The organism is Acinetobacter sp. YH01019, assembly GCF_013420285.1.
In the GTDB taxonomy this organism is placed as follows: Bacteria; Pseudomonadota; Gammaproteobacteria; order Pseudomonadales; family Moraxellaceae; genus Acinetobacter; species Acinetobacter gandensis.
The window spans coordinates 1-54272 of sequence record NZ_VOYM01000017.1; the positions used below are offsets into that span (position 1 = coordinate 1).

At 39.9% G+C, this 54272-nt stretch carries 45 protein-coding genes, 3 tRNA genes and 3 pseudogenes; 33 read left to right on the top strand and 18 right to left on the bottom strand.

Features of this window, described 5'->3' with window-relative positions; translation table 11 throughout:
* The first annotated feature begins 168 nt into the window (after positions 1-168).
* Positions 169-486, top strand: coding sequence for an MGMT family protein (locus FTT84_RS06190; RefSeq protein ID WP_067762337.1), 318 nt, complete (start codon positions 169-171; stop codon positions 484-486).
* Between the two features lie 71 nt (positions 487-557).
* Here FTT84_RS06190 and FTT84_RS06195 read toward each other — a convergent pair whose 3' ends face one another.
* Both FTT84_RS06195 and FTT84_RS06200 read right to left on the bottom strand, forming a co-directional pair.
* Entirely contained in the window at positions 558-998 is a 441-nt protein-coding gene (locus tag FTT84_RS06195) for a universal stress protein (protein WP_067762339.1), read from the bottom strand.
* Positions 999-1269: 271 nt separating this feature from the next.
* Positions 1270-1674, bottom strand: a complete 405-nt coding sequence (locus FTT84_RS06200; protein WP_067762341.1) for a hypothetical protein — start codon at positions 1672-1674, stop codon at positions 1270-1272.
* Between the two features lie 179 nt (positions 1675-1853).
* Here FTT84_RS06200 and FTT84_RS06205 point away from each other — a divergent pair.
* A tRNA-Met gene (locus tag FTT84_RS06205) sits at positions 1854-1930 on the top strand.
* A gap of 235 nt (positions 1931-2165) precedes the next feature.
* On the opposite strand, the gene FTT84_RS06210 is transcribed toward FTT84_RS06205, so the two are convergent.
* The gene (locus FTT84_RS06210) at positions 2166-3791 is read right to left on the bottom strand and encodes an NAD+ synthase (RefSeq protein ID WP_180080503.1); all 1626 of its coding nucleotides are present in this window, start codon (positions 3789-3791) and stop codon (positions 2166-2168) included.
* Between the two features lie 415 nt (positions 3792-4206).
* Entirely contained in the window at positions 4207-4707 is a 501-nt protein-coding gene (locus tag FTT84_RS06215; protein ID WP_180080499.1) for a hypothetical protein, read from the bottom strand.
* A gap of 163 nt (positions 4708-4870) precedes the next feature.
* Between FTT84_RS06215 and FTT84_RS06220 the strand changes: the two genes are divergently transcribed.
* The 5 genes and pseudogenes from FTT84_RS06220 to FTT84_RS06240 all read left to right on the top strand — a co-directional run bounded on the left by FTT84_RS06220 (position 4871) and on the right by FTT84_RS06240 (position 11502).
* Positions 4871-6373, top strand: a complete 1503-nt coding sequence (locus FTT84_RS06220; RefSeq protein ID WP_180080496.1) for an AAA family ATPase — start codon at positions 4871-4873, stop codon at positions 6371-6373.
* Complete coding sequence (locus tag FTT84_RS06225) at positions 6361-7797, top strand: VWA domain-containing protein (protein ID WP_180057346.1); 1437 nt, start codon at positions 6361-6363, stop codon at positions 7795-7797. Before FTT84_RS06220 ends, FTT84_RS06225 begins: the two co-directional genes overlap by 13 nt.
* 239 nt (positions 7798-8036) lie before the next feature.
* Positions 8037-8993 (top strand): metal-dependent hydrolase, encoded by a 957-nt coding sequence (locus FTT84_RS06230; protein ID WP_180080493.1) that lies wholly within the window; start codon positions 8037-8039, stop codon positions 8991-8993.
* A gap of 14 nt (positions 8994-9007) precedes the next feature.
* Positions 9008-9874 (top strand): annotated as a pseudogene (locus FTT84_RS06235) (SDR family NAD(P)-dependent oxidoreductase).
* Between the two features lie 2 nt (positions 9875-9876).
* Positions 9877-11502, top strand: a complete 1626-nt coding sequence (locus FTT84_RS06240; RefSeq protein WP_373684996.1) for a flavin-containing monooxygenase — start codon at positions 9877-9879, stop codon at positions 11500-11502.
* A gap of 295 nt (positions 11503-11797) precedes the next feature.
* On the opposite strand, the gene gltA is transcribed toward FTT84_RS06240, so the two are convergent.
* The gene (gene gltA, locus FTT84_RS06245) at positions 11798-13075 is read right to left on the bottom strand and encodes a citrate synthase (RefSeq protein ID WP_067762358.1); all 1278 of its coding nucleotides are present in this window, start codon (positions 13073-13075) and stop codon (positions 11798-11800) included.
* Between the two features lie 1028 nt (positions 13076-14103).
* Here gltA and sdhC point away from each other — a divergent pair.
* From sdhC to FTT84_RS06295, 10 genes are all read left to right on the top strand, one after another.
* Positions 14104-14502 carry a succinate dehydrogenase, cytochrome b556 subunit gene (gene sdhC, locus FTT84_RS06250; RefSeq protein ID WP_162270468.1) on the top strand — a complete coding sequence of 133 codons (399 nt, stop codon included), beginning with the start codon at positions 14104-14106 and terminating at the stop codon, positions 14500-14502.
* Complete coding sequence (sdhD, locus tag FTT84_RS06255) at positions 14502-14867, top strand: succinate dehydrogenase, hydrophobic membrane anchor protein (RefSeq protein ID WP_067762362.1); 366 nt, start codon at positions 14502-14504, stop codon at positions 14865-14867. The genes sdhC and sdhD overlap by 1 nt, the downstream gene beginning before the upstream one ends.
* A 12-nt stretch (positions 14868-14879) precedes the next feature.
* Positions 14880-16778: an FAD-dependent oxidoreductase gene (locus FTT84_RS06260; protein WP_067762364.1), complete on the top strand. Its 1899-nt coding sequence runs from the start codon at positions 14880-14882 to the stop codon at positions 16776-16778.
* Positions 16779-16792: 14 nt separating this feature from the next.
* Positions 16793-17500 (top strand): succinate dehydrogenase iron-sulfur subunit, encoded by a 708-nt coding sequence (locus FTT84_RS06265; protein ID WP_067762365.1) that lies wholly within the window; start codon positions 16793-16795, stop codon positions 17498-17500.
* Positions 17501-18298: 798 nt separating this feature from the next.
* Positions 18299-21121 carry a 2-oxoglutarate dehydrogenase E1 component gene (locus FTT84_RS06270; protein WP_067762463.1) on the top strand — a complete coding sequence of 941 codons (2823 nt, stop codon included), beginning with the start codon at positions 18299-18301 and terminating at the stop codon, positions 21119-21121.
* A 16-nt stretch (positions 21122-21137) separates the two neighbouring features.
* Positions 21138-22358 carry a 2-oxoglutarate dehydrogenase complex dihydrolipoyllysine-residue succinyltransferase gene (gene odhB, locus FTT84_RS06275; RefSeq protein WP_067762367.1) on the top strand — a complete coding sequence of 407 codons (1221 nt, stop codon included), beginning with the start codon at positions 21138-21140 and terminating at the stop codon, positions 22356-22358.
* Between the two features lie 60 nt (positions 22359-22418).
* A complete protein-coding gene (gene lpdA / locus FTT84_RS06280) occupies positions 22419-23849 on the top strand; it encodes a dihydrolipoyl dehydrogenase (protein WP_067762369.1) in 1431 nt (476 codons plus the stop codon).
* 180 nt (positions 23850-24029) lie between these two features.
* Positions 24030-25196, top strand: a complete 1167-nt coding sequence (sucC, locus tag FTT84_RS06285; protein ID WP_180057350.1) for an ADP-forming succinate--CoA ligase subunit beta — start codon at positions 24030-24032, stop codon at positions 25194-25196.
* Between the two features lie 13 nt (positions 25197-25209).
* Complete coding sequence (gene sucD, locus FTT84_RS06290) at positions 25210-26100, top strand: succinate--CoA ligase subunit alpha (RefSeq protein ID WP_067762374.1); 891 nt, start codon at positions 25210-25212, stop codon at positions 26098-26100.
* 377 nt (positions 26101-26477) lie between these two features.
* Positions 26478-26852 carry a hypothetical protein gene (locus FTT84_RS06295; protein ID WP_245668197.1) on the top strand — a complete coding sequence of 125 codons (375 nt, stop codon included), beginning with the start codon at positions 26478-26480 and terminating at the stop codon, positions 26850-26852.
* Between the two features lie 301 nt (positions 26853-27153).
* On the opposite strand, the gene FTT84_RS06300 is transcribed toward FTT84_RS06295, so the two are convergent.
* The 3 genes from FTT84_RS06300 to FTT84_RS06310 form a co-directional block, all read right to left on the bottom strand.
* The gene (locus FTT84_RS06300; RefSeq protein ID WP_067762378.1) at positions 27154-28866 is read right to left on the bottom strand and encodes a flotillin family protein; all 1713 of its coding nucleotides are present in this window, start codon (positions 28864-28866) and stop codon (positions 27154-27156) included.
* A 169-nt stretch (positions 28867-29035) separates the two neighbouring features.
* Positions 29036-29674, bottom strand: coding sequence for a YqiJ family protein (locus tag FTT84_RS06305; RefSeq protein ID WP_067762380.1), 639 nt, complete (start codon positions 29672-29674; stop codon positions 29036-29038).
* A 438-nt stretch (positions 29675-30112) separates the two neighbouring features.
* A complete protein-coding gene (locus FTT84_RS06310; RefSeq protein WP_180057352.1) occupies positions 30113-30655 on the bottom strand; it encodes a hypothetical protein in 543 nt (180 codons plus the stop codon).
* Between the two features lie 322 nt (positions 30656-30977).
* Here FTT84_RS06310 and cysD point away from each other — a divergent pair, with 322 nt between their 5' ends.
* The 7 genes from cysD (at position 30978) to FTT84_RS06345 (ending at position 35746) form a co-directional block, all read left to right on the top strand.
* Entirely contained in the window at positions 30978-31892 is a 915-nt protein-coding gene (gene cysD / locus FTT84_RS06315) for a sulfate adenylyltransferase subunit CysD (protein ID WP_067762384.1), read from the top strand.
* A 114-nt stretch (positions 31893-32006) separates the two neighbouring features.
* Entirely contained in the window at positions 32007-33623 is a 1617-nt protein-coding gene (cysN, locus tag FTT84_RS06320; RefSeq protein ID WP_180057354.1) for a sulfate adenylyltransferase subunit CysN, read from the top strand.
* A gap of 147 nt (positions 33624-33770) precedes the next feature.
* Complete coding sequence (locus FTT84_RS06325) at positions 33771-34037, top strand: hypothetical protein (RefSeq protein ID WP_180057355.1); 267 nt, start codon at positions 33771-33773, stop codon at positions 34035-34037.
* 39 nt (positions 34038-34076) lie between these two features.
* Entirely contained in the window at positions 34077-34487 is a 411-nt protein-coding gene (locus FTT84_RS06330; protein WP_150923031.1) for a hypothetical protein, read from the top strand.
* A 128-nt stretch (positions 34488-34615) separates the two neighbouring features.
* Positions 34616-35137 carry a PadR family transcriptional regulator gene (locus FTT84_RS06335; protein WP_180057357.1) on the top strand — a complete coding sequence of 174 codons (522 nt, stop codon included), beginning with the start codon at positions 34616-34618 and terminating at the stop codon, positions 35135-35137.
* Entirely contained in the window at positions 35134-35454 is a 321-nt protein-coding gene (locus tag FTT84_RS06340; protein WP_180057359.1) for a DUF3861 domain-containing protein, read from the top strand. The genes FTT84_RS06335 and FTT84_RS06340 overlap by 4 nt, the downstream gene beginning before the upstream one ends.
* Before the next feature lie 10 nt (positions 35455-35464).
* Positions 35465-35746: a DUF2798 domain-containing protein gene (locus FTT84_RS06345; protein WP_180057361.1), complete on the top strand. Its 282-nt coding sequence runs from the start codon at positions 35465-35467 to the stop codon at positions 35744-35746.
* A gap of 12 nt (positions 35747-35758) precedes the next feature.
* Here the strand turns inward: FTT84_RS06345 and FTT84_RS06350 are convergent, their stop codons facing one another.
* A complete protein-coding gene (locus FTT84_RS06350; protein ID WP_067762398.1) occupies positions 35759-36103 on the bottom strand; it encodes a co-chaperone YbbN in 345 nt (114 codons plus the stop codon).
* Positions 36104-36235: 132 nt separating this feature from the next.
* On the opposite strand from FTT84_RS06350, the gene FTT84_RS06355 reads away from it, so the two are divergent.
* Entirely contained in the window at positions 36236-37228 is a 993-nt protein-coding gene (locus tag FTT84_RS06355; RefSeq protein ID WP_180057363.1) for an NAD(P)H-quinone oxidoreductase, read from the top strand.
* Between the two features lie 159 nt (positions 37229-37387).
* Here FTT84_RS06355 and FTT84_RS06360 read toward each other — a convergent pair.
* Together FTT84_RS06360 and FTT84_RS06365 are read right to left on the bottom strand one after the other, a co-directional pair.
* Positions 37388-37473: transfer RNA gene (locus tag FTT84_RS06360), tRNA-Leu, on the bottom strand.
* Between the two features lie 10 nt (positions 37474-37483).
* Positions 37484-37557 (bottom strand) — tRNA-Cys (locus tag FTT84_RS06365).
* A 152-nt stretch (positions 37558-37709) separates the two neighbouring features.
* Here FTT84_RS06365 and folD point away from each other — a divergent pair.
* Positions 37710-38558 carry a bifunctional methylenetetrahydrofolate dehydrogenase/methenyltetrahydrofolate cyclohydrolase FolD gene (gene folD, locus FTT84_RS06370; protein WP_067762402.1) on the top strand — a complete coding sequence of 283 codons (849 nt, stop codon included), beginning with the start codon at positions 37710-37712 and terminating at the stop codon, positions 38556-38558.
* A 265-nt stretch (positions 38559-38823) separates the two neighbouring features.
* The gene (locus FTT84_RS06375; RefSeq protein ID WP_180057365.1) at positions 38824-39492 is read left to right on the top strand and encodes a methyltransferase; all 669 of its coding nucleotides are present in this window, start codon (positions 38824-38826) and stop codon (positions 39490-39492) included.
* An 80-nt stretch (positions 39493-39572) separates the two neighbouring features.
* Here the strand turns inward: FTT84_RS06375 and FTT84_RS06380 are convergent, their stop codons facing one another.
* From FTT84_RS06380 to FTT84_RS06390, 3 genes and pseudogenes are all read right to left on the bottom strand, one after another.
* A complete protein-coding gene (locus tag FTT84_RS06380; protein ID WP_180024130.1) occupies positions 39573-40001 on the bottom strand; it encodes a hypothetical protein in 429 nt (142 codons plus the stop codon).
* 158 nt (positions 40002-40159) lie between these two features.
* Positions 40160-41509 (bottom strand): MFS transporter, encoded by a 1350-nt coding sequence (locus tag FTT84_RS06385; RefSeq protein ID WP_373684995.1) that lies wholly within the window; start codon positions 41507-41509, stop codon positions 40160-40162.
* 259 nt (positions 41510-41768) lie between these two features.
* Positions 41769-43089: pseudogene (locus FTT84_RS06390) on the bottom strand (MFS transporter).
* A 303-nt stretch (positions 43090-43392) separates the two neighbouring features.
* On the opposite strand from FTT84_RS06390, the gene glpD reads away from it, so the two are divergent.
* Entirely contained in the window at positions 43393-44910 is a 1518-nt protein-coding gene (gene glpD, locus FTT84_RS06395) for a glycerol-3-phosphate dehydrogenase (RefSeq protein WP_180057369.1), read from the top strand.
* Positions 44911-45546: 636 nt separating this feature from the next.
* On the opposite strand, the gene FTT84_RS06400 is transcribed toward glpD, so the two are convergent.
* On the bottom strand, positions 45547-47376 hold the full coding sequence (locus tag FTT84_RS06400) for a phosphoenolpyruvate carboxykinase (GTP) (RefSeq protein WP_067762414.1): 1830 nt from the start codon (positions 47374-47376) through the stop codon (positions 45547-45549).
* Between the two features lie 413 nt (positions 47377-47789).
* Here FTT84_RS06400 and FTT84_RS06405 point away from each other — a divergent pair, with 413 nt between their 5' ends.
* The 4 genes from FTT84_RS06405 to groL all read left to right on the top strand — a co-directional run bounded on the left by FTT84_RS06405 (position 47790) and on the right by groL (position 51674).
* The gene (locus FTT84_RS06405) at positions 47790-48728 is read left to right on the top strand and encodes a diacylglycerol kinase family protein (protein WP_180057371.1); all 939 of its coding nucleotides are present in this window, start codon (positions 47790-47792) and stop codon (positions 48726-48728) included.
* Positions 48709-49470 (top strand): metallophosphoesterase, encoded by a 762-nt coding sequence (locus tag FTT84_RS06410; protein WP_180057373.1) that lies wholly within the window; start codon positions 48709-48711, stop codon positions 49468-49470. Before FTT84_RS06405 ends, FTT84_RS06410 begins: the two co-directional genes overlap by 20 nt.
* 206 nt (positions 49471-49676) lie before the next feature.
* Positions 49677-49967: a co-chaperone GroES gene (groES, locus tag FTT84_RS06415; protein ID WP_180057375.1), complete on the top strand. Its 291-nt coding sequence runs from the start codon at positions 49677-49679 to the stop codon at positions 49965-49967.
* A 72-nt stretch (positions 49968-50039) separates the two neighbouring features.
* A complete protein-coding gene (groL, locus tag FTT84_RS06420) occupies positions 50040-51674 on the top strand; it encodes a chaperonin GroEL (protein ID WP_180057377.1) in 1635 nt (544 codons plus the stop codon).
* Positions 51675-51741: 67 nt separating this feature from the next.
* Here groL and FTT84_RS06425 read toward each other — a convergent pair whose 3' ends face one another.
* Entirely contained in the window at positions 51742-52236 is a 495-nt protein-coding gene (locus FTT84_RS06425; RefSeq protein ID WP_005096313.1) for a copper resistance protein NlpE, read from the bottom strand.
* A gap of 228 nt (positions 52237-52464) precedes the next feature.
* Here FTT84_RS06425 and FTT84_RS06430 point away from each other — a divergent pair, with 228 nt between their 5' ends.
* Positions 52465-53619, top strand: coding sequence for a LuxR C-terminal-related transcriptional regulator (locus FTT84_RS06430; RefSeq protein ID WP_180080490.1), 1155 nt, complete (start codon positions 52465-52467; stop codon positions 53617-53619).
* Between the two features lie 38 nt (positions 53620-53657).
* Here the strand turns inward: FTT84_RS06430 and FTT84_RS06435 are convergent, their stop codons facing one another.
* The gene (locus tag FTT84_RS06435; RefSeq protein ID WP_180080488.1) at positions 53658-54065 is read right to left on the bottom strand and encodes a hypothetical protein; all 408 of its coding nucleotides are present in this window, start codon (positions 54063-54065) and stop codon (positions 53658-53660) included.
* A gap of 28 nt (positions 54066-54093) precedes the next feature.
* Positions 54094-54272: pseudogene (locus FTT84_RS06440) on the bottom strand (IS4 family transposase); the annotation flags it as partial.

Consider the following 54272-nt stretch of genomic DNA (forward strand, 5'->3'; position numbering starts at 1 on the left):
GTGGATGCGGTAAAGGTCGCCTTGTGAAGCAGAAAGCAAGTGAAATCCGTGAGGAAGTCGCCTAAGAGCTTTTGCTTTTAGAATCCTCCACTTGAGCTAGTCGAAAGTGGTGGGAGTATGTCAATAAATCATTGTGTAAGATGCGCATGGGAAGGAAAGGAACAACATTTGAAAAATAGTAATGAGTTAGCTATTCCAATTTTGGCTGTGATTCAACAGATTCCAAAAGGGAGAGTTGCGAGTTATGGACAAATTGCAAAATTAGCAGGTTTACCTAAACATGCTCGTTTAGTTGGCTATGTCCTCAAACATCTTGATCCTGCATCGAATATCCCATGGTATCGCGTGATTAATTCACAAGGTAAATTGAGCCTGGCTAAATTAGATGAGTATGGGCAAAACATTCAGCAATTGAAGTTACAAGATGAAGGTGTATACATGCTGAATGGCAAAGTAAATTTAAAGCATTATCAGTGGCAACCATAGCTCAGTGAATTGGGACATTAAAAAAGCCATCTACAATGAGAAGGCTTTTTGTACTTAGACTTTAAGTTAGCTTATTTGCGTACTACAAGTACTGGCACGTCAGATGCACCCAATACACTTTGAGCTACGCTGCCTAAGAAGAATTTTTTGATACCTGTACGGCCGTGCGAACCAATAATAATTAAGTCTGCATGGCTTTCTTCAGCAGCTTTTACAAGCTCAGCATGTACAACTTGTCCTTCAAGTAAGCGAGTTTCTACTATTACACCTTCAGCCGAAAATTTTTCTTTCGCTTCTTCAAGTGTATTTAGAATTGAAGCACGTGCGCGTTCAATTAAGTCATTGGTTTGAGATGCAGAAATATATTCAGCGGCAATATAAGGGTCAAGTGTGAGTACTTGCACCACAGTAATTTTACTGCCAAATGCTTTGGCAAATTCAACAGCTTTAGCAACCGCTGCATAAGAAGTTTCTGAACCGTCAACTGGAACTAAAATATTATTTAAAGCCATTTTATTTCTCCTTCTAAGATGAACTACGCTCATCAATCAAAACAACATTATTAACATTAAAATATTGGTTATAGTTTAATCATACGCTGTTTTGAAACTGAATAAAACCTAGTAAATACATAGGGATAAATAACTAAACATAAAAATAAACGATATAAAGCATGGGCTTAGCTTAGCCAAATTATGCAATGGCAAAACGCTTTGAAGTTGTAAAAATATTTAACCGAATGAGAACTCCAAGTTGCATGAATTTATAAGCATTTAAAGAATATTATTCACATTGAATAGATTGGGCATCGAGTTTAAATTTTGGTGCAACCTGTTCAAATTGCTTTAATTTTTCAAAGTCAGCGGGGTTAAAAATTTGTTCTTGTAGCTTTTTAATCTTGTTTGCACTGACATGATGTATTTGTGCACAGTGGAGCGCAATTTGATTATTCTTCGCAATGTTATGAACAGCAATAGAATCATTTAGATTTAAACGGACAATTGGTTGCTGCGCTTTGCTAAGTTGAGCGAGGCTGCGCTTCTGTTGCATGCTTAGTAAAGTCTGTCCATTGATCCATTGTGCTACATCACGGCGCACACCGTTATAATCGACAAATATAGGAGAGATCAATTGGCAGCCTACCAGACTACTGATGACACAGCTCAACACTAAGATTGATTTTTTCATATTATGCTCAATGGGTAAAACCCTAATATCTAACAATAAAATGTGATAAATACGATAAAAATTGTCATATTTGATTAAATAATATCATGTTGAAGTCTGCTTGTTTAAACTCTGAACAAATACGCATATTTATGCTTGACGCTGCTGCATGAAATCTACATAATGCCAACACAGTTTAAGGCTATGTAGCTCAGTTGGTTAGAGCACCGCACTCATAATGCGGGGGTCACAAGTTCAAGTCTCGTCATAGCCACCATTTTTATAGACCAAGCTCTCAGCTTGGTCTCTTTTTTTGTGCTTTAAGAAAGTAAAAACAAGATTCAGTATAACGTTATTAATAATGTAGTTTGCAAAAACGATCAAAACAGATTTTATATTTAAATTTTCAAGTTCAAGTTCAAGATTGAAATGCAATTTATCCTTTAAATTGTATTTAAAATTCACAGATATAATAAAGCCCAGTCGAAACTGGGCTTTTAGTCATCTTTAAATTAGATGCCAGGTTTCCAACCATTCACGATTGGGTAGCGGCGTTCACGGCTAAAGGCACGTGAGCTAATACGTGGACCAATGGCACCTTGGCGACGTTTGTATTCATTTAAATCGACTAAACGAATGACTTTTTTCACGACGTCAGCATCAAAGCCTTTTGCAATAATGTCATCTTGGCTCATATCTTCTTCAATGTATGCATACAAAATTGCATCCAATACATCGTATTCAGGAAGTGAGTCTTGGTCTTTTTGATCTGGACGAAGCTCAGCAGAAGGTGGGCGTGTAATTACACGTTCTGGAATGACTGGTGTCTCAGAAATGCTATTACGGTATTTGGCAAGTTCAAACACAATCGTTTTGTATACATCTTTTAAAACTGCATAACCACCGACCATGTCACCATAAAGCGTGCAGTAACCGACAGACAATTCAGACTTGTTACCTGTTGATAGAACCAAGTTACCAAATTTGTTTGAAAGTGCCATTAACAGTGTGCCACGTGAGCGTGCTTGAAGATTTTCTTCTGTAGCATCGGCAGGTGAGTCACCAAAGAATGGGAACAATGTTTGCATGAAACCGTTCACAATTGGATTGATCTCAGCAATACCAAATGTAACGCCCATGTTTTTCGCTTGTTCAGCAGCATCTTCAACACTGATTTGAGCTGTATAGGTGTATGGCATCATCACAGCTTGAACTTTATCTGCACCAATCGCATCAGCAGCAATGGCTAGTGTTAATGCAGAGTCAATACCACCAGATAAACCAAGAATCACACCAGGGAAGCCAGAACGTTGAACATAGTCACGCGTTGCAATTACAAGGCTTTGATAAATTTCAGCCATAGTGTCGAGTACGGGAACAATATTGCCTTTCTTATAGGCTTTTTGATCGGCATCGTATTCTACAAAGTAAAGGTCTTCGACAAAACTTGGTGCTTGTACAACGACTTCACCTGCATTGTTGATCACAAAACTTGTACCATCAAATACAAGGTCATCTTGACCACCAACTTGGTTGCAATAAACCAAATTAATATTCAATTGTTTGGTTAATGCAGACATGGTTTCAATACGATGTTGTGGTTTACCTACTTCGTAAGGAGACGCATTGAGTACGAGTGCTGTTTCTACATTGAGTTGTGCCAATTGTTGTACGGTTGGGAGAGCCCAAACGTCTTCACAAATAAGTACACCAAATTTATGACCTAGATATTCAAATACAAGATGTTGATGGCCTTCGTTGAAATAACGTTTTTCATCAAATACGCTGTAATTTGGTAGGTTTTGCTTGTTATAAATACCCAACACTTGACCATTTTTCATGACTGCTGCTGAGTTATAACGCTGACCATCTTCAGTTTGATTGACAAAACCAAACACTAAAACGATATCTTGGATTGACGCCAATTGTTCGAACGCTTGTTGAGTGCGTTTATTTAAACTTGGGCGTAGCAATAAGTCTTCAGAAGGATAACCTACTGTAGAAAGCTCAGGAAAAACAATAATATCTACATTCTGTTCTTTTGCAGCATTGGCTTGTTGAAGCATTTTTGCTGCATTTGATTCTAGGTTACCAATATGTGGAGAGAACTGAGCAAGTGCAATTTTAAAACTATTCATTCCAACTAAATCCTATTCCTATAGGTGAATACACTTAACACACTGATTTGTATCATTGTAATTATTCAGCGAGTGTATTTAGATACGAAAAATACTGCCGAAAGGCGAAAACTAAATACCATCATCGTATGATAATCAAACCGCATTTATTGCGTGGCAAAAAAGGCTAGCCCTATTTTATCTGAAATTAAGCGAGATACTAGGGTTATTGATAGCTTTTAAAAGGTTGACCATAGATATTCATAATAAATGTGACCATGATGCGGCTTTTTTATTCAATATGGCTATCTTTGGACTCATTTTCCCCCCAAGCTTTATGCATATTTAATCGTAATTTTTAGCTGCTGATGGTGAGTTGTGAATTTGCTTTAAGTGTCGGTTTTTACTTAAGTCATTACAGCATTTAAACTAAAAATCAATGTATTGATTCGTTCATTAAAATAATGTTTTCAATACGCTTAAGGTAGATGTCGCGGGCGATATCGCCTTGTTGCTCAATGTTGTAATCAAAATAGGCTTTGTTAGGTTTTAGCTGGTAGTGATATGGATTGTATTTTTTGAAACTACAAAAATAAGCCAACTGTAAGATTGCCCCGAAAACTAGAACATTGATGTTTTTTTGATGTTGATAAACGTGGGCCATCTCGTGGATAAAAAGAGCACGATAGCCTAAACGTTCTTGTGAATAATCATCTTTATACAATAAATTTCGCGCATGGATATAGCCACTCGGTGCCATGACCACATTGGATGCTTGCCAAGGCAAAAATGGATGATTCATGATTTTGACCTGCTGATAATCAATTAAATCCCCAAATACTTCACGGCACATGGTGATTTCACCTTGTGTCAACATTCGCCATTTAAAACTTTCGAGTTTTAATAGCTTAATGAGTGGAGGTAAGTAATTTAGCATAAAGGGGAGTGATAAAAAATAGCCTATTTACAATCTACTATAACCTGAATATGTCGTTGAAATGTGTATTTATAATGCTAAATCGCACAGGAAAATGTAGCTAAATGCAGCATATTACTTGATACAGCGCTACAATTTCGTTTTCGGTTTTATAGATAGCAGCATGCAAGCACGGATCAATACTTTAATTTCTGAAATTAGTAAAAATATGTATGAACGTGAGCAAATTATTGCTTTAAGTTTGCTTGCTGGTATTGCTGGAATGAATACCTTTTTGTATGGTCTACCAGGTACTGCAAAGAGTTTGATTTCAAGACGCATCGCTTCGGCCTTTGAAGTGCACGACTATTTTGAATATTTGATGAATCGTTTTAGCACACCTGAGGAAATTTTTGGACCCGTATCTATTAAAGCCTTAAAAGAAGATCAATACATTCGTAAAACTGAACACTATTTGCCGCGTGCTGATTTTGCTTTTCTCGATGAAATTTGGAAAGCTAGTCCTGCGATTTTAAATACATTATTAACTTTGGTGAATGAACGCAGTTTTAAAAATGGTGAAATCATTCAAAAAGTACCTTTAAATGTATTAATCAGTGCCTCTAATGAAATTCCAGAACAGAATCAGGGTTTGGATGCATTATATGACCGTTTCATTCTGAGATTAGAAGTACCGCCGATTACCGAAGCAAATAATTTTCATGCTTTATTGCAAGCGAAACCATCTAAAGTGACTGTAGAGGTCGATGCAGCATTAAAAATTAAAAAAGCTGAGCTTGACGATTGGCGTGAGCAAATTTATGCCATTGAATTGCCTGCGCCGATTTTGCATATTTTTGACTTAATCAAACATCGACTTAAGCATAACTTTGAAGATCATGTGATTTATGTTTCAGATCGTCGTTGGCAGCGTGTGGCATATTTGGTGAAAGCATGTGCTTTTTTGAATGATCGTCAGCAGGTGATCGTCAGTGATCTATTGATCTTAAAGCATTGTTTATGGAATCAACCGGAAGATATTGAATTTATAGCCACACAGTTAGATGACATACTGGCTGAACAAGCTTTGAATGATGGCTTGGACTATGAGAAATTAGTATCTGAAAAAGATCAGCTTGAGCAGCGCGTTTTAAATTATTTTTATTATACCGATGATGTGTATGAGTCATATCTCATTCAGGGCAAGGATTATTTGCGTGCGGTAACCAATTTAGATCGCCATTATAAAGATAAATTACTTTACCTTGAGCTGGATAAAATGGACACCAAAAAGGACTTTTTTGCCTTGGATGAAACAGGTGAAGAAGTGCGAGGTATTGTGTGTAATTTTAATGGCGTGCGAGTATGTACATTAAAAGGTGGTTATTATGGTTTAGAAGAGGTCGTCACGCCGTATATTAAATATCATAAGGGCGCTGCACGAAGCACATTGTCAGCACAGGATAAATACACTTTATTGCAGGAAGTGCAGGCACTAAAATCGAAATTTTTACATGCATTCCATACACATGCTGAACGCTATAAAGTACAAAAAGATCAGTTCCAGTCGGCTTTTGTAGTGAAAGATGATATTGAAAAATTACAACAAGCCATTGAGCAACAACAAGCGCGTTATCAGCTTCAATTACAGGATTGTGAGCGTCTGGAACAGTTATGTCGCAATTAAAACCGACACGACAACAAACCCAATCGGCACTCGATGAATTAAGTTCGCAGCTTTATGATGAATTAAAACAATCCAGCTTAAAACATTGGTTGGATGATCATAAAGTGGCAAAAAAGCTCGATCAAAAAATTCAGGAATGGGCCTTTCAGGCAAAGTCGAGTTTAGATCAGCAACATCCTTATTTACATGCTCAACAGCAGCTAGAACATTGGTTAAAGGCTGAGTTCTCTGTTGCTGAATTAAAGCAGTTGATGGATGAATATGCCGACTTTAATCAAAGTTTGGGACAACTTGAGTTAACTGGATATTGGCAAGTTCAAAATGATATTCAGTTATTGTCGCCACAAAACATTGCCTTGCAAGCTGCTTTGGTAAAACAGAAATGGCAACGTAAGTTAATGGAAGCTGTCGCACATTGGGAGTTTGAGCAACTCAGTTTGCAGCGAGATACTTTTTTAGAAGAAATAAAAGACTTTCTGGCGACCTTGGCGAAAATGGCAAAATATCAAGATAGCTTGGGTTTTGAGACAGGAATTTTCATTGATTATTCTAAGGGGCAACTGACTGAACAAGACATGCAGCATTTTGAGCAGTGGGCCAGTTGTTTAGAGCAAGATGCTGAGTTAAAGCGTTTATGTCATCAAATTGGTAGTGCTCAGCCGCACAAACCTCGTAAGCGCTTAAATGCAACACTCAGTGCAACGCCAGAGCAATATGTAGAGCAATCGGCACAAGAAGAAATCACTGGTATTAAATTGGCGCATGACTTAAGTCTGGCATTGCCAAGTGAGCTAGCATTATTGTCAGATCCAGATTTACAGATTTTATTTGATTTAAAATTTCTAGAAGCCAATTTGATGAGCTTTAATATGCAAGGCCAGCAACATGGTCGTGTTATTGAAGACCAGCATCAGAAGCGACAACGAATGGGGCAGAAAGGTCCGATGCTGATTTGTTTAGATACCAGTGGTTCTATGAATGGGCAGCCTGAACTGATCTCTAAAGCCATTTGTTTATATTTGAGTATGCAAGCCTTACGTGAAAAACGTGCAATGTATATTGTGAATTTTTCGACCAATATTACGGCGCTGAACGTAAAGCGTGACGGTGGGCTCGATGATGTTATTCATTTTTTGGCACAGTCGTTTCATGGCGGGACGGATATTTTGCCAGCAATGAGTCATGCTGTAGAAATGCTAAAACAGCTACAATTTGCTCATGCCGATGTTGTGGTCATTTCCGATTTTATTATGGGACATTTGACAGACGAGTTAATGCAGGAAATTAGTCAGTATAAAGAGCAAGGCAATGGTTTCTATGCAGTGGCCATTGGCAATATTCGATTAGATCATTTGGATGAAAGCCTGTTTGATCATCAATGGATCTACCAATCAAATCGTGGCGAAGTAGTGCAACTGCACTGAATTTAAACTCAGAACTTAAAATTACGCTGACCTTAAATGATAAGGTTTTGAGTCCTTTAGCAGTGAAGTTTTAAAGATTGTCAGACAAAGAAAATCTTTGAGCAAATTTGCAAATCGATAGGTTGATTTTGCTAATGGGTTCACATTTTTTCTACCTTAGTTTGTTCTCAATACATGTGTTTTGACCTGTTACCAACATGATGTCAGTGCAGGAAAACACCCATATTGAGAGACGAACTATGAGCGCTTTTCAACCGATTAAAAAAACATTAGCTCGCGTATTTTCATCGCCTGTATTTGATGCGACGAAGCAGTCTGCTGTTGTTCCGATTCGCCATATGAAATTTGATTTTGAAGCGGATAAAATTGACCCTAAATTTTATATGAATGCGGAATTGGCTAGTGCCTATTTTGGCTCTTTGTCTATTTTCTTAACACACGGTGAAGATTTAGTGATTGATACGGCGCGCTACCACCGTGATTTCATTGATGATCCTATACTTAAGCAACGTGTAACATCATTGATTGGTCAGGAAGCCATTCACTCACGTATGCATGAAGAATTAAATGAAGCATATAAGTTACAAGGTTTGCCAGTATCAATCTTTAGAAAACTTGAACACTACGTATTTGAGTATGGATTTGAGCGTTTACCCCAACCGATGAAATTGTCTTTAATGGCAGCAATTGAGCATTTTACGGCAGTCCTTGCTGAATACATGATGAATCATGAAGAAGTGTTTTTTAGCTCACAAGATGAAAAGCAGCGTGCGATTTGGATGTGGCACATGCTAGAAGAATCTGAACATAAAGATATTGCTTATGATGTCTTCCAAAAACTATCAAATAATTATGCTTTACGTGTCGCTGGTTTTTTTCCGGCTTTAATTACTATCTTATTATTAATTTCATTTGCTTCATTCTTTGCACCGTTTTATCGCAAACCTTCGAACTTAATAAGTTTGGATTATTGGAAAGATTTGCCACGTAGCGTTGGACTGATTTTTGGGCTTAAAGATGGTGTATATGGCAGTAGCATCAAACACATATTTGATTATCTGCGTCCAAGTTTCCATCCAAATGATTATGACACTTCAGCCTTTCTTGAATACTACAAAAAACGGCTATTAAATCCAGTGGATGGGGTGTTGACGCCATATTTTGTTAAAGAATTTACCCCTGCATTAAAAGTATAAGAAAGGATAAAACCATGGGTCTATTTGGAAAAAAGAACAAGCCAAGCGAAAATGCCTATGCAGTGGTCACTGGTGCAGGTAGTGGTATTGGGCGAAGCTTTGCTTTGGAGTTGGCACGTCGGGGCGGGACAGTGGTCTGTGCCGATATTCATTTAGAGGCAGCGCAAGAAACAGTTGATCAAATTCAGTCTACAACCTCATCAAATGCTTATGCGGTGCAGTGTGATGTGGGTAAGGCTGAACAAGTGCAAGCACTGGCAGAGCAAGCAGAGCAGTTGATGGGGCACGACGTGACCTTGGTGATCAACAATGCAGGCGTCGGGCTTGGTGGTAAATTTGATGAACTCACCCTAGATGATTGGCAATGGTGTATGCATGTCAATCTTTGGGGTGTCGTACATGGCTGTCACTACTTCGTACCAAAGTTAAAACAAAATAAGCAGGGTGGTGCGATTATTAATGTTGCTTCTGCTGCGGCATATACTGCTGCACCTGAAATGACAGCATATAACGTGACGAAGTCGAGTGTGCTGGCATTGTCTGAAACTTTATCGGCAGAGCTGTGATCGGCAAATATCCGTGTGAATGTACTGTGCCCAACATTGGTGCCGACCAATATCATGAAAAATGGTCGCTTACCTAAACGATATTCAGGCCTGGCTGATCAATTGCTGATGAATCATACATTTACGACTAGCCATGATGTAGTCAATTTGACCTTGAATAATTTAGATGCAGGGAAGTTGTATACCATTCCACAACCTGATGCCAAATTATTTTGGTGGTTAAAACGTTTATCCCCGCAAACCTATACCCGTTTATTGGGGGTGGGTTATCCCATATTTAACAACTATATTAAAAAGTCGGGAGCAAAAGCATGAACATGCCGACACAATTACATGACGATGATGTAAAAGCATTAGATCAAGAGAAAACTCAAACTAAAAAGCCTACAACGCATACTAATGCACGTCGTTCTGCATCGTCTTCTGCCAAAGCTAAAAAAGCCGCACAAGACCGATCAGACTCAGAACCAAGCCTAGAAGTATCAAGTCTAGAAAATCAAGTGCGTATCTACGATACCATTGTGATTGGTGCTGGGATATCAGGTTTAGCTGCCGCTCATCAAATGAATGAACGAGGTTATACCGATTATGTGGTTTTGGAAAAAGCCAATCGCGTGGGGGGAACATGGCGCGACAATACCTATCCTGGCTGTGGATGTGATGTGCCCTCAGCGTTGTATTCGTTTTCATTTGCGCCGAGTCATAAATGGAGTCATTTATTTGCCAAGCAACCTGAGATTCTGACCTATTTGGAAGATGTTGCAGAGCAGCATGCGCTTTATCGCAACATTCAGTTCAACTGTGAGCTAATTTCAGCGGAATGGAATGAGCAATTAAAGCAATGGCAATTGGAGACGAGCAAAGGTCAGTATGCGGCAAGAACAGTGATCTTTTCCACTGGGCCGATTACTGAACCACAAATACCTAAAATTAAAGGTATTGAAAGCTTTAAAGGGGAAATGTTCCATTCTGCGCGTTGGAATCATGATTATGATTTAACCGGTAAGCGTATAGCTGTGATTGGTACTGGAGCATCAGCCATACAATTTGTGCCGCAAGTACAACCTTTGGCCAAGGAGTTAATCGTTTTTCAACGGACTACGCCATGGGTATTACCTAAGGCTGATTTCCCACTGAATGATCGTGCAAAAGGTGTGCTGACACGTTTCCCTGCCATTCAGCAAACATGGCGTAAAAGTGTATCGGGTATCCTAAATGGGATTAACCTAGGCCTACGTAATCCTTCTTTGCTTGAACCAGTAAATTATTTAGGCAAGCAATTGCTGAAAAGCCAAATTCAGGACGATGAATTGCGTGAGAAAGTTACACCAAACTTTTCTATCGGCTGTAAGCGCTTACTCTTTGCTAATAATTACTATCCTGCATTGCAACAAGCAAATGTTGAACTTGTGCCACATGGCCTGGTAGAAATAGAAGGAAATACAGTAATTGCAGCCAATGGTGAGCGGCACGACGTTGATGTGATTATTTGGGGTACAGGCTTTGAGGTGTCGCATCCACCGATTGGAAATCGTGTACGGAATGCACAAGGTCAATTATTGTCAGAACTGTGGAAAGATAGCTCGCCTGAGGCCTTTTTAGGCACAAGTATTGCGCAAGTGCCAAATGCTTTCTTGGTGCTTGGGCCAAATATTTTGGTTTATGATTCCTTTATTGGAATTGCAGAAGCACAAGTTGGTTATATCGTTGATGCTTTGGTACGGATGAAGCAGCAGCGTATTGAAATTAAGCCTAATGTTCTAGCTTATCATAATGCCAAAGTGCAAACGCATTTGCAGACGACAGTGTTCAATCGAGGTGGTTGTAAGAGTTACTATTTGGATGCCAATGGGCGTAATTTTGCTGCTTGGCCATGGTCGCTTAATCAGTTGAAACAGCGTTTAAAACATGCAGATTTGAGTCATTATGATACGGTTGCTTAGATTAGCAGGCGTTGAGTATTTTTTATTTATATGGAACGAGACCTAATTTCTTAGAGAAATTGGGTCTTTTTTAATATATTTGGCTGACTCAACTTTTATGATTGCTTGGAGCTGTATACATAAGCAGCACTTGTTGTGATTGACGATACTTTATAACTTGTGCTTCATTATTAAATCAAATGATGAATGTTTTATTTAATCGGTATTGAGTGTTTGTTTTGAGGCAATAGAGTTTCATGGCAATAAAAAACCACCCGAAAGGGTGGTTTTTTCAAAATCGGATAATTCTTTCGAATTAACGACCTTGGATATCGCGTTGAGTTTCGCCAGTGTAAAGCTGACGAGGACGACCGATTTTGTATGCAGCGCTGTGCATTTCTAACCAGTGGCTGATCCAACCAACTGTACGTGCAAGAGCGAAGATTACTGTAAACATTTCAGTCGGGATACCAATCGCTTTAAGAATGATACCTGAGTAGAAGTCTACGTTAGGGTAAAGGTTACGTTTGATGAAGTATTCATCAGAAAGCGCAATGCGTTCAAGTTCCATAGCTAAAGCTAATTGTGGATCGTTGATACCAAGTGCAGTTAACACTTCGTCGCAAGTCTCTTTCATTACTTTCGCACGTGGATCGAAGTTTTTGTAAACTCGGTGACCGAAGCCCATAAGTTTAACTTCTTTAGTTTTCACTTTTTCCATGAACGGAGCAACGTTTTCTACAGTGCCGATTTCATCAAGCATCTTAAGAACAGCTTCGTTTGCACCACCGTGAGCAGGACCCCATAGAGCCGCAATACCAGCAGCGATACATGCATACGGGTTAGCACCAGTAGAACCAGCTAGACGTACTGTAGAAGTAGACGCGTTTTGTTCGTGGTCAGCATGAAGCGTGAAAATACGGTCCATTGCTTTCGCAAGAATTGGGTCAACTTTGTAGTCACGGTCTGCAGGAGTAGCAAACATCATGTACAGGAAGTTTTCTGCGTAAGTCAAATCGTTACGTGGGTAAACGAATGGTTGACCAACTGTGTATTTGTAAGTCCAAGCAGCCAGTGTAGGTACTTTAGCGATCAAACGAATCGCAGTGATTTCACGATGGTCGATGTTTTCGATGTCAAGGCTGTTGTGATAGAACGCAGAAAGCGCACCAACAACACCACACATGATCGCCATAGGATGCGCGTCACGACGGAAACCATTGAAGAAGCGGCTAACTTGGTCGTGAACCATAGTGTGGTTACGAACTTTAGCGTCAAATTCAACTTTCTGTTCAGCAGTTGGAAGCTCGCCATTTAGAAGAAGGTAGCAAGTTTCTAGGTAGTCTGCTTTAGTCGCTAACTGGTCGATTGGGTAGCCACGGTGTAAAAGAACGCCTTTACCACCATCGATGAATGTAATTTTAGATTCACACGCCGCTGTAGATACGAAACCAGGATCAAAAGTAAAGTGGCCTGCAGCCAATACATCTTTAACATCAATTACATCTGGGCCCAGAGTGCCACTGTAAATTGGTAAGTCAATTTCTTTGCCATCAAGCTGTAAAACGGCTTTTTTGCCAGTTGCTTCAGACATTCAATAGATCTCCTGTCCTGGTGAATGTATATCTGACTCTGAGTGCTAATCTTTTAATGCTCGAATCAGACGGATCAAAAATTTGCTATAAGATTAGTGAGTACTGAAATTTTGTCAATTATACTTATGGATAAAAGTGACGCCTTAATAGAGGCTTGGTCAGAAATTATACATTTAAAAAAATGAGTAAAATCACAGCACGGACGCAGTATAATAAGTCAAATTGCAGGGGAGGTGCAGAATAAAAAAAGCCTGTTGGATTAATTGTAAGCAATTTTTAATTCTTAAAAACTCTGACACTTTTGGATTTATCAAGAGTCACATTTAGCTAAATTATTATAATTTTCGTAACTTACACGCATTCCTTAAAATAAATCGGTCTTTTCTTACTCATAATTAAAACGACTAACTGAGCCTTTTAAAAAAGTTCGTTTGGTTAAAAAATAGCTAATTAAATAGCGAAAAATGATTAAAAAAGGTACTAATTGACGCTATAAATACGAGTTGATGATGGATAAATGATCGGTTTTAGAGGTTTGTAGAATTTTATGCACAGACTAAGTGCTTATTTCATTTAATGATCTTTCTATTTAATCATTAATATAAATACCAAACATTTATTTGAGTGATTAAGTCTTGGCGAATGGCGAAGATGCTTTTAAAATGTAGTAGGAAAATAAAGGTTTAGATTTGTTCATCTTTAGTCTAAATAAATTTTTCTGCTTATAAACACAAAAACGAAAAATAAAATATCTATTTAACTTTTTAAAACCAATGACATAGTGGAAATTTGTTAGATCTACAGCTTCTATGTTGGCACCAATGTTATTGTTAATGATTCTTATTTAAAGGTTTTTTGTTCAAATCATATATTGTCATCGTTTGTATTTTAATAGTTCACGTTTTATAATTCCCTGTCGTTTATAAGATCAGACAGCTGCAGAGTTTATTATATTGTGTCGTCTGACTATGCCAGCTTTCCTACGAATTAATTCCAACAAACTCCGGATGGAGTTTTTACTTACAGGATGCCCGCTGTGAAAAGCAACAGACCTGTCAATTTGTCCATGGGTCAAGTTTTAGAAGTAAACTTAAAATCCCCTGTGGCTATTGCATCAATATTACACCGTCTATCTGGTGTTATCGTATTTTTACTTGTACCAGTCCTTTTATGGATTCTAGACAAATCACTTTCTTCACCTGAAGGTTTTGCGCAAGTTCAAGAAATCTTCAGTGGTTTCATTGTGCGTTTTGTTGTATGGGTATTTGTAGCCGGCTTACTGTATCACCTCATTGGTGGTATTAAGCATCTACTTGCAGATCTTGGTATTGCCGAAGAACTTCAAAGTGGTCGTATCGCAGCTACTATTTCATTGATCTTGTCTGCAATTAGTATTATTGCAGCGTTTGTATGGATTGTTCTCTAATGAAAAGTGCTACAGGTTTAACAGGATCAGGTTCTCGCGATTGGTTTATCCAACGTGTAAGTGCTGTTGTATTGGCTGTTTATACTATTGTTGTACTGGGTTGGATCCTTTGTAATAGTGGATTTAGCTTCGAACAATGGTATGGCTTTATGATGACAACTCCAATGAAGATTTTATCTTTGTTGTCAGTCTTATCTCTTGTTGCGCATGCTTGGATCGGTATGTGGCAAGTATTCACAGACTATGTGACTACTCGTCAAATGGGTCCTTCGGCGAACGGCTTGCGTTTGGTGCTTACTTCAGCAGTGATTATTGCTGTACTTGCATACGCAATCTGGGCGATCCAGATTTTTTGGGCAAATTGATAGGAAGATATCATGGGCGCTATAACCCCTAAAGAAGATTACACAAATATTCCGCACCAAACTTTCGATGCAGTCATCGTTGGTGGTGGTGGTTCAGGTATGCGTGCTTCTTACCAACTTGCTCAAGCTGGTTTGAAAGTAGCAGTACTAACTAAAGTATTCCCTACGCGTTCACACACTGTAGCAGCGCAGGGTGGTATTGGTGCATCTCTTGGTAACATGCAAGAAGATAACTGGCACTACCACTTCTACGATACAGTTAAAGGTTCTGACTGGTTAGGTGACCAAGACGCAATCGAGTACATGACTCGCGAAGCGCCACAAGTTGTTTATGAACTTGAACACCTAGGTATGCCATTCGACCGTAATGCTGACGGCACAATTTACCAACGTCCATTCGGTGGTCACGCTGCGAACTATGGTGAAAAACCAGTTCCACGTGCTTGTGCTGCTGCTGACCGTACAGGCCACGCACTTCTTCATACGCTTTATCAAAGCAACGTGAAAATGGGCACTCAATTCTTCGTTGAATGGATCGCGCTTGATCTTATTCGTAACGAAGCAGGTGATGTGCTTGGTGTAACAGCGATTGACCAGGAAACAGGTAACATTGCAGTATTCCAAGGTAAAGCAACATTGTTTGCTACTGGTGGTGCTGGTCGTGTTTACCGCGCATCTACAAACGCTTATATCAATACTGGTGATGGTCTTGGTATGGCTGCTCGTGCGGGTATTCCATTACAAGATATGGAATTCTGGCAGTTCCACCCTACAGGTGTAGCGGGCGCTGGTGTATTGTTGACTGAAGGTTGTCGTGGTGAAGGTGCAATCCTTCGTAACGATGCTGGTGAGCCGTTCATGGAACGCTATGCTCCGACACTGAAAGACTTGGCTCCTCGTGACTTCGTTTCACGTTCTATGGACCAAGAAATTAAAGAAGGTCGTGGTTGTGGTCCTAAGAAAGATTACATCTTGCTTGATATGACGCACTTGGGTGCGGATACGATCATGAAACGTCTACCATCTGTATTTGAGATTGGTCGTAAGTTCGCGAACGTTGACATCACGAAAGAGCCGATTCCTGTAGTACCTACTATTCATTATCAAATGGGTGGTATTCCTACAAACATTCATGGTCAAGTGGTTCTTCCAGAAAGCCGTGAAACTGAAGCACTTGTAGCGAATTACAATAAAGAAACTGATGTGTATTCACACAATGGTGGTGAACGTAACTTCACTAAGCCAGTAAAAGGTTTCTATGCAATTGGTGAATGTTCATGTGTATCTGTACACGGTGCGAACCGTCTTGGTACGAACTCACTTCTTGATTTGGTTGTATTTGGTAAGGCAGCTGGTGAACACATCATCGATTACGTGACTAAGCATCACGGTGATGAATATGCGCCACTTCCTACAACTGTTCTTGAGAATACGTTTAAACGTATTAAACAACTTGATGAATCTACTTCAGGTGAGAATGCTCAAGAAGTTGCTGATGCAATCCGTGATATCGTTCAAGATCACGCTGGTGTATTCCGTACATCTGCACTTCTTGAAGAAGGTGTGAAGCAGATTCTTGCAATTGAACCGCGCGTACGCAATATTCACTTGAAAGACAAATCTAAAGTATTCAACACTGCACGTATTGAAGCACTTGAAGTTGAAAACTTGTATGAAGTTGCTAAAGCGACATTAATCTCTGCGGCTGCTCGTAAAGAGTGTCGTGGTGCGCATACAGTTGTTGATTTCGAAGAATCTCCGGATCATCCAGCTTACCCTTATGGTCGTCGTGATGATGAGTGGATGAAGCACACATTATGGTTCTCTGTTGATAACCATCTTGAGTACAAGCCTGTGCGTTACAAACCATTATCGGTTGACGCGATTCCACCTAAACCACGTACATTCTAATTAGGAGAAGTAAGATGAGTAGAGGTACTCGTACATTTAATATCTACCGCTACGATCCTGATAAGGATACAGCACCGTACATGCAAACTTTCAAATTGGAGTTGACTGACAAGCACCGTATGTTGCTTGATGCACTTCTAGCATTGAAAGTACAAGATGAATCTTTAACGTTCCGTCGTTCATGCCGTGAAGGTATCTGTGGTTCTGATGGTGTAAACATCAACGGTAAAAATGGTTTGGCGTGTCTTTGGAACCTAAACGATTTGCCAAACGAAATTACAATCCGTCCTTTACCTGGTTTGCCAGTGGTTAAAGACTTAGTTGTGGATATGAACCAGTTCTACGATCAGTATGACAAAATTCACCCATTCCTAATCAATAATCAACCTGCACCAGCGAAAGAGCGTTTACAGTCTCCAGAAGACCGTGAACATTTAGATGGTTTGTATGAATGTATTCTTTGTGCATGTTGTTCAACTTCATGCCCATCATTCTGGTGGAACCCTGATAAATTCTTGGGTCCTTCAGCATTGTTGAATGCATACCGTTTTATCATCGACTCTCGTGATACAGCAACTCAAGAGCGTTTGGCTCGTCTTGACGACCCATTCTCGTTGTTCCGTTGTAAAGGTATTATGAACTGTGTGTCTGTATGTCCTAAGGGTCTTAACCCAACTAAAGCAATCGGTCACATCCGTAATATGCTTTTAGATTTAGGCTAATAGAGTTAGCAGAAAAAAAGAGCGCACCTTGGGTGCGCTTTTTTTTGTCATAGTAAATAGTGATCGTCACGAGAGGAAAAAATTGTAAAAGGTGATGTTTTATTAAGCGTATGATTTTATGGGGAAAGATATTTTTAAAGTATAAAACGATAAGTATGTGGTTATTTATTGATGAAACGGACAAGCAAACCTGTCAAATGATTAAGAAAATGTTATTATGTAACGTAATTAAAAGGGAGAGGATAGTAATGTCAGCTCTCTTTTGTTTTATGTGGATATGATGGGGTAAATCTGACGTAGACTTTGGTCTCAATTGAAAGATATTTTTATATGTAGCACCATATCATAGATGAAAATACATACTCTGTATTTAGCTAATTTATGAATGGTATGTGTCAAAAAAATCAATTGAAAATGCCCGAACGTGTTAGCATTTATAGCATCAGTGTATGTAAAAAATAGGCTTGATATAGGTACATTTTTTCAACAAATTTAGTGCTTCAGACAGTATATAAATGTGCTTAAGTCGGTTTAGAAAAGCCAAATGGTCAATATTTGATTTTTCCAAGACGATTTGCAAAAAATTGCCCGATTAATGTCGGGTATTTCTCAATGAGTAATGATGCCGCTGAGGGCGTTATTGTTCATTAATCACATCAGGTATTCCTGATGTTGTGATAACGCCTCATGGCTTCAGCCTGATGGGGATTAATGTCATGTTACCAATTTGACATTATTAATCATGGGTTCGCTTAAAAAGCATCCTGAAATGTTTTGCAATAGGAAATGGGTCCACAAATGCAAGAAGTTGCTGACGCACTGCGTCTTGACACTGAACTTAGCGCTGACAGTGCAGCGTATATTGAAGAACTTTATGAGCAGTATTTAACGGCTCCAGATTCAGTAGAAGCTGACTGGCGTGCATACTTCGATAAATTCCCGAAAGGTGATCAACCACACAGCAATGTACGCGAGCAATTCCTATTATTAGGCCGTAATTCAAGCCGTGTTCAACCTGTCGTTCAAAGCGCAGTAAGTTCTGAACACGAGCGCCGTCAAATCGGTGTTTTACAGTTAATCGCTGCTTATCGTAACCGTGGTCACCAAAACGCTAAATTAGATCCACTTGGTCTTGCAAAACGTGAAATCGTGCCAGATCTTGATCTTGCTGCACATGGTTTGACTCAGTCTGATCTAGATACAGTATTTAATACTGGTAATCTAGCAATTGGTAAGTCTGAAGCAACTCTAGGTGAAATGGTTCAGGCAATGGAAGCAACTTATACAGCTTCTATTGGTGTTGAATACATGCACATTGTTGATACCAAAGAAAAACGTTGGATTCAACAACGCCTTGAAGGCGCACGTGGTCAATTCGGTTTCTCTGCTGAACAAAAGAAACATGTATTAGAGCGTTTGACTGCTGCTGAAGGTCTTGAAAAATACCTTGGTAATAAATTCGTTGGTGCAAAACGTTTCGGTGTTGAAGGTGGTGAATCATTCATTCCTATGGTGAATGAACTTATTCAACGTGCAGGTTCAGTTGGTTGTAAAGAAGTGGTTATCGGTATGCCTCACCGTGGCCGTTTAAACCTTCTTGTCAACATCATGGGTAAAAACCCAGCAGACCTTTTTGGTGAATTTGAAGGTAAAGCACTTCATAAGAAAGGTTCTGGTGACGTTAAATACCACCAAGGTTTCTCTTCAAACGTAATGACTCCAGGTGGCGAAGTTCACTTAGCATTAGCGTTTAACCCATCTCACTTAGAAATCGTTGGACCTGTAGTTGAAGGGTCTGTACGTGCGCGCCAAGTACGTCGTAAAGACATTGGTGGTGATGACGTATTGCCAATCATTGTTCATGGTGATGCTGCATTTGCTGGTCAAGGTGTAAACCAAGAAACCTTCCAGATGTCACAAACGCGTGGTTACACCGTGGGTGGTACAGTTCATATCGTTGTAAACAACCAAGTTGGTTTCACAACTTCAGATCCACGTGATGCTCGTTCTACAGAATACTGTACTGACATCGCGAAAATGATCCAAGCGCCGATTTTCCATGTGAACGGTGATGATCCTGAATCTGTATTGTTTGTTTCTCAATTGGCACATGACTTCCGTCATACCTTCCGTAAAGACGTCGTTATTGACATGTTCTGCTACCGTCGTCGTGGTCATAACGAAGCGGATGAACCTGCTGCAACTCAGCCAATGATGTATCAAGTGATCAACAAAAAAGCGACAACTCGTACGCTTTATGCAGATCAATTGGTTCAAGAGGGTGTATTAGATCGTGCAGCTGCTGACGCAATGGTTGAACAATATCGTTCAGACCTTGAAGCAGGTAAACACGTAGCGAATGCACTTGTTTTAGAGCCAAATACTAAAATGTTTGTGGATTGGAAACCTTACCTAGGCCACGAATATACAGATAAATGGGATACTACTTTCCCAATCGAACGTCTGAAAGAGCTTGGTGCCAAAATGCGCGAGCTTCCAGAAGGCTTCGTAATGCAACGTCAGGTTGCGAAAGTGATTGATGACCGTCTGAAAATGCAGACTGGTGAAATGCCATTGAACTGGGGTGCTGCAGAAACTTTAGCTTATGCATCTATCTTAGACGAAGGTTTCCTTGTTCGTTTAACAGGTGAAGATGTTGGCCGTGGTACATTCTCACACCGTCATGCAAAACTACATAACCAAGTAGATGGTTCAACTTACATTCCATTATGTAACTTGAAAGAAAATCAACCACGTACTGCAATTTATGACTCATTATTGTCAGAAATGGCTGTATTGGCATTCGAATATGGTTATGCAACGACTCTTCCTAAGAGCCTTGTGATTTGGGAAGCGCAATTCGGTGACTTCGCGAACTGTGCGCAAGTTGTAATTGACCAATTCATCGCTTCTGGTGAAACCAAATGGGAACGCGTATGTGGTTTAACTATGCTTCTTCCACACGGTTTTGAAGGTCAAGGTCCTGAGCATTCATCAGCTCGTTTAGAGCGTTTCTTACAGTTATGTGCTGAAGAAAACATGCAAGTGATCACACCGACTACACCAGCGCAGATTTACCATGCGATGCGTCGTCAAGCACTTCGTCCGATTCGTAAGCCAATGATCGTGACTTCACCTAAGTCGCTTCTTCGTCACAAACTTGCAACGTCTACATTAGAAGAACTTGCAAATGGTACATTCCAAACTGTGATCGATGAAATCGACAACATCAACAAGTCTGACGTAACACGTCTAGTACTTTGTGGTGGTAAGGTTTACTACGACTTACTTGAAAAACGTCGTGAAAAAGAATTGAACAACACTGCAATCGTTCGTATTGAACAATTGTATCCGTACCCAGAAGCACGTCTTGCTGAAGTTCTAGCTCAATATCCAAACGTAACTGAATTGGTGTGGGCGCAAGAAGAACCGAAGAACCAAGGTGCATGGTTATTCATCGCTCCGCGTCTATATGACGACGTGATGAAAGCGGGCAAACAAGTTCGTATTAGTTATGCAGGTCGTGAAGCTTCTGCTGCACCGGCTTGTGGTTCACCATATTTGCATGCAAAACAACAAGCTCAGCTCGTAAATGATGCTTTAGCTATCGTAGCTGAATAACAGGAGATTCTTAAAAATGGCAACCGAAATTAAAGCACCGGTATTCCCAGAGTCAGTTGCTGACGGTACAGTTGCAACTTGGCACAAACAACCGGGTGAAGCAGTATCACGTGACGAAGTTATCTGTGATATTGAAACTGACAAAGTTGTTTTGGAAGTTGTAGCTCCTGCTGACGGTACAATTACAGAAATCGTTAAAAACGAAGGTGATACAGTTCTTTCTGCTGAAGTTATTGCAACTTTTGAAGAAGGTGCTGCTGCATCTGGTGCTGCGCAAACTCAAGCAGTTCAATCTGAAGCTCAAGTTGAACAAGCAGCTGCGCAAACTCAAGCGGGTGCTGCTCCTGTTGTTGAGCGTGCACAACCAGTTGCTGATCAAGCTCCTGCTGTTCGTAAAGCATTAACTGAGTCTGGTATTGCTGCTGCTGACGTGGCAGGTACTGGTCGCGGTGGTCGCATCACTAAAGAAGATGTTGCTGCTCATCAAGCGAAACCAGCTGCTCCTGCTGCTGCGCCATTAAGCGTTGCTGTAGGTGAACGTATCGAAAAACGTGTTCCTATGACTCGTCTTCGTAAACGTGTTGCTGAACGTCTTCTTGCTGCAACTCAAGAAACTGCAATGTTGACTACGTTTAACGAAGTGAACATGAAACCAATCATGGAAATGCGTGCACAATACAAAGATGCGTTTGAAAAACGCCATGGTGCTCGTCTTGGCTTCATGTCATTCTTCGTTAAAGCTGCAACTGAAGCACTTAAACGCTACCCAGCTGTAAACGCTTCAATTGATGGTAACGATATCGTTTACCACGGTTTCTATGACATCGGCGTAGCTGTTTCTTCTGATCGTGGTCTAGTGGTTCCGGTACTTCGTGATACTGACCGCATGAACTATGCTGAAGTTGAAAACGGTATCCGTGCATATGCTGGTAAAGCACGTGACGGTAAATTAGGTATCGAAGATATGACTGGCGGTACATTCACTATTACTAATGGTGGTACTTTCGGTTCATTACTTTCTACGCCAATTTTGAACACACCACAAACTGCAATCTTGGGCATGCACAAAATCCAAGAGCGTCCTATGGCAGTAAATGGTCAAGTAGAAATTCTTCCAATGATGTACTTAGCGCTTTCTTATGACCACCGTCTAATCGATGGTAAAGAAGCTGTAGGTTTCCTTGTAACAATCAAAGAATTGTTAGAAGAACCAGCTAAGCTAATCCTTGATCTTTAATACTTCAGAATAATGCAATGGGCTTAGAGTGATCCTCTAAGCCCATTTTTGGAGATACACATGTCTCAATTTGATTTAGTTGTTATTGGTGGCGGTCCTGGTGGTTATGAAGCTGCTATCCGCGCTGCTCAATTAGGCTTTAAAGTAGCTTGTATTGAAAAACGTATTCATAAAGGTAAACCATCTTTAGGTGGTACTTGCTTAAACGTGGGTTGTATCCCATCTAAAGCATTACTTGATTCATCTCACCGTTACGAAGATACAGTTCATCACTTAGATGACCACGGCATTACAACTGGTGAAGTGAAGTTTGACCTTGCAAAATTACTTGCACGTAAAGACAAAATCGTTGACCAATTAACTGGCGGTATTGACCAGTTATTAAAAGGTAACGGTATTGAATGGTTAAAAGGTACTGGTAAATTACTTGCTGGTAAAAAAGTTGAGTTCGTATCTCACGAAGGCGAAACTCAAATTTTAGAACCTAAATACGTGATTCTTGCGACTGGTTCTGTACCTGTAAATATCCCTGTAGCTCCTGTAGATCAAGACATCATTGTTGATTCAACTGGCGCTCTTGAATTCCAAGAAGTGCCTAAACGTCTTGGTGTGATTGGTGCAGGCGTAATTGGTCTAGAACTTGGTTCTGTATGGCGTCGTCTTGGTGCGGAAGTTGTTGTATTTGAAGCAATGGATGCATTCTTACCAATGGCTGATAAAGCTTTGGCAAAAGACTACCAAAAACTGTTAACTAAACAAGGTCTTGATATCCGTGTTGGTGCTAAAGTTGCTGGTACAGAAATCAACGGTTCTGAAGTTACTGTTAAATACACACAAGGTGGCGAAGAAAAAACTCAAGCATTCGATAAATTAATCGTTTGTGTGGGGCGTCGCGCTTATGCTGAAGGCCTATTGGCTGATGACTGTGGTATTAAACTGACTGAACGTGGTTTGGTTGAAGTTAATGATTGGTGTGCAACTTCTGTTGAAGGCGTATATGCAATTGGTGACTTAGTACGTGGTCCAATGCTTGCGCATAAAGCAATGGAAGAAGGCGTAATGGCTGTTGAACGTATCCACGGTCATGCAGCTCAAGTGAACTATGACACAATCATTTCTGTTATCTACACACACCCAGAAGCGGCGTGGGTTGGTTTAACAGAACAGCAAGCTGCTGAAAAAGGTCATGAAGTGAAAACAGGTCAATTCGGTTTCGCTGTAAATGGTCGTGCGTTGGCTGCTGGTGAAGGCGCTGGTTTCGTTAAGTTTGTTGCTGATGCGAAAACAGATCGTCTACTTGGTATGCACGTGATTGGACCAGCAGCGTCTGACATCGTTCACCAAGGTATGATCGCACTTGAATTTGTATCTTCTGTTGAAGATCTTCAATTAATGACTTTTGGTCATCCGACATTCTCGGAAGTTGTTCATGAAGCTGCGCTTGCAGTAGATGGACGTGCGATTCACGCGATTCAGCGTAAACGTAAATAAGATGTAAAAAGAGCGGCTAAGGCCGCTCTTTTTTGTTTCAGGTGGTTGTTTTTGTTTGAACAATCATCTAAAAATAAAGATAAGAAATATTTTAAGATTTAAAAAGGTTAAAGCTGCTTTGACGGATGTCTGGGCTTTAATAGTTCATAACAAAGCGAAAAAAGAGTAAAAGGTTGTTCAATGAATCTACATGAATATCAAGCGAAAGCGTTATTAAAAAAATATGGTATGCCGGTTCAAGAAGGTATTCTTGCAACAAATGCAGATGAGACAGTGGCTGCATTTGAACAACTCGGTGGTAAATTTGCAGTTTTAAAAACCCAAGTACATGCGGGTGGTCGTGGTAAAGCGGGTGGTGTAAAAGTAGTGAAGTCTGCTGCTGAAGCTGCAGAATATGCCAATCAAATAATTGGTTCGCGTTTAGTCACTTATCAAACCGATGCAAATGGTCAACCTGTAAACAGTATTTTAGTATCTGAAGATGTATATCCGGTTGAACGTGAATTGTATTTAGGTGCTGTGGTTGATCGCTCAAGCCGTCGTGTAACTTTTATGGCATCGACAGAGGGCGGTGTTGAAATTGAAAAAGTCGCAGAAGAAACCCCTGAAAAAATTATTAAAGTTGAAGTTGATCCACTCGTGGGATTATTGCCATTTCAAGCACGTGAAGTAGCATTTGCACTGAACTTAAAAGATGGTCAAGTAAATCAATTCGTTAAAATCATGTCAGCGGCATATCAAGCTTTCATTGAAAATGATTTTGCATTGTTTGAAATTAACCCATTATCTGTACGTGAAAATGGCGACATTCTATGTGTTGATGCAAAAGTAGGTATTGATTCAAACGCGCTTTACCGCTTGCCAGAAGTTGCAGCACTACGTGATAAATCACAAGAGAATGAGCGTGAATTAAAAGCATCTGAGTTTGATCTAAACTATGTTGCGCTAGAAGGTAATATTGGTTGTATGGTAAATGGTGCTGGTCTTGCAATGGCAACCATGGATATTATCAAACTCTATGGTGGCCAACCTGCAAACTTCCTTGATGTAGGGGGCGGCGCAACCAAAGAACGTGTTATTGAAGCATTTAAAATTATTTTAGCGGACAGTTCTGTACAAGGTGTATTAATTAACATTTTTGGTGGAATTGTACGTTGCGACATGATTGCTGAAGCAATTATTGCAGCGGTTCAGGAAGTAAACGTAACTGTACCTGTGGTTGTTCGCTTAGAAGGGAACAATGCAGAACTTGGTGCGAAATTACTTGATGAATCAGGTTTGAAATTAATTTCTGCAAATGGTCTTGCTGACGCTGCGGAAAAAATTGTTGCTGCAGTGAAAGGTTAAGGGAGTATCAATCATGAGCGTATTAGTTAATAAAGACACAAAAGTATTGGTACAAGGCTTCACAGGTAAAAATGGGACTTTTCACTCTGAGCAATCGATTGCCTATGGTACGAAAGTTGTTGGTGGCGTGACACCGGGTAAAGGCGGTCAAACGCACCTTGATCTACCTGTATTTAATACCATGAAAGAAGCGGTGCGTGAAACAGGTGCGACAGCAACGTCAATTTATGTGCCAGCACCATTTGTTTTGGATTCAATCATTGAATCGATTGATTCTGGTATTGAACTGATTGTAGTGATTACTGAAGGTGTACCTACACTAGATATGTTGAAGGCCAAACGTTACTTAGAAACCTATGGTAATAATGCACGTTTAATTGGGCCAAATTGTCCTGGGATCATTACGCCAGGTGAATGCAAGATAGGAATTATGCCAGGTCATATTCATCAGCCAGGTAAAATCGGTATTATCTCGCGTTCAGGTACATTGACATACGAAGCAGTAGCGCAAACGACTAAACTAGGATTAGGTCAATCGACGTGTATTGGTATTGGTGGTGACCCAATTCCAGGTATGAACCAAATTGATTGTTTGAAACTCTTCCAAGAAGATCCGCAAACTGAAGCCATCATAATGATTGGTGAAATTGGCGGTACTGCGGAAGAAGAAGCAGCTGAATATATTCAATCGCATGTCACCAAACCTGTGGTGGGTTATATTGCAGGTGTAACAGCACCGAAAGGCAAGCGTATGGGGCATGCGGGAGCAATTATTTCTGGTGGTAAAGGGACAGCGGAAGAAAAGTTTGCAGCATTTGAAAAGGCGGGGATGGCGTACACGCGTAGCCCAGCAGAACTCGGTTCAACGATGTTCCAACTTTTAAAGGATAAAGGTTTAGTTTAAGCCTTTTATATTTTAAAGGAAAAAGCCGTATGTCTTAATTGCACATACGGCTTTTTTGTGGAGAGCATATTGGTTTGCACTAATACATTTCTCTGTATAAAAATAATATGGGTATTAGAGTGTTTAATCTCAGCTGAAAACTATATTTAGCCACATTGAAAAATCCATATTGGACAAAAGACAAAATGGTTAAATTAGAGCAAGATTTACTATGTACTTAACAATCTGAGAATTGATAAATATTTGGTGTTCACTGTTTCTATAGGAGACTATGCTATATTCATAATTAAAATAATTCTTTTGAAGACATAATATTACAGATGTTAAAGCCGATTCATTTATTGTTTTGTCGTTGCTTATTCTTGTTCGGGCTAGCGATGAATAGCACTTATGCTGAAAATGAAGACGTCTACTTGGCTGAGTCTTTGAGTGATGATATTTTCCACTATTATCAGCAGTTAGCCGCACAACATGATGAAGAGGAAAACGATTATACATTGATCAATAACGATTTTTATGAGAATGAATATATTCGTGTATTTAACTACTCGGCCTACAACTCGGATGGTTTGAGCCATAAACTAGGGACAGGGGAGTTTCACAGTTCAGACTTGGATGTACTCAGTATTTCATTCGGGTATGGTATTGAAATTAAAGTCAACAAAAGAAATAAAGTGGGATATGAGTACCTTTCAAATTTTCCTTATGATCGTGGGCAATTGATTCGTTTCTTTTGGGTGCGTTTGCACTAAATGGCTTAACTCGGCTTATTTGAAAAAAAGTTTTTTCCATTACTGTTTAGAATATTTTCACTCAATTGTAGCGTCTAGGATGTTTACATTACTTCTTTTGAATTTTCTGATGGTCGGCGAATCGATTACCTAGCTAAACTAACTTAAATTTTTATAATAAATGATAGGTTTGCTGTGCTGAGTGAATTCTTAGCTCTATCGCTTTAACAGCTTAAATGTGTATTTTATTGAAAGTTGAATATTAAAGTAGATGATAAAAAACGCGACAGATCGTCGCGTTTTTTGCTTGTAAGTCTAACTACTATTGAGCTTTGCTTTGCGGTTTTAAGCTTTGGGTTAAACCATTGATGTCGCCGCCTTGAATCCCTAGTTCATTCATCAAGCTATCAATTAGTGGTGCTTGAGTACGATAGCGTAGCGCACTATTTACCACTTGATCAGACAAAGCAACTTGTGAAGATTCCGCACCATCAACCCCAGATGCTACTGAACCGACATTGCCTAAACCATTGACCTGTAAAATTTTGATGTCATCAATATTTTCCATCGGTTTAACACTTTCACGAATGATTTCAGGTAAGTATTTTAACAATGCTAGGCGAATTTGCATTTCAACCTGCTCAGAAGACAATACGTTATTTGCTTCATTCACAGCACGTGTACCTTCAGCATCAACTTGGTATTGTTTTTCCATTGCTTGAGCAAGTAATACTTTTGCGTCTGCTTCACCTTTTGCTTTAAGACGGACTTTTTCAGCTTCAGCTTCAGCTGCAATACGAATCGCTTCTGCATCATCAGCTGCTGCTTGTTTACCTGCTTCAGCAGCTACAGTAATCGCAATTGCATCTTTTTCGGCTTTCTCTTTTGCCGATACCAACTCAACTGCTTTTTGACGTTCAGCTTGTTGAATCTGACGAACAGTAATAACTTCTTCTTCAGCTTTTACCGCTTGAGCACGTGCTTGGTCAGCATGTGCTTTAGCTTCAGATTCAGCACGTGATTTTTCAGCAATCGCAATTGCACGGTCTTGTTCAGCCAGTTCAATGGTTTTCTTTTGTTCGACTTGAGCTTGCTGAATAATCTGTGATTTTTGAATATTCTGGTTTTCAACATCACGTGCTGCAGTAATACGTTTTAAGTCAACTTCACGTTCTGCTGCAATACGCGCTTCTTCAGCTTCACGTTTTTTCGCAGCTTCTTGAGAAGCAATTTCTGCAAGCTGTTCTGCACGGCGTACAGAAATTTCACGTTCTTGTTGCAGTTTCGCGTATTCTTCTTCACGTAAGATTTGTAAGCGTGCTTGTTCTGCTTCTAGGTTTTTAGTTTTAATTGCAAGGTCTGCGTCTTGCTCAATGGCATTACGCTTACGACGACGGTCTTCAATGGTTTCGGTGAGTTTGGTTAAACCTTCAGCATCGAACGCGTTTTGTGGGTTAAAGTATTTAAAACCAGTTTGGTCTAAACCTGTTAAAGAGACAGTTTCCAATTCCAAGCCGTTTTTGTGTAAATCTTCAGAAACCACTTGCTGAACTTTTTGTACGAAGTCGACACGCTTTTCATGTAGTTCTTCCATCGCCATTTCAGCTGCAACGGCACGTAATGAGTCAACGAATTTACCTTCAACTAAGTTTTTCAACTCATTTGGAGACATGGTTTTTTGACCTAATGTTTGTGCAGCAGTTGCGATTGAGTCAGCAGTTGGTTTTACACGTACGTAGAATTCAGCCATGACATCCACACGCATACGGTCACGGGTAATCAAGGCTTGGTCATCAGCACGGCGCACTTCAAGACGAAGTGTATTCATATTTACTGGAATGATTTCATGAAGTACAGGCAATACAATTGCACCACCACCGAGAATGACTTTTTCGCCACCAAAACCTGTACGGACGAATGAAATCTCTTTACTTGAGCGACGATAAAGTCGCGCAATAATAAAACCAATAAAAATGAGCGCGGCAAAAATTATCCCGACTGTTACAAGGATACCGCTTGGAATAATGTCTAACATGGATCTTATCTCTGTTGTTGTAGTTCAAATTAGCGTACAAGGCTAATTATTTTGGTTTAAAAAAGTTATTTTCAGCCCCGTTTTGTAGTTTCTAAATGAACAATTTGATCGGGTCTTTTAATATGTATTCATTCAAACAGCATTGAATGTCAATCAAATGAAGACTGTTTTAAAGGTTAGTCGCTTGAAAGCCGACAGCTGTTTTTTGGGTGAGTACGACGGACTGACCTTGATTAAAAACTTCATCTAATTCAGGTTCGACCAGAATATAATGGGTCAAACCGTGTTGATCTTGAACACGCGCTTGAGCTGGGTATTTCTGGCGTGCGTTACCTAAAATAATAGTTGCTGTACGACCTATCAATTCATCGCTATAAATAGCTGTAGTTTCATCTTGAGGTAAAATGCGGGCAAGTAGCATTGTGCTATATCGCACGATTGGCATGCACAGGAATACACAAGCAGGTGCAATGAGCCAAGCGCTGAACATCATATTGGTAAACTGATTGACCAAGGCTTGGATCGTGAAGCCAAGTAAACTGTAGGCACATAAGAAAATAATCAGCCATACAAATAGGGGAACACGACCTAAATATAACCAATCAAGAACTTTGGTAAACACACTATGGTCGGCATCAACGCCAAGTTCGGCGTTGTGTCCAACATCTTCAGGCAGGAATTGATCTAAAAAACCTTGCGAGCCGCCACCCAGTAGCGTTAAGACAATTTCAAAAATGCCGAAGAGGAACATCAGGCAAAGACTGATGCTAAATACGATATTGGAAGGATGTGTGAACAGTTCCCACATTATATTTATCTCTATATTTATGCTTATAAAAAATAAAAAAGTAATTCTGGCTGAATCGTTTTTTCCTGTATGTAAAATAGCATTATCTGTCTATATTGTGTAATCAAATTACATGACGAGTTAACAGACTGTTAAGAATTATGTGATGAATGGCAGCTTATTTAAGCGAAATTTCACATTTAAATGTAAAGTTGATACTTAGCAAAGACTTTGTTTTGGTGTTTTTGCTCTAAATATTTAAACTTAACTTGCTGTTGTGTAATTTTTTTTAGATATAAATAAAAGCAGAGCAGATCTCAATATAAACGCTGAATTAGCATGCTTTGTATTAAATGTTAAAAAGTGTAACTTAAATACTGGCTGCTAAATTCCGATGAAATACAGCAGCTATTTTTGACCTTTAATTAAACTAATTATGCTTCAGTATAAAATTAGATCTTATAGCAAAGAGGTCTGGATACGCACTTTCATATCCAGGGCCGCCTGAACAATAAATGTTTTCATCCATTTGACTTGTTCACCCATTGGGTTGGTTTTTACAGCTGTATCTAAAAAGCCCATGCTTGCTAACTGAAACAACTGTTGTTCAATCGCATCTTCCATTTGAGTACTGTTTGCAGCAAGCGGTAGGTGAATTAAGTGAAATGCTTTCGGAAAATTATAAAAAGCATAGAGTAAGTTAAAGGCACGCTGATCACCTTTTAGATTACCTGCACCAATTTCATAGCCACGGTCTTGATTACTGTGCGTCACCCCAATTAAAAACTCGAGGTTATTGTCCAAAAGTTGTAGACCAAATTGCAGTCCAATTTGATCGGCTGACAGTTCGTGTTGTACAAAGTTATTTAACGGGCTTCCATCGTCATTCAATGCTTCTTGTAAAACCAAAATGTTATTGGAATGCTGATAGAGATAGCCTGCAAGACTTGCTCTCTCAATCAGTGCTTTTAAAGTTTCAAGTGTGTAATGACTATATGGCATGATCGACAGAATTTGTGAGAGACATGCTCACTGTAGGAGATTTTTATAACTTTTTATATGGATTTATTAGAGGATTTAACGATGAGTTCATTGCTAAAAAATTAATTACAATAGCGAAAAATTTATTAGAATAAGCCACCCATTTTATGTTGCTAAAGACTTAAATTAATTAAAATTGATAAGTGCTATCAGACATTTTGTATATGACGAATAAGAATATCAATATCACAAAACAAGCAATCGTTATGAAGGCTTAATCACTATAATGCATAAATATCTTTAAAAGTGTAATAAGTACACATATTCTAAGCTGGTGTTGTCCATGTCATTAAATGAGGAAAGACTTACTCATCTTAAACAGCTTGAAGCTGAGAGTATTCATATCATCCGTGAAGTTGCTGCTGAGTTTGAAAACCCAGTCATGCTGTATTCAATTGGTAAAGATTCAGCTGTCATGCTGCATTTAGCCCTCAAAGCTTTCTATCCTGCCAAACTACCATTCCCACTACTACATGTAGACACGGGCTGGAAGTTTAAAGACATGATCAAATTCCGTGACAACATGGCGAAAGAGCATGGCTTTGACTTAATCGTGCATCAAAATAAAGAAGGGAAAGACGCAGGCGTAAACCCATTCGATTATGGTAGCTCGAAATATACCGACATCATGAAAACTCAAGGCTTAAAACAAGCGCTTGATAAATACCAGTTCGATGCTGCTTTTGGTGGCGCACGTCGTGACGAAGAAAAGTCACGTGCAAAAGAACGCGTATATTCATTCCGTGATTCGAAACACCGTTGGGACCCTAAAAACCAACGTCCAGAACTTTGGAACCTTTACAACGGTAAAGTGAACAAAGGCGAAAGTATTCGTGTATTCCCATTGTCTAACTGGACTGAGTTGGATATTTGGCAATATATCTACCAAGAGAACATTCCTTTGGTGCCTTTATACTTGGCTGCTGAACGTCCTGTTGTGGAACGTAGCGGTACACTGATCATGGTTGATGATGAGCGTATGCCACTGAAAGAAGGTGAAGTGCCTCAAATGAAATCGGTACGTTTCCGTACTTTAGGTTGTTACCCATTAACGGGTGCGGTTGAATCAACTGCAACAACTTTGCCGGAAATTATCCAAGAAATGCTTTTAGCAACCAGCTCAGAGCGTCAAGGTCGTATGATTGACCATGATGAAGCGGGTTCAATGGAAAAGAAAAAGCAGGAAGGTTACTTCTAAGAATCTCTCCCGACCTCTCTTTAATAAAGAGACGAGAAAATTCCCCCTTTTATAAAGGGGGAAACAGGGGGATTAAAGAAACCGATTTCAAAAGAATTTGTGGAGCTTTGAGCAATGTCTCATCAATCAGAACTGATTAGCCAAGATATCTTGGCGTATTTAAAACAGCACGAAAATAAAGACTTATTGCGTTTCTTGACTTGTGGTAACGTCGATGATGGTAAATCAACTTTAATTGGTCGTTTACTTTACGATTCAAAATTGATTTATGAAGACCAGTTGCAAGCTGTAACGCGTGACTCGAAAAAAGTCGGCACTACAGGTGATGCACCTGACTTGGCTTTACTTGTAGATGGTCTACAAGCTGAACGTGAGCAGGGTATTACCATTGATGTGGCTTACCGTTATTTCTCTACAGAAAAACGTAAGTTCATTATTGCTGACACCCCAGGACACGAACAATACACGCGTAACATGGCGACAGGTGCGTCGACTGCAGATCTTGCGATTATCTTGATTGATGCGCGTTATGGCGTTCAAACACAAACGCGTCGTCACTCGTTTATTGCTAGCCTTTTGGGAATTCGCAATATTGTTGTTGCAATCAACAAAATGGACTTGGTTGAATTCTCTGAAACGCGTTTCAATGAAATTCAAGCGGAATACAACGAGTTCGTGAACCAATTGGGCGATCGTAAACCTGCAAATATTATCTTCACGCCAATTTCTGCGTTGAATGGCGATAACGTGGTAAATCCATCTCCAAATACGCCATGGTACAAAGGTCAAACTTTGATGGCGACTTTGGAAACTGTGGAAATTACCCGTGATACTAGCAAACACGAATTCCGTTTCCCTGTTCAATACGTAAACCGTCCAAACCTCGACTTCCGTGGTTTCTGCGGTACGATCGCACTAGGTGAAGTGAAAGTTGGTGATACGATTACCGCATTACCATCAGGTAAATCATCAACAGTAAAAGAGATTGTTACTTTTGACGGCAACTTGGAACGCGCGGTTGCAGGTCAGGCTGTAACGCTTACTTTAAATGATGAAATTGATATTTCGCGCGGTAATATGCTGATTCGTGCGGATCAAGCCGTTCCTAGCATTTCACGTTCGGTAAATGCGACTGTGGTGTGGATGGCGGATCAACCGCTGGTGATTGGCAAGTTGTACAACATTAAGATTGGTACGCAAACCGTTCCGGCCAAAGTAACCGCGATTCATTACCGTACCAACGTTAACACACTGGAGAAGGTTCAAGTCGAAAACCTTGAGCTGAATGCGATTGCCAATGTGACTGTTGAATTTGATGCGCCCGTGGTATTTGATCGTTACCAAGACAGCCGTTACACCGGTTCATTCATCTTTATTGACCGTTTAAGCAACGTAACTGTTGGTGCGGGTATGGTGGAAGAGTCTGTTGAATGGACTGCGCATAGCAACCCTGTAACAGTGGAAGATCGTGCTGCACGTTTAGGTCAAAAACCTGCTGCGGTGACGGTGTCTGCACAAGCACTGGAAAATGCACAAGCAATTGAAAGCTTGTTGATTCAGCAAGGTGTGGTTGCGATTGCGAAAGCAGGTTTAACTGCTGAGCAAGTTGCGCTTGTTCGTGAAACTGGTGTAGTTGTGATTACTGATGCTGCTGAAGGCACTGATGTGACTTATGCATTCGATACTGCTGAAGAAGTTGCTGAGAAAATTGTTGAGTTGGTTCGTCTGTAATCGATTAATCCACTTCAAATAAAAGACCCGCCGGAAGGCGGTTTTTTTATTGCTATAGATTAATTGCTGAAAAATAAAACACTTAAATTGTGTGTGATGGTTCTCATAAATATTTTCTCTGTAAAATGATTATATTGAGGGGTTTTTATGAAAAAGTTTTTATTTTTAATGGGGTTATGTTTGTCTTTTACAGTAGAGGCTAAGCAAAATGGGCAAAGTACAGAGGTAATTAAGCAGAAAATAATACAGCAGTCTATTGATAGTTATCCGGGAAATTGCCCTTGTCCTTACAATACTGCAAGAAATGGTAGTCGGTGTGGTAAGCGAAGTGCCTACAACCGTGCGGGTGGTTATACGCCACTTTGTTATCCTCAAGATGTGAATGACCAAATGGTTCGAGAGCATCGTAAGTAATTAAAAAATATATTTGAATGAGTAGTGATGGGGGGGAGTATGCCTAAAAATTTATTGGCGATTATAATAACTTTAATGGCTACATCGGTCTTTGCGGAAACTGAATGGGCAAATATTGGCTTTGATGCTGATAGAGAGTTTTATTATGAATATAATCCAGCCTCGATTAGTCAAGTTAAAGAGTATTCTTATAAAGGTCATCAAAAGGTTTGGATAAGAAGTACTGTGATTAATGATATTTCTCAAGATGGATTGGCAGTTGGTGATTATAGACTTCAATTGATGTGGGTAAATTGCTCTGATAATACCTTGGGATTAAAATCTATTGTTGGTTATAAAAAGACTGGAAACGTAATTGCTAACTATGGACGCAATTATTCATATGTTGAAATGCAAGATGCAATACCCGGTACTATGGGGCAAGCATTTGTTGATAGTGTTTGTAGCTGATAAGTTAATTAAAACAAAATTATATTAAGCCACTTCACAGTGGCTTTTTTAATATTTTAAATAAAACATGACAAATAGTAAATTAATGATAAGATATATCTTAATTAATCTTAAGGTGTATCTTTGCTATGCCAAATTCAGACCTCATTGCCGATATTGAAAGTCCGGTCAAGACACGTAAGCGTCTATTTGAAGCAGGGCACATGAAAATATTGGTGCTGCACCTCATCTCCCAAGCGCCCAAGTTCAGCTACGACATTATTAAAGATGTCGGCACAGTTGTCGGTGGCGGTTACAGCCCAAGTACGGGTACGATTTACCCAACGCTGAATTACTTAGAAGAACAACAGTATATTCACGCTGAACTTAATGCTGACGAGCGCAAGCAGTACAGCATTACGGCTCTAGGTACGCAACACTTAGCGGCACAACAGAGCACCATTGAAAAAATCCTCTGCCGTTTTGATACCCGTAAACAAATCCATAACAACGAAGTGTATATCGACATTAAACGTGCGATGGAAAACCTTAAAGCCTCATTACGCATCAAGATTCAGCATTGTGAACTAACACCTGAACAGGTTTTTGAGATTGCAGAAAAAATCGATCAGGCGGCCGTCGAAATCAGCCGTATGGAGGTGACACAATGAAACAGCATCAATATGAAATTACGGTAAAACACGTTGCCGACGCTCAAGGTAATCCATCGAATTATGCAGAATCATTGCAATTTAATGCCTATAACCATGATGACATATTTAAGGTGTTAGAGCATTTGACTAAAGCGCAGCTCTTTGATGATGAAAAGACCAAAGCCTTTGCTGTGGGTCTGAAGCTGTTTGGTGAAACCTTGCTAGAGAACAAAGACCATCCTTTATTTAAAGATTTCATGCCGCATTTTGGCCAATTTATGAAAACACTGAAACAAACCGTAAAAGCCCAGAACGCAGCCCAAGACGAACAATAGGTATTTACAGATGAATCAACTCCCAAAATTTCATCCCAAACATCTGGCATTGCTGATGCCGTTATTTTTATCAGGCATTATGAGCGGTTCAATCTCATGCTTTAATATGCTAATGAATAAAGGCCTGGTCGACGGTTTTATTGGTATTTGGCTACGCGCTTGGGGTATGTCGTGGGTGGTGGCGTTTCCGCTAATATTAATTATGCTGCCGTTGGTACGTAAGTTTCTGATGCAGTTTGTACAGATGCCGCCAGCAGTTCAAGAAACAGTTAAAAAACCTGCAGCTGAATAAAATACGAATGCTTTAGGCTTGATGTTCCTGCATGGTTTTTAAAATGATACTTTGCAGGTTAGATTTCGTTTTTACACCTGCTATTCGTTGTACCACTTGCCCTTGATAGAAAATCAAAGTGGAAGGCAAGCCATAGACGTTATAGCGCAGGGTAAGAATGGGCGATTGATCAACATTCACCTTACCAAATTTCAGGTTTAGAAATTGTGCTGACATTTGCGTAGCGCATTGTTCAAAGATTGGAAAGTTTTGCACGCACGGTGCGCACCAGTCCGCATAAAAGCGAATTACTGCAAAACCGTCAAACCATTCATAATCGCTGTAGTTATCTTCGTTATATTCAACAACCTGAACCATGTGCTGCCTATTATCAATTTGCTAAATAGTCAGCCAATTATACATAAGTCCATTGTTATTCAATCTGCATGCTTTCTATGTTCAAATAGTGCAGAGATAGATGAATAGTCAATAATTGAAAAAGGAAGAACAATGTCACAGGCTTTGATGCAACAAGTCATTATTACCGAACCGGGCGGCGTAGAAAAATTGGCCTATGAAAGCGTTGCTGTACCTACTGCAAAATCTGATGAAGTACTGGTAAAGGTTCATGCCTTTGGTATTAACCGTCCAGACATCTTACAGCGTCAAGGTTTATATCCAATGCCTAAAGGTGTAACACCTGTACCGGGTTTAGAAGTTGCAGGCGAGGTGGTTGCAGTCGGTGCTGATGTCACCTTATTTAAAGTGGGTGATAAAGTCTGTGGCCTAACCAATGGTGGTGGTTATGCTGAGTATTGTGTTGTACCTGAAAGCCAAACTTTGAGTATTCCTGAAGGGGTGAGCTTTACTCAAGCAGCGGCCATTCCTGAAACGTTCTTTACAGTTTGGGCAAATGTATTCCAAATGGGTAAAGCCAAAGCAGGTGAAACGGTACTTATACATGGCGGTACTAGCGGTATTGGTACTACAGCGATTATGTTGTGTAATGCTTTAGGTATGAAAACCTTTGCGACGGTAGGTTCAGATGAAAAAGTCGCTGCTATTTCAAATATCACTCATGCCATTAACTATAAAACTCAAGACTTTGAGCAAGTGATTAATGAGGCGACCGCTGAGCAAGGCGTCGATGTGATTTTAGATATCGTGGGTGCACCGTATTTAGCACAGAACTTAAATCTATTACGTCGTGATGGTCGTTTGGTTTATATCGCATTCTTAGGTGGTGCAAAAGCCAAAGAGGTGAAGTTAGGTCAAATCATGATGAAACGCTTAACCATTACCGGTTCAACCATGCGTGCACGTAATACCGAAGAAAAAGCAGAAATTGCTAAGGGTATTCAGGAAAATGTTGTGCCTTTATGGGCAAAAGGTGAATGCCTGCCAATGATCTACAAGACATTTAAGTTTGATCAAATCCAAGACGCGCATGCAGCCATGGATACAGGTGATCATGTGGGTAAGATTGTGGTCGAAGTAATTTAAATATAAATTTTTGAGAATAAAGTATTTAAGAAATACAGTTACTAAAGTAAGAAGAGAGGGCGTTGTCCCTCTTTTTTTATTGGTGTGTTAAATTTTAGGCATAAAAAAACCAGCTTATCGCTGGGTTCTTTATTTACACCATCTTCAGTAGTAGAAGAATGGTGCCCGAGGCCAGACTCGAACTGGCACGCTTTGTGGGCGGGGGATTTTAAATCCCCTGTGTCTACCGATTTCACCACTCGGGCTTAACAAGATTGGAGGCGGAGGTCGGAATCGAACCGGCGTACACGGAGTTGCAGTCCGCTGCATGACCACTCTGCCACCCCGCCATGTCTTGTTGATGCGTATATTAGCAAGCTCTGAAAAAAAAACAATAGCAGATTCATCTGTATGAGCATAAAAGCAGCATACAAGGTAAAAAATTTAAAATAATCATGTATTATGTGCAAAATTGATTCATATCATCACTTGGAGAAGTGCCGTGGCATTAGTTTTAGATGGTCGTGCATTGGCGAAGCAAATTGAAGCTGACTTGTTAACTCGCGTTGAAGCGCTAAAAGAGAAAACTGGTCGTACCCCAATTCTTGCGACTATTTTGGTAGGTGACGATGGTGCATCTGCAACTTATGTACGTATGAAAGGGAATGCTTGCCGCCGTGTTGGTATGGATTCATTAAAAGTTGAGCTTCCTAAAGAAACCACAACTGAACAATTACTTGCTGAAATTGAAAAATTAAATGCAAACCCAGATGTTCACGGTATTTTGTTACAACACCCAGTACCTGCTCAAATTGACGAACGTGCTTGCTTCGATGCAATCTCACTTGAAAAAGACGTTGATGGTGTTACTTGCTTAGGCTTCGGTCGTATGGCGATGGGTGAAGCTGCGTATGGTTCTGCAACACCAGCAGGCATCATGACCATTTTGAAAGAAAACAACATTGAAATCGCAGGTAAACACGCGGTAGTTGTGGGTCGTTCAGCAATTTTGGGTAAACCAATGTCTGCAATGTTACTTGAAGCAAATGCGACAGTGACTACTTGCCACTCACGTACTCAAAACTTGGCTGACTTTGTTAAACAAGCTGACATTATTGTAGGTGCGGTTGGTAAAGCTGAATTGATTCAAAAAGATTGGATCAAACCGGGTGCTGTAGTGGTTGATGCTGGCTTCCATCCACGTGATGGCGGCGGTGTAGGTGATATCCAATTGGTGGGGATTGAAGAAGTTGCTTCTGCTTATACTCCTGTTCCAGGTGGTGTAGGCCCAATGACCATTACAACTTTGATTCGTCAAACTGTTGAAGCTGCTGAAAAAGCGTTGGGTTAATCTTTTAATTAAAAGATCTTAAAGTCACAACGGAGTCTTACCGTTATGACTTATAAATGTAAGAAGCCCGTATGTTACTTTTTTTTCGGCAAAAGTAACCAAAACCATTTGTCATCTGCTGAACTCGACATAATCAGTCTTTTGATTAATGGTGTCGCAGAAACAGTGTTCATTCGATTGAGGCCTGTCTCGCACAGCAGCAGATGACGATGTCGCGTATCTAATACGTTTATAAATTCAAATAAAATCATCTCCAAGGCTTAATATGAGCTGTACTTTTCAATTTACTAAAGCCCCAGACCACCTAATTCAAGCCTTGCATGATGTGATTCCAAATTGTGAATTACATGCACAACAGTTACCTGAAACGCCAATTTCTCTGTGGCTAATTCCACCCGTATTTCCAACGGATAAAATGGATGACGAAGTCATTCGAAGGATTTGGAACGACACGCCGTATTGGATATTTTGCTGGGCATCTGGTTTGGCGATGGCGCAGTGGTTGTTGGCACAACCGCATCATGTCAAAGACAAAGTGGTATTAGATTTTGGTGCAGGCTCAGGCGTGGTAGCGATTGCTGCAAAAATGGCAGGGGCCAAGCGTGTAATTTGCTGTGATATCGACCAAGTCAGTTTAGATGCTTGCCGTGCGAATGCTGAGCTGAATGATGTTGAATTAGAATATTTGGATGATCTATATAAAGCCGAGCAGGTGGATATTTTGCTAGCAGCGGATGTTTTATATGATCAATGTAATCGCTTCTTTCTAGACGAATTTCTTAAGTTTGCGCCTGAAGTATGGGTGGCGGATAGTCGAGTGAAAAATTTCAGTCATCCAAAATATGAAAAACTTGATGAGCGAAGTGCAACGACATGGCCAGATTTAGATGAATCGCCAGAGTTTCGTAATGTGAGTTTTTATAAAACACTGTAATTGCAAATTTAGAAATTCAAAGTAAAAAAATAAGACGCATGCAGCGTCTTATTTTTTGTCCTAGGACAGGTCATTTTTTATTAAGAACATGTATAGCGAACGACGCGTAAAGTTGCTGGACGTGCATCTAAAGCATCACGTGCGCCTAGATTGTCTGAGTTACGTAGATCTGGGGTATTCGATAAACCAAAATTCGCACGGGTATTGCCAATTTGGCGACCGTATTGGGTGTTTTCTAAAGCTGGATTGGCAATTTCATTGACGCTAAGAATTTGTAATTTATAAGTTTTTTGTGGGCTTAATACTTTTTGGCAGGCACGTTGAAGTTTGTTGGCATCGAGTTGTTGGTTTTGGCGACCAGCTAATGTATAAGCCAAAGTTGCCGAATCCGCCGACTGTGATTCAATTTGAAAACCTGTTTGTCCATTATAAGCACGTGGTGTGCTTTGGCATGCAGCCATCGACATTGCAACAATACCCAAACTCAAAACTTTATAAATATTTTTCATATTTCATTCGCCGTGTGTATTTATAACTTCAGTATGCCATAGCTTGGACAGGGACTCGATGGCTAAAGTAATTATTGTTGAAATAGATCATTTCGATATGACATAAAAAGCCCATCAATGTGTATTGATGGGCTAGGCTTAAATCACAATAAATCGAATTAATTATCTGTAATCATGCTGTGTTTTTTAGTGTCTTTCATGAAAATGTAAGTCAGTAGTGACAGACCGATCATGAAGGTAATGTAGTAGAAGAAATAATTTTCATGGCCTGCATTTTTGAAGCTCAAAGCGACAAGTTCTGCTGTACCACCAAATAAAGTGTTAGCAATAGCATACGGCAAAGCAACCCCGAGTGCACGGATATGTGCGGGGAACAATTCAGCTTTAACTACAGCGTTAATGGCAGTATAACCAGTCACAATCACCATACCACTCATACAAAGCATAAATGCAGTTGTTGGGCTGGTTGTTGAACCAATACCGTTGAAAATTGGAATCGTGAACAATACACCCAGAACACCAAAGGCAATCATAATTGGCTTACGACCTATTTTGTCAGAAAGCGCACCAACAGCAGGTTGTAACAACATGAAGATGAAAATCGCAGCAGTGGTAATTTCAGTTGCTGTGGTTTTTTCAAAACCTGATGTATTTACAAGATATTTCTGTAAGTAAGTCGTAAAAGTGTTGAAGGCCAATGTACCACCAGCAGTCAACATAATCACAGTGAAAGCTTGTTTAGGGTATTTGGTAAATAACGCCAAGGCACCAGATTTTGGACCACCATTTTTGGCTTGTTCTTGTGCTTCTTTAGATGACTGTGTTTCTACTAAGCCACGACGAATCCAGAACACGACAATCGCGAGTAATGCCCCGATAAAGAACGGTACGCGCCAGCCCCATTCAGTCAAAGCTTGTTCTGATAGGTTGCGTTGCAAAATAATCAACACACACAGTGCAAGTAACTGACCTGAAATGAGAGTGACATATTGGAAACTTGAGAAGAAGCCACGGTGATTTTTACCTGCCATTTCGGTCAAGTAAGTTGCACTTGAACCATATTCACCACCAACACTCAAGCCTTGTAGTAGACGTGCAAGTAATAGAATTGCTGGGGCAAGCATACCAACTGAATCATAGGTTGGAGCGCAGGCAATCATTAATGAGCCGACACACATCAAAGACACAGAAACTGTTAAACCCGCTTTACGGCCTTTGCGGTCAGCATAAATACCCATCACCCATGCGCCAATTGGACGCATTAAAAAGCCTAAGGCAAATACAGCCGCAGCTTGTAAGAGTTTAACGGTGCTGTCGCCATCAGGGAAAAATTGTGGCGCAAAATAGAGGGTAAACGCTGCATAAACATACCAGTCGTACCATTCTACGAGGTTGCCGGCAGATCCACCGAGGATAGATTTGACACGAGTTTTTCTATCAAATTGCTCTGGAGCAACTTGTTCAGATGAGTTTGACACATCATTCTCCGAGGAATGAATGCAAAACATATCCATTTAAACTCTTGAGAGAAAAAGTTTAAATCAATATGTTTTGTCGAAATGGAAGATGGGAGGATATTTATTTAATTTATACTCCGATCTAAAGCTAAAATCATGCGACTTTAGTCTAAAAAAAGCGAAATAATTATGCATATAAAGATTTTTCGACTAACTGGAAAAGCTTAAAGCCCCAATAGATGGGACTTTAATTGTGTATGAAGGTGAATAATTGATCGCTATGATTAATATATCGTCAAGCTGAGGTTGGTTAGTGTTCCTTAATTTGCGAATGATGTTTGGTGTCCTTCATGGAGATATATACCAGTAATGAAATGAAAATCATGATGGTGACATAAATAAAGAACCAACTCTCATGTCCTGCTTCCTTAAAGCTCAGCGCAAAAAATTCCGCTGTACCACCAAAAATAGTATTTGCTAAAGCATAAGGTAAGGCTACACCGAGTGCACGTATGTGAGCGGGGAACATCTCGGCTTTTACTACAGCATTAATCGAGGTGTAACCCGTAACAATGACTAGACCTGCCAAACATAGCCAAAATGCAGTCCAATAATCTTGTGTTGCTCCAAGTGTTTGAAACAATATATAGGTAAACAGCACACCCAATACACCAAAGGCAATCATGAGTGGTTTTCGACCTATCTTGTCGGATAATCCACCAGCAAGTGGTTGTAAACACATAAAGATAAACAGCGCCAGTGAGGTGATTTGGGTGGCCTCAGGTTTGGTGAATCCTGAAGTATTTACCAGATATTTTTGTAGATAGGTCGTATACGTATAAAACGCTAATGTACCGCCAGCAGTTAAAAACAGTACCGTGAAAGCTTCTTTAGGATAATGCTTAAACAGTGAAAATAAGCCAGATTCAGGTTGGTCTTTCTGTGTTTGGGCGTTTTTAAAAGATTGAGTTTCCAATAATCCACGTCGAATATAAAACACTACAATCGCTAAACACGCACCAATAAAGAAAGGAATACGCCATCCCCAATCATGTAATTGTTCTTCGGTGAGGAGCCATTGCAAAATGAGTAAGACACACAGTGCGGTTAATTGACCGGCAATCAGCGTGACATATTGGAAACTGGAAAAGAAACCTCGACGATTTTTTTCCGCCATTTCACTTAAATAGGTTGCACTTGCACCATACTCACCACCAACACTTAAGCCCTGAATTAATCGTGCAACGACCAAAATGATTGGGGCAAGTATGCCGGCCTGATCATGTGTCGGTGAAACGGCTATCATTAATGAGCCAATACACATTAGGGTTACAGATAGCGTTAAACCTGATTTACGGCCTTTTTTGTCGGAGTAAATCCCCATAATCCAAGCGCCAATTGGGCGCATGAGGAAGCCGACGGCAAAGATTGCGGCAGCTTGTAATAGTTGAGCTGTTTGGCTGCCTTCAGGGAAAAAAGGCATGCGCAAAATACAGGGTAAATGCGGCATAGACATACCAATCATACCATTCAACCAAGTTACCAGCTGAACCGCCTAAAATGGATTTGACCCGTGTTTTTGTATCTAAATTTGAGTGAACTACCGTTTCATCCGTCATTCTGAAATCCATATTTTTTTTATTGTGTGGGTTTATCTTAAGCGCATAAAAAAGTATGAAATGTAAACTAAAAAAGAGGTTTTGTTTGTAAAGTGTACAATTTATCGTGCTGTCATAGTTTTTGCTTGAACTATGGGTTATGCGCTTTTAAAGCGAAGATTTTTAATTTGATTGAATGTGCTATTGAGATGTGTGGTTTATCAACCTACATTTGAAAATAGGTATATAAAAATGATGATTAAAACAAAATTAGGCTTTAAACAGAAAAAGGTCAATTTAGATCATTTTATTGGTCAATAAAACTGAGAGGTGTTTATGCAAGAACAACACCCAATTTATGACATGGTCGTCATCGGTGGTGGTATTAATGGCGTTGGAATTGCTTGTGATGCAGCTGGACGCGGCTTATCTGTACTGTTGTGTGAGAAGGATGACCTTGCGAGCCATACCTCATCGGCCAGTAGTAAGTTAATTCACGGTGGTCTGCGTTACCTCGAGCATAAAGAATTCCGTTTGGTACGAGAGGCATTGGCGGAACGGGAAGTACTACTAAGTAAAGCACCACACATTATTCGCCCAATGCGTTTCATCATGCCGCATGAACCACATTTACGTCCTGCATGGTTAATACGCACAGGCTTATTTTTCTATGATCATTTGGGTAAGCGTGAGCAACTTGCAGGTTCAAATCAAGTTGAATTTAGCTCAATCAATAGTCCTTTACATGCAGAAATCACACGCGGTTTTGAGTATTCAGATTGTGCAGTAGATGATGCAAGATTGGTGGTCCTTAATGCGATGCAAGCGAAGGAACTTGGTGCTAAGGTTTTAACCCGTACACAATGTCTGTCTGCAAAAACAGAAAATGGTGTATGGACGGTTAAGCTTGAAAATTCGCATGGTGAATCGGTTGTTCGAGCCAAAGTATTGGTGAATGCGGCAGGGCCGTGGGTCGCAGAATTTCTTCAGCAAAATTTAAAGCAAAAGTCACCTTATGGAGTCCGTTTAATACAAGGCAGCCATATTATTGTGCCTAAACTGTATGATGGTGATAAAGCCTTCATTATGCAAAATGATGATCAGCGTATTGTTTTTGCTATTCCATATTTGCAGGACTACACCTTAATCGGTACGACAGATCAGGAATTTCAGGGTGATCCGAATCATGTCGAAATTACTCAACATGAAATTAATTATCTGCTCGATGTTTCAAATGATCATTTTAAGGTTCAGCTTACACAAGACGATATTGTTGCGGGCTATTCGGGTGTGCGCCCATTATGTGATGATGAGTCAGATAATCCTTCAGCCGTGACGCGAGACTATACATTGTCTTTAACGCAGGTAGACGGTGCAGCACTTTTGCTTTCGGTATTTGGTGGAAAGTTAACGACTTATCGTAAATTGGCTGAATCTGCGATGACCTTATTAAAGCCATACTTCGAGCATATGCGCGGGGCATGGACGGCTGCTGCAAAATTACCAGGCGCAGAGCATTTGGTGTCTTTGGATATTTTAAAGCTGAATATTTTAGAGCAGATTCAAAATTTGGATGATAATACGGCGGAACGATGGACACATGCTTATGGGTCAAGGGTATGGGATTTTTTAAAGAATATTCATAATGTAGATGAGTTAGGTCAGCACTTCGGATGTGGTTTGTATGCACAGGAAGTGGATTATTTAGTTGAGCACGAGTGGGCGAGAACCAGTCAAGATATTTTAAAGCGCAGAACGAAATTGTATTTAAAATTTGAAGAAGAATCAGTTCAAGTTTTGGATAAATATTTGATAAGTTTGCGTGAGCGAAGATTAAAAAAAGAAGTGGCTTAAGGTTTGTGTTCTGACGATATGGTTTGAATAGCCTGAAACGCAAGACTGGAAAAGAGTCTTGTTATTTTTATTAACTCGGCGATTGCTTCATCCGAATATGGTGGCTCAACGGTTTCTGAATTTAACCAGTATTGTAGTTGTAAATGATTGGAATGAACGTATGAACTCAAGGCATTCCAATTCTTTTGATTGAATTGGTTGTTGGTAGAAGCGTATTGGATGGCAATTAATTCAACCATTTGTTTTGTATTTTTTATTTCCTTGCCATTTAGGTATTTGTCTATTTGATTTTTAGTTGCGACAAGCTTAATCCTAGACCTTTATCACTGCTTCGCACAGAGGTCTTAGGAGTGCAAATGCTGAGGCTTGAAGTGTTGGGAAATTTAGCAAAAGCAAAAAAATTGAATATTGATGCTGTTGTGCAATTGCAAATAAAGAGGCTGCTACTCGCGAGCGCAAGTCAGTATGAATTATTCTTAATGCTAAGTGCTCGGCTTCTTTATTTGACTCTTGAAATGCTCGTTCTAATTGCATGGTTGTTCAAATAATAAATGGTGTAGAAATAATAAAGCTTTATTTTGAAAGCATAAAAAAGACCGCATAAAGCGGTCTTTTTTTAACTTAATCTAGAAAGAATTAAGCAGATTTAACAGCAGCGATTAACTCAGCTTGACGAGTTTTAAGCGCTTCTGGAAGGCGATCACCTAATTTGTTGAACAATTCAGTGTGGCTTTCAAGCTCTTTGATCCATTGATCTTTGTCTTGAGAAGTAACAAGGTCAAATTGTTCTTTAGTGAAATCTGAACCGTTCCAGTTCAATTGTTCGAAAGTTGGTACACGGCCAATTGGAGTGTCAACAGCAGTTGCACGACCTTCACAACGATCAATGATCCACTCAAGTACACGCATGTTTTGACCGAAACCAGGCCATACAAAGTTACCTTCAGCATCACGACGGAACCAGTTCACGTTGTAGATACCAGGTAGTTTGTTACCGTGAGCAGCAGCTTTAGCAGCAACTTCTTCACCAAGTTCTAACCAGTGAGAGAAGTAGTCAGCCATGTTGTAACCCGCAAATGGAAGCATTGCGAATGGATCACGACGAACGATACCTTGTTGACCAACAGCAGCAGCAGTTGTTTCAGAGCCCATAGTTGCAGCTTTGTAAACACCGTCAACCCAGTCAAATGCTTCTGAAATTAGAGGCACTGTATCTGCACGACGACCACCGAAGATGAACGCAGAAATTGGAACACCTGCTGGATTTTCCCAATCAGCGTCAATAGAAGGGCATTGACCAGCTGAAACTGTGAAACGAGCATTTGGATGCGCCGCTTTTTCACCAGCAACGTGTGGCTGACCTTTCCAGTTTGTAAGGTTAGCAGGTGCTTCTTTAGTAAGACCTTCCCACCATACTTCGCCGTTGTCAGTTACAGCAACGTTTGTATAGATAACATCTTTAGTTAATGTAGCCATACAGTTCGGGTTGGTCTTTGTATTTGTACCAGGTGCAACACCGAAGAAACCAGCTTCTGGGTTAATCGCATATAGACGACCATCTTCACCTGGTTTGATCCAAGCAATGTCATCACCTACAGTTTCGATTTTCCAGCCTTCGTAGCCTGCTGGTGGAATCAACATAGCGAAGTTTGTTTTACCACAAGCAGAAGGGAATGCAGCTGCGATGTAGTGTTTTTCGCCTTGTGGGTTTGTCACGCCAAGGATGAGCATATGTTCAGCTAACCAGCCTTGTTGACGACCCATAGAAGAAGCAATACGTAAAGCTAGGCATTTTTTACCAAGCAATGCGTTACCGCCGTAACCAGAACCGTAAGACCAGATTTCACGAGTTTCTGGGTAATGAACGATGTATTTTTCAGGGTTGCAAGGCCATGCAACGTCTTTTTGACCTTCTTCTAGCGGAGCGCCTACAGTGTGTACACAAGGAACGTATTCACCGTCAGTACCAAGAACGTCATAAACAGCTTTACCCATACGAGCCATTTTTGACATGCTTACAGCTACGTAAGGAGAGTCGGTAAGTTCGATACCGATGTGAGCAATATGAGAACCTAAAGGCCCCATAGAGAAAGGGACAACGTACAAAGTACGACCTTTCATTGAACCGTCAAATAAACCGTTAAGGCGAGCACGCATTTCAGCTGGAGCTTCCCAGTTGTTAGTTGCGCCAGCATCTTCTTGCTTTTCTGAACAAATAAAAGTACGACCTTCAACACGAGCAACGTCAGAAGGATCAGAATTAGCAAGGTAAGAACCAGGGTGTTTTTCTTGGTTAAGTTCTTGCATAGTGCCGTTAGCGATCATCAAGTCGATATAACGTTGATATTCTTCTGCGCTACCGTCACACCATTCGATTTTTGCTGGTTTGGTTAATTTGGCAATTTCTTCCACCCAAGCAATAAGCTTAGGGTGACGAACGAATTCTGGTGCGTTCACTTGGGTCATGGTGAGGCCTATCTCAAAAATGTACTAACCGTACAAAGTCTAATCTGCATCATGGGGTACATCATGCAGATAAAATATGAAAAAAAAGTCGCTGTATTAAAGCATAAAATCATAAAAAAAATAAGACTAAAGAAGTGGTAGATTTTATTTGGTAGTTAATGCTATTTAGTAATAAAATTAAATAAAAACAAATGGTTAATAATTTTATTGTGTTTATTTTGTTCTATTTAGAAAAATAATGAACAATATTTTATATAATTATATTTATTAAAAACAATAGCTTGAAATAATTCCTTACATGAGAATTATTATTGATTAAATAAATGGTGGTAATTCGAATTTTACATAAAGGTGCTTTTAATTGTTTGTTAATTCGACAAAATATAAATCAAACGGGTAGAAATGTATAAAAAATGTCTCTTCAAACGAAGCCATTATCTATTATTTACAATAAAAACTCTGGTTTTCATGCTGCAAATAAAGAAGCAGTTTATGAAGAACTGGTTCAAGTCTTGTCCAGTCATGGTTATGAAATTCAATCGTTTGAACTGGGGCAGGATGTCAGTTTTGATGCCTTAATGGATAAGGTGCTTGCACGCCATCAGCAACAGCAAGAGGTTGGTGTGGTGGTTGCAGCAGGCGGTGACGGGACTTTAAATGCCGTCGCGCAGCGTCTAATGCATACCAATATTCCAATGGGTATTTTACCTTTAGGTACCTTCAATTATGTTGCGCGTGTGCTCAATATTCCATTGGATTTAATCCAAGCGGCAAACATAATAGCAACGGGTCAAAACAGGGAAGTGCATGTTGCGCAGTTAAATGATCATATTTATTTAAATAACGCTAGCTTAGGCCTGTATCCGCTATTCATACAAAAGCGTGAATTTTACAATCAAAAATTTGGGCGCTTTCCTTTACACGCCTATACCTCAGGGCTTGATGTTCTCATTCGTGATCGTAAAGAATTGAAGCTTGAAATTGAAGTAGATCATCATATCTATCCAGTCAAAACACCGTTGATTTTCTTTGGTAATAATCAATTGCAACTTGCGGATTTAAACTTAAAAATTGCCAAAGATGCTGCACAAGGAAAGGTCGCCGGTGTGGTGGTTGCAAAAAGTGATAAACGCACCTTATTCAAACTGCTGTGGCAGTTGATGCGTGGAAATATTGAAAAAGCACCAGATGTTTATAGTTTTGCAGCGGAGCAAGTCACGATCCACACCAAACGCAATAAAATAACAGTCGCTATCGATGGTGAAATTGTCGAAATGAAACCACCATTACAGATTTCTGTGAAAAAAAATGCCTTAAATATACGAGTTCCACATGATCCTGCATCTGTCTGATCTGCATTTTGGAACTGAAAAGCCTGAATGTATGTGGGCGATACAACAGTTTTGCCAGCAACATCAGATTGAGGCTGTTGTGGCGAGTGGTGATTTAACTCAGCGCGCACGGTATGCGCAGTTTTTTGCCTGTAAGCAATTTTTAGAAAGCTTGAAACGACCTTATATCGTGGTTCCGGGCAACCACGATATACCTCTTTATCATTTATGGAATCGGGTATTTAGTCCATTTACTCGGTATAAACTGTTCTTTGATAATTTAGAAAATGTGCTGGAAACGGAGCACTTTTATTTGGTGGGAGTGAATAGTATTCGCCGGCGTTACCACACACGGGGACATATTTCTTTAGACCAAATACAACGTGTGGATGAGCAGTTAAAAGCTGCGCCAAAAAATAAGTTGAAATTGGTGATTGCCCATCAACCTTTTTATACACCTCCCAATGATCCACATGGTGTTAAAGATTGTCCTGTACAAGGCCGATTGGCACTCGAGCAGTGGAGTAAACATGGTTTAAACGGGCTGTTACATGGACATTTACATGTGCCAGCAGCTTACGATTTAAATCAAATCTATCAATTAGGTGCTGCACATCCAGTTTGGGATATTCATGCAGGAACAGCGACGTCGTATCGTTTGCATGACAATCTTCCCAATAGTTTTAATGTCATTGATCATCATATGGATGTACGGCATTATTTCTTTAATGCTCTATCTCAGCAGTTTGAACAGAAGCCTTGATTTTAAGAATTGTTGATCATTGCGATATACAAAAGAGTAATTAGTCGAAAAAAAGTACAAAAAGATTAAAAAAATTAAATTTTACCCTTGAAGCGTTTTTTTCCATCCCCACAAAAGTGTCATCTGAATTAATTTTTGGCGATGGCTTACGGAAATCAAAATGTCATCGTCATTCATCTATAAATAGACTTAGTCTGGAGTTAACTATGAGCAATATTCGTCCTCTACACGATAACGTTGTAATTCGCCGTGTTGAAAAGGAAACTAAAACTGCTGGTGGTCTTATTTTAAGTACTTCAGCAGCTGAACAACCTGCTCAAGGCGAAGTGATCGCTGTAGGTAATGGTAAAGTAACTGACAATGGCGTTCGTGTATTAGACGTTAAAGTTGGCGACAATGTATTGTTTGGTACTTATGCAGGTACAAAAGTAAAAGTAGAAGGCGAAGAGCTTCTTATTATGAAAGAGTCTGACATCTTAGCGGTACTTGAAGCTTAAGCTTCATACACGCATTTAGACCCTTTTATAAAGTATAAATTGTTAAAAATTTAAAAAGATTCGGAGTTAGATATGTCAGCTAAAGACGTAAAATTTGGTGATTCAGCGCGTTCAAAAATGATTGCAGGTGTTAATGTACTTGCAGACGCAGTAAAAGTAACTTTAGGTCCTAAAGGTCGTAATGTTGTAATCGACCGTTCTTTCGGTGCACCACACATCACTAAAGATGGTGTAACTGTTGCAAAAGAAATTGCGCTTAAAGACAAATTTGAAAACATGGGCGCGCAATTGGTTCGTGAAGTTTCTTCAAAAACCAATGACATCGCAGGTGACGGTACAACAACTGCAACTGTACTTGCACAAGCAATCTTAAATGAAGGTATCAAATCAGTGACTGCGGGTATGAACCCAATGGACTTGAAACGTGGTATCGACATCGCTGTACGTGCTGTAGTTGAAAACATCAAAGCAACGGCTAAACCAGCTTCTGATACCAAAGCAATTGAACAAGTTGGTTCGATTTCTGCAAACTCTGACACTACTGTTGGTAAACTTATTGCGCAAGCAATGGAAAAAGTAGGTAAAGAAGGCGTTATTACTGTAGAAGAAGGTTCAGGCTTTGAAGATGCTTTGGACGTTGTTGAAGGTATGCAGTTTGACCGTGGTTACATCAGCCCGTACTTTGCAAACAAACAAGACACGCTAACTGCTGAACTTGAAAATCCGTTCATTCTTCTTGTTGATAAAAAAATCAGCAACATCCGTGAATTGATTGCTGTACTTGAAGCTGTTGCTAAAACAGGTAAACCGCTTCTTATCATCGCTGAAGATGTTGAAGGCGAAGCGCTTGCAACTCTTGTTGTAAACAACATGCGCGGCATTATTAAAGTATGTGCGGTTAAAGCCCCTGGTTTTGGCGATCGTCGTAAAGCAATGCTTCAAGACATCGCGATCTTAACTGGCGCAACTGTTATTTCTGAAGAAGTAGGTATGTCTTTAGAAACTGCATCTCTTCAAGATTTAGGTACAGCGCACAAAGTAACTGTTTCTAAAGAAAATACAGTGATTGTTGATGGTGCTGGTAATGCAGATCAAATTGCTGAGCGCGTAACTCAAATTCGTGCGCAAATTGAAGAATCTACTTCAGAATACGACAAAGAAAAACTTCAAGAACGCGTAGCTAAATTGGCTGGCGGTGTTGCAGTGATCAAAATCGGTGCTGCAACTGAAGTTGAAATGAAAGAGAAGAAAGACCGTGTTGACGACGCGCTTCACGCAACTCGCGCTGCGGTTGAAGAAGGTGTTGTAGCAGGTGGTGGTGTTGCACTTGTACGCGCTGCATCTGCACTTGAAGGTGTTGTTGGTAGCAACGATGACCAAAACGTAGGTATCAACATTTTACGTCGCGCAATCGAAGCACCGCTTCGTCAAATTGTTGCGAACGCAGGTGATGAGCCTTCTGTTGTAATTAACGCAGTTAAAAACGGTGAAGGTAACTACGGTTACAATGCTGCAACTGGTGAATACGGCGATATGCTTGAAATGGGTATCCTTGATCCAGCGAAAGTAACACGTTCAGCACTTGAACATGCTGCTTCTGTTGCTGCTTTAATGCTTACAACTGAATGTATGATCACTGATATTCCAGAAGACAAACCGGCTGCTCCAGACATGGGTGGTATGGGCGGAATGGGCGGCATGATGTAATTCATGTTGATCATCCAATCTTAAAAAAATCCCCGCAATAGCGGGGATTTTTTTATTCTTTACAAAATTATGATGAAGACTTTTTAACTAATTTATAATTTAAATTACTCTCAATTTTTTTACCTGATTCAACATCACGTGCTTCGATAAAATTTTCGCCAACAAAGAATTTACGGTTTTCAGCTTTGTTATCTAATGTGATGAGTGACGGATCCTGAGGATCAAAACTAAAACTGCCTTTGAGTTCAAATTCATTATTATTAGCTTTCCCTAAATATTCTTCACTCAGTTCATAAGTCTTATCTGAATTAAGCTGTAACTCGACTTTAATGCCTTCACAGTCGGCACAAGGAAATACACCTTCATATTCACCTGCCCAATCTAATGAGGTCTCTGCGCTATCAGCCCGAGTCAGATTGGTACCGGGGTTATTTTGCTCCGTCATCGCTGGGCTGGATGGTGCATTATGATTCATTGGCTCATTGTCATTCTGTTTTGAACATGCTGTCAACGTTGATGAAATAGCGACTGCCATCGCAGCGGTGAATATAAACTTCTTCATTGTTTTGATCCTATGGATTTATTTGTTAGCTAATTACATTAAAAGTAGTCAGTACAGATAAATAGGGCAATCTTGTTAAAGTTTGATTCATTAGGTGAATCAGGCCAGAGTTATTGATAAGTGAGCAGGACTTAAGAATTTTTAGTCAAGTTTAAAGTCACTTTATGCTGTTTCGTTAACTAATTCTGAACGCTATGATTAGAAAATAATGATAATGCGGAGGGGATAATGAAATTAGAACAAGAAAATAATCTGATTGCAAAAATTTATGATGCTGCTGTATTGCCATCTCTGTGGCTGGACGTGATCAAAGATATCGTGAGCTATACTAAAAGTAAGAGTGCAATTTTTACCGGTCTGGATCAGCTTAATCCAGGCTATGATTTTGTCTATACGCACAATATCCCGAATGAAAGTCTGGCCGCTTATCAAGATGAGCGTGTCAGAGTGATTGATATGAAACTGCATATGCCCTTATGGAATGCGATCGAGATGGGCGATGCACTGAGTCATAACTGTCAGCACTATGCAGAACAGCCGGGTACGGATCACTATGTTTTCTATGAGAAGTGTTTAAAGCCTGGCGGTGTATCTTATCTGGCAGGGGTATTGCTGGATCGGGGAAATTATCGTTGGGCGGTACTGGGTATTCATCGTGCGCCTGAGGTGCAGCCTTTTGAACAGGCAGAGCTGGATTTTCTCCGACGCATCAGTATTCATTTACGCCGGGCTTTGCAAATTCACCGGCAAATCAACTTGATTCAACAAGATAATTTAAGCTTGTATACGGTATTGGATAGTTTAAAAACTGGGATTGTACTGCTCGATCAAAACCTGTGTTTAAGTTATTCCAATCCTGTTGCGCAAAAGATGCTTGATCAAAGTTCATGTCTGGATCTGGATATACATAACCGTCTAAAAACCAATTATGGTCAGCAGATACGTTTTGATCAGCTATTAGAAAGTGCTTTGCTGGAAGATACGACCATTCAAACTGAAGTGGGTGGAGTCCTGGCGTTGAGTGATGGGGCAGGCTCGCAATTCATGCTGACGGTAGTGCCCTTTAAGAAATTAAGAAATATGCAACATTTACAGTCTGCTCAGCATCAGATTGCATTATTTATGACAGATAAAAACCAGCATTATTCCCTGTCAAGAGCTTACCTACAACAGTGTTACCAGCTTTCCAAACGAGAGTTTGATTTATGCGAGTTGTTAATTAATGGTTATAAAATAGAAGATATTGCAGAACAGTGTGGCATTACGTTGAGTTCGGTACGGACGTATTTTAAAAATATTTATGAAAAAACCCAATGTTGTTCGCAAATCGAACTGATGCATTTATTGATGGGCTGTACCATTCATTTTGAGCATATTAAATAAAATGCCCCAATCTTATGATTGGAGCATTTTAATTTGGTTTAGTTTAGTCGAGAGAGTGTAAAAGTACCTTCGCCACTTACAGTAAATGTTAGTGTATTGGTACCAATAGTGCCTGATAAACCTAAATGTGCATTGGTATCAGAGAGGCCTGCACAACCATTTGTATCGATAGCGATAGCATTAACAAATAATTTACCATTTTGAAGCTGGTAGGTACCATATTCGATACCTGGTCCACCACAAGGTGTTTCCCCAGCTTCAACTTGATCATCTCCTACAGCATCAATTAGGGTATAGGTATTATCCGTTTTGAAAACAAATAATTGTTTACCTGAGCTTGAACTCCACGCACCTATAATTCCTGAGTTATGACGAGGAAATTTAGTAAAAGTTGCACTTTCATTTGGATTTTGGGCTTCTGAAATTTTTAATTCAGTGCCATTCATTGATATTTTCCTCTGTACACGACAAATTTCACAGAACCCTTATCCTATCAGGCTTCTGCCTTCTTAAAATTGCCAAAATCTCCTTAAACTCTTCTTTTTTCCCAAAACCAATTAAACGCTGAATCGCCATTTGAACATAGTCTAAACCATAGCGAAATAAACTCATTGAGAGTCGTCCATGCTTCTTTATTTTTATCGCTTTTTTTT

Bases quoted from the DNA above. Each gene is read 5' to 3' on its own strand.
- FTT84_RS06220 (WP_180080496.1), top strand. From the start codon at position 4,871: ATGCAAGCACGGATCAATACTTTAATTTCTGAAATTAGTAAAAATATG.
- FTT84_RS06425 (WP_005096313.1), bottom strand. From the start codon at position 52,236: ATGAAGAAGTTTATATTCACCGCTGCGATGGCAGTCGCTATTTCATCA.
- lpdA (WP_067762369.1), top strand. From the start codon at position 22,419: ATGTCTCAATTTGATTTAGTTGTTATTGGTGGCGGTCCTGGTGGTTAT.
- glpD (WP_180057369.1), top strand. From the start codon at position 43,393: ATGCAAGAACAACACCCAATTTATGACATGGTCGTCATCGGTGGTGGT.
- FTT84_RS06375 (WP_180057365.1), top strand. From the start codon at position 38,824: ATGAGCTGTACTTTTCAATTTACTAAAGCCCCAGACCACCTAATTCAA.
- FTT84_RS06400 (WP_067762414.1), bottom strand. From the start codon at position 47,376: ATGACCCAAGTGAACGCACCAGAATTCGTTCGTCACCCTAAGCTTATT.
- FTT84_RS06300 (WP_067762378.1), bottom strand. From the start codon at position 28,866: ATGTTAGACATTATTCCAAGCGGTATCCTTGTAACAGTCGGGATAATT.
- FTT84_RS06435 (WP_180080488.1), bottom strand. From the start codon at position 54,065: ATGAATGGCACTGAATTAAAAATTTCAGAAGCCCAAAATCCAAATGAA.
- FTT84_RS06430 (WP_180080490.1), top strand. From the start codon at position 52,465: ATGAAATTAGAACAAGAAAATAATCTGATTGCAAAAATTTATGATGCT.
- FTT84_RS06260 (WP_067762364.1), top strand. From the start codon at position 14,880: ATGGGCGCTATAACCCCTAAAGAAGATTACACAAATATTCCGCACCAA.
- FTT84_RS06345 (WP_180057361.1), top strand. From the start codon at position 35,465: ATGAATCAACTCCCAAAATTTCATCCCAAACATCTGGCATTGCTGATG.
- FTT84_RS06230 (WP_180080493.1), top strand. From the start codon at position 8,037: ATGAGCGCTTTTCAACCGATTAAAAAAACATTAGCTCGCGTATTTTCA.
- FTT84_RS06200 (WP_067762341.1), bottom strand. From the start codon at position 1,674: ATGAAAAAATCAATCTTAGTGTTGAGCTGTGTCATCAGTAGTCTGGTA.
- FTT84_RS06240 (WP_373684996.1), top strand. From the start codon at position 9,877: ATGCCGACACAATTACATGACGATGATGTAAAAGCATTAGATCAAGAG.
- cysD (WP_067762384.1), top strand. From the start codon at position 30,978: ATGTCATTAAATGAGGAAAGACTTACTCATCTTAAACAGCTTGAAGCT.
- FTT84_RS06210 (WP_180080503.1), bottom strand. From the start codon at position 3,791: ATGAATAGTTTTAAAATTGCACTTGCTCAGTTCTCTCCACATATTGGT.
- sdhD (WP_067762362.1), top strand. From the start codon at position 14,502: ATGAAAAGTGCTACAGGTTTAACAGGATCAGGTTCTCGCGATTGGTTT.
- FTT84_RS06305 (WP_067762380.1), bottom strand. From the start codon at position 29,674: ATGTGGGAACTGTTCACACATCCTTCCAATATCGTATTTAGCATCAGT.
- gltA (WP_067762358.1), bottom strand. From the start codon at position 13,075: ATGTCTGAAGCAACTGGCAAAAAAGCCGTTTTACAGCTTGATGGCAAA.
- FTT84_RS06380 (WP_180024130.1), bottom strand. From the start codon at position 40,001: ATGAAAAATATTTATAAAGTTTTGAGTTTGGGTATTGTTGCAATGTCG.
- FTT84_RS06270 (WP_067762463.1), top strand. From the start codon at position 18,299: ATGCAAGAAGTTGCTGACGCACTGCGTCTTGACACTGAACTTAGCGCT.
- FTT84_RS06310 (WP_180057352.1), bottom strand. From the start codon at position 30,655: ATGCCATATAGTCATTACACACTTGAAACTTTAAAAGCACTGATTGAG.
- FTT84_RS06330 (WP_150923031.1), top strand. From the start codon at position 34,077: ATGCCTAAAAATTTATTGGCGATTATAATAACTTTAATGGCTACATCG.
- FTT84_RS06225 (WP_180057346.1), top strand. From the start codon at position 6,361: ATGTCGCAATTAAAACCGACACGACAACAAACCCAATCGGCACTCGAT.
- sucC (WP_180057350.1), top strand. From the start codon at position 24,030: ATGAATCTACATGAATATCAAGCGAAAGCGTTATTAAAAAAATATGGT.
- groES (WP_180057375.1), top strand. From the start codon at position 49,677: ATGAGCAATATTCGTCCTCTACACGATAACGTTGTAATTCGCCGTGTT.
- odhB (WP_067762367.1), top strand. From the start codon at position 21,138: ATGGCAACCGAAATTAAAGCACCGGTATTCCCAGAGTCAGTTGCTGAC.
- FTT84_RS06355 (WP_180057363.1), top strand. From the start codon at position 36,236: ATGTCACAGGCTTTGATGCAACAAGTCATTATTACCGAACCGGGCGGC.
- FTT84_RS06265 (WP_067762365.1), top strand. From the start codon at position 16,793: ATGAGTAGAGGTACTCGTACATTTAATATCTACCGCTACGATCCTGAT.
- sdhC (WP_162270468.1), top strand. From the start codon at position 14,104: ATGCCCGCTGTGAAAAGCAACAGACCTGTCAATTTGTCCATGGGTCAA.
- groL (WP_180057377.1), top strand. From the start codon at position 50,040: ATGTCAGCTAAAGACGTAAAATTTGGTGATTCAGCGCGTTCAAAAATG.
- FTT84_RS06295 (WP_245668197.1), top strand. From the start codon at position 26,478: ATGAATAGCACTTATGCTGAAAATGAAGACGTCTACTTGGCTGAGTCT.
- FTT84_RS06410 (WP_180057373.1), top strand. From the start codon at position 48,709: ATGATCCTGCATCTGTCTGATCTGCATTTTGGAACTGAAAAGCCTGAA.
- FTT84_RS06215 (WP_180080499.1), bottom strand. From the start codon at position 4,707: ATGCTAAATTACTTACCTCCACTCATTAAGCTATTAAAACTCGAAAGT.
- cysN (WP_180057354.1), top strand. From the start codon at position 32,007: ATGTCTCATCAATCAGAACTGATTAGCCAAGATATCTTGGCGTATTTA.
- FTT84_RS06350 (WP_067762398.1), bottom strand. From the start codon at position 36,103: ATGGTTCAGGTTGTTGAATATAACGAAGATAACTACAGCGATTATGAA.
- FTT84_RS06405 (WP_180057371.1), top strand. From the start codon at position 47,790: ATGTCTCTTCAAACGAAGCCATTATCTATTATTTACAATAAAAACTCT.
- sucD (WP_067762374.1), top strand. From the start codon at position 25,210: ATGAGCGTATTAGTTAATAAAGACACAAAAGTATTGGTACAAGGCTTC.
- FTT84_RS06325 (WP_180057355.1), top strand. From the start codon at position 33,771: ATGAAAAAGTTTTTATTTTTAATGGGGTTATGTTTGTCTTTTACAGTA.
- FTT84_RS06195 (WP_067762339.1), bottom strand. From the start codon at position 998: ATGGCTTTAAATAATATTTTAGTTCCAGTTGACGGTTCAGAAACTTCT.
- FTT84_RS06335 (WP_180057357.1), top strand. From the start codon at position 34,616: ATGCCAAATTCAGACCTCATTGCCGATATTGAAAGTCCGGTCAAGACA.
- FTT84_RS06385 (WP_373684995.1), bottom strand. From the start codon at position 41,509: ATGTTTTGCATTCATTCCTCGGAGAATGATGTGTCAAACTCATCTGAA.
- FTT84_RS06340 (WP_180057359.1), top strand. From the start codon at position 35,134: ATGAAACAGCATCAATATGAAATTACGGTAAAACACGTTGCCGACGCT.